Origin of the sequence: Microbacterium sp. Cr-K20, from assembly GCF_000708325.1 — a bacterium.
In the GTDB taxonomy this organism is placed as follows: domain Bacteria; phylum Actinomycetota; class Actinomycetes; order Actinomycetales; family Microbacteriaceae; genus Microbacterium.
Window position 1 is genome coordinate 1 of record NZ_JARE01000065.1, and the last position, 42011, is coordinate 42011.

Genomic DNA, 42011 nt, shown 5'->3' on the forward strand with positions numbered 1-42011 from the left:
GCCTTCAACCCGGGCGCCGGGCTCGTGCTGGCGGTCGACCTCGGCGCCACGCACGCGACGGTCGCGGTCGCCGACCTGGCCGCCGTCATCCTCGATGCCCGCACGCGCACGATCGACATCGGCGACGGACCGGAGAGCCTGCTCGACACGATCCTCGCCGACGCCGCCGACCTGCTCGACTCGACCGCCGGCGGCCTCCCGCTCGTCGGCGTCGGCATCGGCGTCCCCGGCCCCGTGGAGCACTCCACCGGCCGACCCACCAATCCGCCGATCATGCCCGGCTGGGACCGGTTCGACGTTCCGGCGTATGTGCAGAAGACCTTCGACGTACCCGTGCTCGTCGACAACGACGTCAACATCCTCGCCCTCGGCGAGCAGGCGATGAGCTGGCCGCAGGTCGAAGACCTCGTCTTCGTCAAGGTCTCGACCGGCATCGGCGCCGGCATCATCGCGGGCGGCCAGCTGCAGCGCGGCGCGCAGGGATCCGCGGGAGACATGGGCCACGTGCAGGTGCCCTCGGGCGCGGGGTCGACCCGCGAGCCCGGAGATGAGCGCGACCTCGAGGCCCTCGCCAGCGGCTCCGCACTCGCGATCGCGCTCCGCGAGGAGGGGCTCGACGTGCACGGGCCCTCGGATGTGGTCGATCTGGTCCGCGCCGGGAACGCCGCCGCGATCGAGGCGACTCGCCAAGCGGGGCGTGACGTCGGCGAGGTCCTCGCGACCGTCGTCAACCTCCTGAACCCGTCGATCATCGTGCTGGGCGGCAGCATCGCCCGCGCCGGGGAACACCTGCTCGCGGGCGTGCGCGAGGTCGTCTACCGCCGCTCGATCCCGCTCGCGACGCAGCATCTGGCGATCGTGCAGTCCCAGGCGGGCGACCGCGCGGCCGTGCTGGGGGCCGCGATCATGGTCGCGCGCGAGGTGCTCTCCCCCGCGAGCGTCGACCGCTACGTGGCGGCGAAGGCGCGCTGATCCGCACCCCCGCCACCCCGCGTGGCGACGGTCAGAGTGTGGCTTCGAACGGATCGAAGTCGGCGGCGATCGCGCCCACCTGATCCAGCGTGCTCTCGACCGGGACGAAGCTCCGCGATTCGGCCGCCTCCTCGATCGACAAGAGCGTGTCGAGCACGTGGTAGCCGAACTCCCCCGTGGCGACGTGCGGCCGGCCGGCGGCGATCGAGCGCGCCATGTCGAGCAGCCCGACGCCGCGCCCGGAGAGCACACCCTCCTGCGCGATGTCGACGATCTCCTGCGTCATCGGCTCCGGCGGAACGAACTGACGGGTGAGCGGACGCGTGATGGTGATCGGACCGCCGAAGGTGTTCGGGTCGGGGATCACGATCGTGCCCTCGGTGCCGGTGATCTCGACGATCCCCTGCCGCAGCAAGGGTGAGTCGGTGCTGTACAGGCTCTGCGCCTGACCGCCCTCCTCGAAGTCCATCAGCACGCTGAGCGTGGAGGGGATCTCGACCGGGAACTCCTGGCCCGCCAGCTCGCCGACCTGCACCCGTCGCGTGGGCGCGCCCTGCAGCCCGAGGGCGGCGACGGCGGCGACCGGTCCGAACACGTGCACGAGGGTCGACACGTAGTACGGGCCCATGTCGAGCAGCGGCCCCGCACCCTTGGCGTAGAGGAACGCAGGGTTCGGGTGGAAGATCTCCGGACCCTGCCACTGGAAGGTGGTCTGCCCGAACAGCGGGCGCCCGATGTCGCCGCGCGCGATCGCCCGCTTGGCGGTCTGCACGCCCGGCCCGAGCACGGTGTCCGGGGCCACGCCGACGCGGAGGCCGGCGGCATCCGCCTTCTCCAGCAGCCGGCGCGACTCCTCGCGGCTGACGCCGATCGGCTTCTCGGTCCAGACGTGCTTGCCTGCGGCGATGATCGCCTCGGAGACCTCGACATGCACCGCCGGGATCGTCAGGTTCACGACGATGTCGATCTCGGGATCGTCGAGCACCACATCGACGCCGCCGGCACGCGGGACGCCGTACTTCGCGGCCTGCGCCTTCGCGCGCTCCTCGATGACGTCGGCGACCGCGATCACACGGACGTCCGGGAAGGTGGTGAGGTTCGACAGGTACTGGTCGCTGATGTTCCCGGCACCGATGATGCCGACGCCGACGGGACCCGCCATCAGCCGGCGACCTTCTCGTCGAGGAAGACACGGCTGCGCTCGATCGCGTCGAACAGGTCGCCCTCGTAGTGGTCGAACTCGACGATCGCGAGCTCGAGCGCCGGGGCTGCGGCGATGGCTTCGACCAGCGGAACGGATCCCTCACCCGCGGCCACCTGGTCGGCGGGCGGGTAGGCGCCGGCGAGCGCCGGGTCGAGCGTGCCGTCCTTCGCGTGCACGGCGATCACGCGGTCACCCAGGCGCTGCAGCAGCGCGACGGGGTTGACACCGCCGCGAGCCACCCAATAGAGGTCGACCTCGAGCACGACGCGCTCGTCGAGCAGCCCGGCGAGGACCTCCAACCCGGTCACCCCGTCGAAGACGGCCTCCAGCTCGTGGGCGTGGTTGTGATACCCGACGCGGACACCGACGGTCGCGCCGATCTCGGCGGCCGCGTTCAGCAGGCGGGCCGTCTCCTCGATCTGCGCGACGGACTCCCAGCGCGCGGGCTCGGTGTACGGTTCGATGACCGTGTCCATCCCCAGCACCCGGGCGGCGGCGAAGACGACGTCGGGCGTGGGGACGGGGATGGTCGTGCCGCTGCCGTCGGGGTTCACGAACGACTCCGAAGCGAGGAAGGCGTGCCCGGACGGGGCGGTGAGCCCGGCGGCCGAGAGCGCGGCGGCGAGCGGCTCGGCACGGCGGACGAAGTCGTAGGGCTCGACGGCCGTGAAGCCGCGGGCGGCGACCGCCGTGAGCGTGCCCTCCAGGTCGGCCTCCAGCTCGTCCTTGATCGTGAACAGCTGCAGGGAGGTCTGAATCGTCATCGGTCGTGCTCCTTCGGTCTTCGGTGACATGTGGGGGTCACTACCCCGTGCAGGCACGCTATCACCAAATACCTCCACGTGGAAGTTTTGATTCGCTAGACTCCCCCCATGCCCGCCGACACGCCAGAGCCTGCCGAGCAGCCCCGCCCGCGGGGCACCTACGCCAAGGGGATCGCTCGCCGACAGGAGATCCTCGATCGCGCCATCGAGGTCTTCGCCGAACGCGGTTCCGACCGCACGAGCCTGCGGGCGATCGCGCGCGAAGTGGGCGTCACGCACGCCGCCCTCACCCACTACTTCGGGTCTCTCGAAGAGCTGCTCGTCGCCGTCTACGAGGAGAGCAACGCGCCGGGGCGGCAGCCCGATCCCCCGTCGGCGGATGCGACGCCGGTCGAGATGATGATCGAGTCGGCACGCTTCAACCGCGCGATCCCCGGCCTCGTGCAGCTGTATTCGACCCTTGTCGCGTCGGCACTCGAGGAGGGCCACCCGGCGGCGCGCACGTTCGCCACCGGTCGTTTCACACGTCTGCGCGAACGGCTCGCCGAGACCGTGCGGCGACAGCAGGAAGGCGGGCAGATCCGGAAGGACGTCGACGCGGACGCCGTCGCGGCTCTCGTCGTCGCGGCGTCGGACGGCCTTCAGACGCAGTGGCTGCTCGACGAGACGGCCCCGCAGCACGAGGCGCTCGCGCTGCTCGACCGGCTGCTGCGCCCGCCCGTCTAGGCTCGAAGCGTGACGCCCGTGCCGGACTCCCCCTACGCCCGGGCGCTCGGCGAACGCATCGACGAGCTGCACCCTCGCCTGCGCGCCTACTTCTCGGCGGTCCCCGACGGCGCCGTCGGCATCGGCGAGGGCGTGTTCCACGTCGTCGGCACGCCGCGGCGGTGGCTGTGGCCCGTGCTCCGCGTCCTCGAACGTCGCGGGGTCGTCGCCGCCGTCTGGGAGCGCGACGTGCCCTTCCGCGTCGAGAACCGCACGATCGCATCGAGGGCCATCGGCGAGCGCACGTTCCGCTTCACCCGCGGCCCGTGGGTCATGCGCGATGCGGTCGCGCTCACCCGGCACGGTCGCGTGCTCGACGAACTCGGCGAACCCGGACTCATCGCGGCCTGCTTCGACGTCGACGTGCGCGACGGCGGACTGCACCTCAAGAGTCGGGCTGTCGGGGTGCGACTCGGACGGCTCCGAATCCGCGTCCCCCGCCTGATCGCACCGGTCGTCCGCCTCACGGAGCGCTTCGACGACGCCATCGACCGGCAGCAGGTGGCACTCACGATCGACGCGCCTCTCCTCGGCCGCGTGTACGAATACCGGGGCGACTTCGAGTACCGCGTCCCGCACATCGCCGAGGTCCCCCGCACCGCAGAGAAGGAGCAGTCCGCATGAGCACAGGCCGGGTCGTCATCGGCGGGTCCACGGGCTTCATGGGGAGCCACCTCGTCTCCCGACTCCGCGCCGAGGGCCGCGAGGTCGTCACGATCTCGCGCTCCGGCGCCGACATCCGCTGGGGCGATCAGGTCGAGATCGACCGCGCGGTCGACGGCGCCTCCCTGGTCATCGGCCTCGCGGGCAAGAGCGTCAACTGCCGGTACACGCCGGAGAACCGCGCCGAGATCTTCCGGTCCCGGCTCGACACCACCACCTCGCTGAGCACGGCGATCGCCCGCGCGTCTGCGCCTCCCGCCCTGTGGGTGAACTCCTCGACGGCCACGATCTACCGGCACGCCGAAGACCGTCCGATGACCGAATCCACGGGCGAGCTCGGCACCGGCTTCTCGGTCGAGGTCGCGAAGGCCTGGGAGAAGGCGTTGTTCGCCGAAGAGCTGCCCGCCACTCGCCGCGTCGCCCTCCGCAGCGCCATCGTGCTCGGCCACGGCGGCGTGCTCGGGCCCCTGAAGAACCTCGTCCGGCTCGGGCTCGGCGGTCCGCAGTACGACGGCCGGTGGCCCGCGACCGCCGCGCGACGCCGGGCCGGGACCGTTCACCACTTCCGCGCGCGCCGCGGGAGTCAGCGGTTCAGCTGGGTGCACATCGACGACGTCGCGCGCATCATCGACTTCATCGAGCAGACGCCGTCACTCGAGGGTCCCGTCAACGTCGCATCCCCGAATCCGGTCGACAACGTCGAGTTCATGGCGACGATCAGGCGGGTGCTGGGTGCTCGCATCGGCCCGCCGCTGCCCCGCTGGATACTCGAGCTCGGCGCCATCGGCATCCGCACCGAGACCGAACTCGTCCTGAAGAGCCGGTGGGTGCTGCCGGAGAAGCTCACCGCCGCGGGCTTCGAGTTCCGCCACCCGCAGTTGGAAGAGGCGATCCGCGAGTCCTTCGACCGCGGAGGGGTCTCGGCCTAGGAGGCGGCGCCGGCGGATCCGGAGGCTGCGTCCCCGTCGCGGCGGCGCTTCTCGAGCTCCTCGCGGAGCCGCCATTCCTCGATCTCGCGGTCGAGGTCGGCGATCTGCTGCTCGGTCGTGCGCGTGTCCGCCGGCGGCGAGGGGCGCACGTCGGCGCGGGTGGCGGTCGGCCGCTCGGCTCGACGCACGCGAGGGATGGAGACGCCGGCCTCGCCGTACTCGCGTCCGATGGCGAACCACAGCACGCTGCCGACGAACGGCAACAGGATCACGATGATGATCCACACCATCTTCGGCAAATGCTTCACCAGGGCGTTGTCGCGGGTGATGATGTCGATCAGTGCACCGATCATCAGGGCGATGACGAGGAGCGAGAACAGGAACGGCATGAGTTCAGGGTAGACGACGGCGTGACGGACCGCGCCGACCCGAACCGCTTCTACGGCAGCAGGTGTCCGGCGGCGCGGAACAGCTCGTACCACTCGGGCCGGGTCAGCTCGAGGTCGGCGCCCATCGCGGCCTCGCGCACGCGCTGGGGTGTGGTCGTGCCGAGGACCACCTGCATGCCGGCGGGGTGACGGGTGATCCAGGCGGTCGCGATGGCGAGCGGAGTCACGCCGTACGACGCCGCGAGGCGATCGATCACCGCGTTCAGCTCGGGGTACTCGGGGTTGCCGAGGAACACGCCGTGACCGCGGCCGTCCTGGAACGGCGACCAGGCCTGGATCGTGATGCCGTTGATGCGGCAGTACTCCACGATGCCGCCGCCGTCGCGCACGACGCTCTGCTCGTGGCCGGCGATGTTCGCCGCGACCGGCTGGGCGAGGATCGGCGCATGGGTGATCGACAGCTGCAGCTGATTGGCGACCAGCGGCTGCCGTACGGCCGTGCGGAGAAGGTCGATCTGCCGCGGTGTGTGGTTCGAGACACCGAAGGCCCGGACCTTGCCCGCGGCCTCCAGATCGTCGAACGCACGGGCGACCTCCTCGGGCTCGACGAGCGTGTCGGGGCGGTGGAGCAGCAGCACGTCGAGGCGGTCGGTCTGCAGGGCAGCGAGCGACCCTTCGACCTGGGCCACGATGTGCTCGTACGAGAAGTCGAACGTCCCCTGCGCCGGCACGATCCCGCACTTGGTCTGCAGCACGATCTCGTCGCGCTCGGAGGCGCTGAGCTGCAGGGCACCGGCGAAGCGCGCTTCGCAGTGGTGCATGCTCCCGCCGTAGATGTCGGCGTGGTCAAAGAAGTCGATGCCGGACTCCCGCGCGGTGGCGTAGAGCGCCCGGATGTGCGCCTCGTCTTTGTCGTTGATACGCATCATGCCGGCGATGACGGCGGGGGCGGTGGACGATCCGAACGGCACGGTCTTCATGCGCACCACGCTACTGTGCGCCGCCGACGTCAGCCGTCGTCGGCGGTCGACGCCGGGAGGAGTCTCGTGATCGGGATGTCGAGCGCCGCGGCGATACCGGCGAGGTCGACGACCGTGAAGTCGGTCAGCCCTTCCAGCAGCTCCGAGAGCGCGTCCGGCGTGATGCCCGAGAGCTCGGACAGTCGAGAGAACGACAGCCCGGCGTGCATTCGCGCGCCGTTCACGGTGGATGCCAACATCTGACGCAATTCTGTCCCCATACGCCTACGCTAGTACCCCGCACGGACACGCAGACCTGTCGATTGCACCATAATGGCGGCATTCTGGAGTCGGTGCGCTGCTATCGTGAGCCGGGTGAAGACACCGGCCGAGGAATTCAACAACGCCGTGGGGCGCCAGATCCGCGGCGAGATCGCCGCGTCCAGGAGCAGCATCGCGGCGATGGCGCGCACCATCGGTATCGCGCGCAGCGCCCTCGACAACTACGTCACCGGCAAGCGTGCCATCCCGGTCCCGGTCGTCTACTCGGTCTGCGACGCTCTCGGCCTCGAGCCCCACGTGCTCTTCGCTCGCGCAGAGGAACGCCTCAGAGCAGACGGGGAGACGAGCGCGCGCATCACCCCGATCCGCCCCACCCCCGATGTCGCCGGTCCGCGAGAAGATACCCGCGAGGTCGCCTTCGAATCCCGCACGTCGCACGACTCGGATACGGACGACCTCTACGACTAGCGGCGCACACACTGCCGCCCCGGCACGGCGAGGAGGAGAGCGATGGACGACCTTCTGCACCTCGCCGAGGAACAGCGACTGCGCATCGTCGAGGGTCCCGGCCGCACGCGCGGCGGCTTCGATCCCCTGACCCGCACGATCCGACTCAATCCCGGTATGAGCGCGCGCACCACACGCAGTGTGCTCGCCCACGAGCTCGGGCATGCGCAGTTCGGGCACACTCCGGCGCGCGTGCCCGTGATCCGTGCGCAGCAGGAGCGCCAGGCCGACGAGTGGGCGGCCTGTCGGCTGATCACCCCGCGCGCCTATGCCGAGGCAGAACAGCTCCGCGGGCCGCACCTGGCCAGTCTGGCCTTCGAGCTCGGGGTCACCATCGAGCTGGTCACCGCCTACCAGCAGCTCCTGCGTCAGGGTGCCGTCCCGGTCGCTGGTTGAATACCGTCATGGCCTTCCTCGTCGCTCCCGCCCCCGTCACCCTCACCGGCGAACTCGTCGAACTCCGTCCGCTCGAGCGCTCGCACGTCGACGGTCTCATCGACGCCGTGCAGGAGGGCGACCTGTGGAAGACGGCCTGGTACACCTCGGTTCCGGCCCCCGACGGCGTGGGCGCAGAAGTCGACCGACGCCTCTCGCTCATCGAGAAGGGCGAGATGGTGCCGTTCACCGCTTTCGGCGCCGACGGACGCATCCTCGGACTCACCTCGTACTACGACATCGTCGCCGACGTCCCGCGTCTGCACATCGGCTACACCTGGAACCGTCCGTCCGCCCACGGCACGGGTACGAACGCCGAGTCCAAGCTCCTCCTGCTCCGGCACGCCTTCGAGACGCTCGGGGTGTTCCGCGTCGGCCTGACCACGCAGTGGGTCAACTTCCAGTCCCGCACAGCTATCGAGCGGCTCGGAGCCAAGCAGGACGGCGTGATGCGGGCCATGAGCCGCTACCGCAACGGCGCGCTGCGCGACAGCGTGGAGTTCTCGATCATCGAGCCGGAGTGGCCCGCGGTGCAGGCCAACCTCGAGGCGAGGCTCGCCAAACGACGTTGAGCGGACCGCGTTGAGCGGACGGCATTGCCGTCCGCGATGCGTCACTCGGTGGCGTTGCCCGACCAGTTGTTCGACCGGCGGGTGGCCGACCCTCCCTGGCGGAGCATGAACGCCATCGCCAGCGTGACGAGGAGGAGGCCGCCGCAGAACGCGAGCGCCTGGAAGTCGGGCAGCCCGAACGAGATGCCCATCGTCCAGATGCCTCCGATGAAGAGGATCATGAAGAAGAGGAAGCTGAGGATCACGGGATCTCCTGTCGTCGGTGCCATCTACCAGGATAGCCCCGGCGCGGAAACCCCCTGTGCACGCACTTGGTCGCCTGCTCTGCTGGGAGCATGAAGACACCATTGACCGCGGTCGCCGTCTCCTGCACGCTGAAGCCGTCGCCCGCCTCCTCCAGTTCCGATCTCCTCGCGACGCAGCTGCTCGACGCTCTCGCCGGCCACGGCGTCACGGGAAGTCTCGTCCGCGCTGTCGACCTGTCCATCAGTCCCGGAGTGCAGAAGGACATGGGCGACGGCGACGAGTGGCCAAGCGTGCGACGACGCATCCTCGACGCCGACATCCTCGTGTTCGTGACGCCGACGTGGCTCGGTCAGCACTCGAGCGTCGCCCAGCGCGTGCTCGAACGCCTCGACGCGGAGCTCAGCGAGACCGACGCGAGAGGACGGCCCACCCTCTTCGACAAGGTCGCGCTCGCGGGCATCGTCGGCAACGAGGACGGAGCCCACCACATCGCGGCGATCGTCTTCCAGGCTCTCGGAGACGTCGGCTTCACGATCCCCGCTCAGGCCTCGGTCTATTGGAACGGTGAGGCGATGCACACCACCGACTATCAGGACCTCGACGAGACGCCGGAGAAGGTCGCCTCGGCGATCGGGACGGCCGCGCGGAACGCCGCGCACCTGGCCCGGCTGCTCAAGGCGCAGGAGTACCCGGCGAGCTGACATCGGGCTGCGTCGTGAGGAAAGTGATGACCTCGTCCCGGCGCGACTTCTCGAGCGTCATACCGGCGAGCTCGAGGCGTCGGTACACCCGCTTCGGCAGCGGCGGCAGCTCGGCGGAGAACCCTCGCGGCGGCTTCGCGATCCCGGTGACCACCGAGAGGTCGACACCGGACCCGCCGCGCACTTCGAAGCGTGCGTAGTCGCTGCGGGTCCGCCAACGGAGGAGCTCGAGGTCCCGGAACGGGATCGAGTAACGGGCCTCCCCCACGCGGATCCGGAGTTCGTCGTTGCCGAAGGCGACCGCGCACTGCTGCGTGCGGCGACGCAGGATCGCGGTGAAGGCCAGGTATACGGGGAGTCCGACCACGATCCCGAGGAGGAGGATGGCGAGGCGCGGGCCCATCCGCATCGCGATGTCGTCGAGCGCGATCAGCGCGACGACACCGAGGAGCCCGAAGACCACGACGATCGCCACGATCGCCTGCGTGAGGCTGCGCATCCGGAGCTCGATGCCGGGGAACCGCACGACCGAACCGTCGCCGCTCTCCTCGCGTTCCCACTCCGGGGCCACGGGCAGCGGGCGCTTCTTCGCATCCCGGCGCCCGAGCAGATCGGTGACGCGGCTGAGCAGCCCGAGCCAGATCCATCCGACCGCGGGGATCGCCGCCATCTGCATCACCACGGCGACACCGCGAACGGCAGCGGGGAACGGGTCGAGTAGGTCTCCCCCGAGCTCGATCACCGAGGCGACGATCACGCCCAGGAGCACGGCCACGATCACGTGGAGGATCGCGCCGTTGCGCGCGGGCACCATGTCGAACGTCGCATTCACGAACGCGAAGCCGAAGCACCAGCCGCCGACCAGCATGAGCAGGAAGGGGAAGAAGCTCAGATCGTCGCCGGCGAGCGTGAAGCCGATGGCGGCGAACAGCAGCACCGCGCCCCAGAGGAGCGGGTTGCGCACCAGCTTCCGGGTCACGGTCGTACGCACGCGCGGGTCGTCGGCGGTCGTGTTCTCCGTCATCGGGATCCGCCCGTCTGCCCGCGTGCCGCGCGGACGATCTCCTCGAGCCGGCGGAGATAGGCGTCGAAGGACTCCCGCCCCGCCTCGGTCAGGGCGATGCGACGCGCGCGCTGATCGGTGGGGCTGTTCGTCACGACGACGACTCCCGCATCCGTCAGAGCGGACACGTGCTTCGACAGTGCCGACTTGCTCACCCCGACCAGGCGGAGCAGCGTCGAGAACTCGATGTAGTCCGCGGGAGCCAGGGCGGAGAGCACACTCAAACGCACCGGCTCATGCAGCAGCGGATCGAGGCGCGGTGTCACCGCATCCCCTCCCTGCGCGTCACTCATCTCGCTTCCCGGATGCCGCCGCGGCCGGAACGCTCGCGAGGCGCTGCAGACCCGGTCGGCAGACGAGGAGGATCACGACGACGGCGGCGAGCGCTCCGATCGTGTTGGGGAGGATCCATCCCGCCGCGCGCACGGGGAACTGCACGGCGGCGAATGCGGCGAGCGCCAGCAGGGCACCGCCCCATACCAGCCAGGTGCCGGCACGGTCGGACCAGGTCAGCCGCAGCCGGATCGACAGCATCGAGAAGAGCCCGACGATCCCCAGCACGACGAGTGCCGAGAGGTAGATCATGTCCATGTCGATCATCAACCCGATCGCCAGCGCTCCCGCCGACGCCACGAGGGAGGCGACCCACGCCCCGTTCCGCACCGACACGCTCTTCGTCTGCTTCACGGCCGCGAGGCGGGCCGCTGCTTCGTCGCTGTCCATGTTTCCCCCTCGAATTTCGTTTCCTGAGAAGAAACTAACACGTAGTTTCCTCACGGGCAACCACTGCGGAGCGATTCGGTACGAAGCGGGTTGGGAGCGGGTGAAGGTGCGGGTGGCACCCGGGTGAGCGTTGCGGGTGATTTCGCGTCGTCGCCACGTCCGCACGGGCGAGCGCGACCAATAATCACCTGAGAGCCCGTGACTCCTCCGGCCGCGGGCGAATCATCGACGAGAGGACGTGCGGCGCTCATGTGCACACGAGTTGTCTGGCCCGATGCCAATGGTGCAGTCATCGTTGGCCGAAACATGGACTTCCATATGGACCTGCTCTCCAACCTCTGGAAGCTCCCCCGCGGCATCGAGCGCTCCGACGGTGTCCATGGCACGCTTACCTGGAAGGCCAAGTACGGAAGCATCATCGCGACGGCGTTCGACCTCATCGCGTGCGACGGCATGAACGAGAAGGGCTTCGCGGGTCACATCCTGTGGCTTGCCGAATCCGACTATGGCAGACCCGCAGCGGATGCGACTCAGCTGAGCCAGGCGGTGTGGCTGCAGTACTATCTCGACAACTTTGCCACGGTCGCCGAGGCCGTCGCGTGGACGAACGAGTCGCAGGTGCAGATCGCTCAGCTCTTCGACCCGACGGGGCACCTCGTTCCCACGCTGCACCTGGCGATCAACGACGCGACCGGCGACTCGGCGATCATCGAGTACACCGACGGTAAGCCGAAGGTCTACCACAGCCGCGAGCACCAGGTGATGACCAACTCCCCGACGTTCGACAAGCAGCTCGACCTCGTGAAGGAGGTCGAAGGCCTCGGCGGTGACAAGCCGCTTCCCGGGTCGACCTTGGCCAGTGATCGCTTCGCGCGCGCCTCCTTCTACGTGGCGCACCAGAAACAGCCGAAGACTCAGATCGAGGCGATCTCGGCGATGTTCAGCATCATCCGCAACGCTGCACAGCCGTTCCGAACGCCGGAGGAGGGCAAACCCGACGCGTCGCAGACCATCTGGCAGGTGGTGCTCGACCTCACCAACATGCGCTACGCCTTCGAATCGACGACCCGACCGAACATCGTCTGGGTCGATTTCGCCGACATGAGCTTCAACGAGGGCACCAAAATCCTCAAGCTCGACCTGGTGGGGCGACTGGCTTTGGAGGGCGGCCTGGTCGGCAACGCCAGCCACCATTTCGCGGATGTCGGAGAGCTCGGCCAGCAGGTGCTGGCCACCGGGACCGAAGCACTCGAGTTCGTGGCGCGCAAGCAGGACGAGTTCGCCGCGATCACGAAGGCCGTTCAGAGCCTGGTCGGCGAGAAGAAGCCCCACGCCGCATAACGCCCGGCACCGCCCGATCGACTTTCGAGGAAACGCCTATGCACGCTGCACCCACGTCCACGAAGACCGCCTTCGACGGCATCCGCATCGCCATCGGCGTGGGGGGATCGCTCGCCCTCGTCGTCGGGGTGGTGATCCTCGTCTGGCCGGGCAAGACCGCGATGGCCGTCACCGCTCTCGTCGCCGCCTACGCGATCGTCGCCGGTGTCATCTACGCGGCCATCGGCGGGCTGAGCAGGACGAAGGGCGGATGGGCGCGCGTCGGCCACGTGCTGCTCGGCCTGATCTTCATCGTCGCCGGGGTGATCGCGTTCACGAGCCTCGGTCAGACCGCGGTCTGGCTGGGAGCCTTCCTCGGCGTGCTCGTCGGCATCCTGTGGATCGTCGAGGGCATCGTCGCTCTGAGCACCCTCTCCGGAACCGGCTCCAGGGTCTGGTCGATCGTCTTCGCGATCTTCTCGATCGTGGCTGGAGCGGTGCTGCTGTTCGCACCACTGTGGGGCGCCATGGTGCTGTGGATGCTGATGGGTATCTCGCTCATCGTCCTCGGCGTGGTGAACATCGTGCGAGCGATCACGTTCGGTCGCATGCAGCGTTGATCACGGACGGTCGCGCCGGCTGCCCGAACGTGGCCAGCGCGACCGTCCGTGGTCGATGCGGCGAAGGCGATCAGTCGCTCATGGAGGCAGCGAGCAGACGCATGCGCGTCGCGATGCGAATCGCCTCTTCTCGAGTCGAGCACCCCAGCTTGCGGTAGATCGAGCGCAGCTGCGACTTCACGGTGTTCGGCGACACGTGGAAGCTCGATGCCATGTTCGCCGTCGACCGCTGTGCCGGCAGCGCGTTGAGGATACGGAGTTCGCCCGAGGTGAGCGACGGTCGCGCTTGGAGATCCCGGAACACGATGCCCTCCGTCACCACGACCCACTCCTCGGCGGCTTCCGCATCCAGCACTTCCTTGATGCGATCCACGAGCTGTCGCGGCATCACTTCCAGCAGGCGTCGGCGGTCGGCGCGCTGGGAGATCCTCGAGATCTGGCGTGCGGTCTCCGCATCGATCTCGCCCGTTCGCGCGAGCTCGAGCCACCCGGAGAGCAGCACGGCTTCGGCGCGCTGCGCAGGTCCGAGCGTCTGGTCCGATGCCAGCGCGCGAAGCTCGTGTGCCGCCGTGTCCAGCCGCCCGTCGTGGAGCGCGAGATGGGCGGTCGCCAGCAGGGTGAGCACGCCGACCTTGGGGTTTTCCTTGACGACCGTCCAGGCATACGCGGAGTCACCCGTGGCGATGAGCGCCTCGATGGTCGAGGAGGCGACGACGTCGGCGGCCAACGAGCCCCGCTGAGTCGGATGCCCGTCCGAAGCCAGTCGGATCGCCTCGAGCGCATCCTCCGGCCGATGCCGCGAGAGATAGGCGCGGCAACGGGCCAGCAGAGCGAACGGCCAGTTGAGTTCGATGCTGTCGACCGGGCACGCTCCCGACAGCAACTCGTCGACGTCACCCGACCGGCGGTCCACAGCAATGAGCGCCCTGGCGATGAGCTCGGACGACATCGTCGCGCTCGCATGGAGGGCGGTCACCTCCGGCATCTCCTCCGCCTCGGCGAGCGCGCGTTCCGCCTCGCTCAGAGTGCCGCGGATCGCGTGTGCGAGTGCGGTTCGGGCGAGAGCCATACGTTCGGCGTACTCCTGCCCGGAGAACTTGCCCAGCTGACGAGCCGTCGCGAACTCCAACAGCGCCCGCCCCGAGTCGCCGGCGGCGAGCATCGTGGTCCCGATCTGATGATGGAGGAACCACAGGGGCCCGTCGATGCGTTCCCGACCCTCGGCTGCCGTCTCGAGAAGGCGATCCTCGAGCCGCCGCGCGTAGACCATGGCGGCCGTGACGTCGCCGTTGACGCGGAACGAGAGCATTTGGGCAAGAGTGAGGAAGTCGAGCTCATCGGCGCTCATCAGGCGCGCATCCTGGGCGTGCGGGACCGGCTGATAGGCCCGAGCCCTGCGGGCGAGCACGGCCGTCATCGGATGGATCACTCGAAGAATGGGATGCCGGTCGAGCAGACTGCTCGGCAGCTCGACGACCGCTGCCGTCAACGCGTCGGGATGCGTCGTGTAGAGCGGCCATACGTTGGAGACGACGGTGCGGGCGATGGTTTCTGGATGTCCGGCACGCACTGCCTTCGCGAGCTCATCGCGGGCGCGGTCCGTGTCGGTGAGGTTCATGCGGGCCCCACCCAGGCTCTTTCCGGAGCGGTTCGAGGTGTTCGCACCACGACGGGACGGAGGAGTTCCCGACGAAGGACAGTCGTGCACTTGTCGTTAAAAGCGGTCGCTCGAAGCATCGTTACCCCCTGCTCTGCCGACGCTCTGGGGAAGCGCCGGTCCTGTAAGACGAGAAACCAACCCCCTCGGTTCCTCGCTGACTCCTTCCTAATATATTGGCGGGCTCGGGGCGCAGATCACCGTCGGACATCACCCGGGTGTTCACCCCGGTGACACCCGGGCGACCACCCGGGCTGTCCGGCATCCGGGCCGCTGAGGACCCGACCCGCACCACTCATTCCGTGCGAGCCTCCGCCCGTGACAGGGCGAACACCCCGCTCATCGCGACCGCTCCCGCCGCCGCCAACGCGAGGTACGCCCACATCGGCGCGCCGCTCGCCTCGCCCAGGATCGCGATGCCCAGCACGACGGCGACCGCGGGATCCACGACGGTGAGCCCCGCGACGACGACCTCCGGGCGGTTGAAAGCGTGGGCCTTCTGCACGAAGTAGATCGAGAGTCCCCCGGCGACTCCGATGCCCAGAATGCAGGCGATGGTCAGAAGGTTGGCGACATCCCACTTCAGACCGCCCGACTGAACGGCAGACTGCACGCGGAGGATGACGGTCTTGCCGAGGGTCGCCACGAAGGCCGAGTAGATGCCGCCGAGAAGCACCCAGACGACCGGAGGCGTGCGCCGGCGCCGCCCCACGATCCCGACCACCGCCGTGGTGACCAGCAGCACGGTCAGCACGACCAGCACCGCGATGAGCTGCACATCGGTGATCGCGTGCTGCGTGCTCACCATCGCCGCGACGGTCACGAACCCGGCCACCCCGAGCACGCAGATGGCGATGGCTCGCACCACCTGACGGGAGGGCGCTCTCTTGGCGAACACTGCCGTCAACAGGGCGGTGAACACCAGTGCGACGACGCCCACCGGTTGCACGACCATCAAGGGCGCGAATGTGAGACTGCCCATCTGCAGGAGCACGGTGACTCCGAGGAGGAGAGTGCCGAGCAGCCAGAAGTGGTTGCGAAGGAGGTTCATGGCCTTCGAACCGTCGACTCCGCGCTCCGCTGCGGCCTCCATGGCACGCACGCCTCGCGCCTGCAGCAGATTGCCGACCGCGAGCGCAGCGGCAGATCCGACCGCCAGAGCGATGCCGATCAGAGGTGCCGAGTCGAGTTCCATGGTCATCTCTCGCTTTCGAGGTGGAGCTTCACACTGATCTCGAAGGCATCGAGCTCATCGAGGACATATCGGAGGGCGGTCGTGCTGTGATGTCCGGACCGGCCGAGTTCATGCAGGCGCTCCCGCATGACGGCGATCAGGGCGAGTTGGAACTCGAGCGCCTCCGGGGCATCCGCACCGCCACGGGGATCGAGTGGCGCGACGAATCCCGCCCTCGGGAGCGAAGAGAGCGCGTCGGAGAACGGCGTGCGCCCACGACGCTGCAGCGTGTCACCGTCGATCGCCGCTTGGGCGGCGTCACGCAGCTGCTCGTCGATGCTGCGGATCTCGTCGCGCGGCGGGCCGCTCGCCCCAGCCGCCCGGAGTCCGAGGAGACGCGCCAAGACAGGAAGGGTCATCCCCTGCAGCAGCAGACTGCCCGCGGCGACGAGGAACGCGATGAAGACCAGCAGGTCGCGCGACGGTACTTCTGCGGGCAGCGTCTGCGCCGCCGCGAGCGTGACCGCACCACGCATGCCGGCCCACACGATCATCGCATTGTGCTTCCAGGTCAGCGGCGACGCGTCGAAGTACTCGATGTCGGCGCGCATCCGTCCCGCAGTGCGCCTTCCGGACCCGGCTCCATCCACGGAGAGGCGGTGGCGCACCGATCTCGCCACCCTGGCGGTGTGCACCTGCATCATGGGGAAGACGTAGGCGGCACGGACGGCGATCAGGATCACGAGTGCCACCGCGGCGATGGCGATGCCTGCGAGCAGCCCTTCTTCTGCCTCAAGATTGCTCTCCACGATCCCCCACAACTCGAGCCCCATGAGGAGGAAGACGGCACCCTCGAGGAGGAACGCGATCGTGCGCCAGGTGAGCTTGTCGGAGATGCGCTGTTCGGGTGTGAGCCATCGCACGGCCCCTTGCCCGCAGACCACGCCCGCCACGACCGCCGCGACGAGGCCGGAACCTCCGAGTGCTTCCGTCGGCAGATAGGCGATGTACGGGATCGTCAAGCCGAGGGCGGTGTTCGCCGTCGCGCTCGTGGTCCATGCCCGCAGGCGCAGCGCCAGCCACCCGGCGCCCGCACCGACGGCGACAGCGGAGAGCACCGCCCAGGCGAACGATCCGAGAGTCGTGAGGAAGGAGAATCCGGACGCCGCCGCGACGATCGCCGTGCGCAGCAGCACCAGTGCGGTCGCGTCGTTGAGCAGGGACTCCCCCTCGAGCACGGTCACCACGCGTCGCGGCACTCCGAGTCGGCGCACGATGGACGTCGCGACGGCATCCGTCGGGCTCAGGATCGCACCGAGCGCCACCGCCAGCGGGAAGCCGAGACCGGGTATGGCCCAGAAGAAGAACAGCCCGAGCACCACGGCGCTCACGATCACGAGGAGCACCGATAGGCCGCCGATCGCGGCGAGATCACGCCGGAATTCGATCGCCGGGGCGGAGACGGCCGCCGAGAACAGCAGTGGAGGCAACACGCCGACCAGGATTAACTCCGGGGGCACGGACACGGCGGCCACCCCGGGGATCAGGCTGACCCCCACGCCGACGGCGACGAGGATCAGCGGCCCCGCGATGCCCGTCCGCTGCGACAGCGAGCTCGCGAACACGATCACGAACACGGCGACGATGACGAAGACGAGGACCTCTACCGGCATCCGGACTCCTCACGATCGGAACCCACGACTCACCCCGCCAGGTCGGCGACGCCGGCGCCGATGAGCTTGAAACCGAGGATGACGAACAGCACCGCCATGATGACGGCGTGATTGGTGACGAGCCAGTTGCGCATGCCGGAGAGGCGCACCTCGACCTTGCTCGGCGAGACGACGCTGATGATCCACGGAATCGCCACCGCCGAGATGCCGAAGATGCCGAAGATCAGCACGACGGCCACCACCTGTTCGACCGGCAGGACGGCCTGCGAAATGCGGCCCCCCGCGGCGGCGAGCAGCGGCAGATCCTTGGGCGACAGCGGTCCCGATATCAGGACGCCGACGAAGAACGCCTTCCACGCGGTCAGCCCGTCGAGACTGGCCATCCATTTGGGAGTCTCGTGCGAAGAACGGCCGCGCCACTGCAGCAGCGCGAGCACGAGCAGACCCGCACCGAGGACGATCTCGATGATGTCGATCGTGATGTGTGGCCCGGAGTCCGGGTCCTCCGCCCCCGCCGCTCGCCCGATCAGCACGAGGACGCCGACGAAGAGGATGCCCCATGCATAACACCCCAGGATGAACGCCGTGCCGTTCGTGCGCCCCTTGCCCGACGTCGCCATCAGGATGACGGCGACGATGGACAACGGGCTGATCGCGACGGCGACGCCGAGTGTCAGCAGATCTGCGAGGACGGCGATCATGCGCGCACCACCGGGTGCGCATTACGCAGGAACAGGATGATCCAGCTGAAGATGAGCAGAGCCGAGACGAGCTCGACGGCCGTCAGATTGTAGATGCCGGCCGAGAAGAGCAGCGCGAGGATCACGATCACCCCCACGTAGACGAAGCCCAGCGCGACGAAGACTCTCGGCATGGTCGGGATGAGCCAGGGGAGCCCGACCACGAGCACCGCGAACGCGACGCACATGCCGGTGGCGACTGTGTTGTGCAGGAGGAAGAACCGGTCGACGGGAAAGAGCCCGACACAGGCGAGCAGCGCACCGAGCAGAACGAAGAGCCCCCGAACGGTGCCTCGCCGCCGTCGATCCGCGTCCATCTCCGAAGGCAGAGACGCGGTCCCGAACCGCGCGATCGTCGTGACGATGACGCCCGACACGATCAGTGTGACGTTGAACGTCAGCGCCGAGATGTCGTGGGTGATGCCGAGCGCCGACAGGTTCATCTGCCACCACTGCGGGTCCGTCGCACTCAACATCGCCGTCACCATGCCGACCACGAGGAACACCGCGAGGACGAGGGACAGATGGCGGGGCGTGAGATTCGCCCCGCTCACGAAGGCGAGATATGCGCTGAGCGCCGCAGATGCCGCCGCGAGGACGACCGCGGGCGACGCGAACACCGTCGCCCCGACGAAGCTGTGATCGAGGATGGTCGCCACGCCGATCCACCCGAGAAGAGCGATGGCAGCGTAGGCGGCCGACAATGCGACGAGGTCGAACCACCAGTACCGGGTGCCGTCGGCGGCGCGCATGTCGGTCGGCCTGTCGCGATGCGGACGCAGACGGGATGTCGCGAATCCGGCAGCGGCGGCCACGGCGCCGGCGATCGCCGCGAACTCGCCGAGAGAGTGTCGGCCATCGATCGGGAGCTCGCGGCCCCAGAACACGAAGATCGCGACGATGGCGCTTCCCGCGAAGGCGAACGCGCCGAAAGTGAGGGCGAACGACTCGTCGTCGAGCGCACGCCGGCCCCGGCTGCGGGTGCCGACCGCCCCCGCACTCGCTCTCGTGTCGATCGATGTCGTCCTGTCCATCGCCGTCTCCCGTTCCCTCGCCACCGGCGTCCGCGTGCGCGTCATCGGAGAACGGGCTCGTCGTCGGGGCCGGAGCCCGCCCTGCCCCGGTGATGGCGTCCCCGATCCCAGAACGGAAGAACGATGAGAGAGGCCAGCAGGAAGCAGAGCGCCCCGACGAAGGTGCCGTAGTTCGCGAGACCGTTGTTGAACGCATCTCCGCTGGGCAGGATGAACGCGCCTACGGCCGAGGCACCGAACGCGATGCATCCGACCATGTTGATGAAGACCGACCACCAGGCACGGCGCCCCAGGTCCCAGAGTCTTCGGGCATGGGCGTAGGCCACGAATGCGAGGATGCCGCTGAGGAGGAAGGCGACGGACCCTCCGGCGTCGGGATTCCAGACGAGCTTCTCCTGTGCAGCGATGCTCCGCGCGTGCAGTGCACCGGTCGTGCTCACGTTGAACAGGATCGTCCCGAACGACTGCGTGGCAGCGGCGAGCCACTCCGCCCGCACCATCCGTCCCGGCGCGTAGGCCACCCTCACTGCCACGGCACCACTGAGGAACAGTTGGATCAGTCCGGCGCCGGTGAAGAACCAGGCGCCGATGAAGAAGAGCAGGTTGGACCCGCTCGAGCCCAATGCCTCGCTCAGGCCGGGCGCGGAGCCGACGGCGAAGAACGCGGAGCCGATCATGAACCCCCAGCACTGCTTCGTGACGTTGGGCACGAAGAGCCTGCGGGGTGGATCGATGCTGGTCGCTGCAACGGTCATCGTCGCACTCCTCTCTGTGTGACTCGAAGGCGCGATCGGGGAGGGCGCACGACGGCGCCCTCCCCGATCGGACGGATCAGTGGTGGAAGTGTGATCCGCTGCTCGCGGTATCGGGAAGCGGGGTGGTCAGCGCCTCGAGGAACGCCACCTCGCCCCGGATGTCGGCGAGCAGAGCCGATGCGAGGTCACGGCTGAGCCCGACCTTCACGACGATGCGCTGCAGGACGACATCCGACATGTCATCAGCCATCGGGTAGGCGGGGACGAGCCACCCCTTCATCCGCAGACGATCGGCGAGGTCGTACAGAGTCCACTTGTCGGTGTGCCCGTCCTTCAGCACCCACGCGAACACGGGGATCGTGTCTCCCTTGCTGATCAGATCGAATGGGCCGATCTTCGCGATCTCACTCGAGAGGTAGGTGGCGACGTCGATCGAGTTCTGCTGCACCTCGCGGTAGCCCTCGAATCCGAGACGGAGGAACTGGTAGTACTGCAGCAGCACCTGCGCGCCGGGGCGAGAGAAGTTCAGCGCGAGCGTGGGCATGTCCCCGCCGAGGTAGCTCACGTGGAAGATCATGCTCTCGGGCAGCACGGCGGTGTTGCGCCAGACCACCCACCCGACACCGGGGTAGACGAGGCCGTACTTGTGGCCCGAGGTGGAGATGGAGTTCACCCGGTCCAGCTGGAAGTCCCACACCAGGTCCGGCTGACAGAACGGTGCGACCATCGCGCCGGATGCCCCGTCGACGTGGATCTTCACGTCGAGGCCGGTCTTCGCCTGGATCTCATCGAGCTTCTTCGAGATCGCGATGGTGTCGTCGTACAGTCCGGTGAACGTCTGTCCGAGGATCGACACCACGCCGATCGTGTTCTCGTCGACGTAGTCCTCGAGGTTGTAGCCGTCGAGGATGATGTGATCCGGGCTCACCGGCACGTAACGCGGCTCGACGTCCCAGTAGTTGCAGAACTTCTCCCACACGACCTGGACAGCCGCCGACATGATCAGGTTCGGCTTGTCCGTCGACTTGCCCTCAGCGGTGCGCTTCTCCTGCCACAGGCGTTTGAGAGCGAGCCCGCCGAGCATGCACGCCTCCGACGAGCCGATCGTCGAGGTGCCGATCGTGTCGCTCTTGTCCGGGACGTTCCACAGGTCGGCGAGGATCCGCCAGCAGCGATCCTCGATCGCCGCGGTCGCCGGGTACTCGTCCTTGTCGATCATGTTCTTGTCGGCCGCTTCGAGGTACAGCTTCTTGGCCTCGTCATCCATCCAGGTGCCGACGAACGTCGCGAGATTGAGTCGCGAGTTGCCGTCGAGGATCGACTCGTCGTGCACGATCTGGTACGCCGTCTCCGGCAGGCTCGGGCCGGTCGGCAATGTGAACTTGTCGAACTCGGTGGCCTCGCCCGGTCGGACGAAGACGGGATTGATGCTGATGGTCGAGTCGATGTTCGTCGACTGCCGGGCCTTGTGCGTGTTGGTGGTCACTTTTCGCTCCTACGAAGAGATCGGACGGGTGAAGTGGGATGAGGTGCCAGGACGTGTGGTGAGGGTGACTCTCCTCCTATACCTCGACCGGTGGGTAGAGGCGGTCCATGTTGTACTGCCTGTTGCGCCGGGCGGCCAACGTCGAGATCGCGAGGAACACCACTGTGAGCAGGGCGATCGTGCCGATCGCAACCCACAGCCGGTAGTCCGCGCCTCCCAGGATCATGAACCTCAGCCCGGTGACGGTGGCCGTCATCGGATCGATCCAATGGATGTACTGGAACGGCAGCGTCGTCACCGCGACCGGGTACACGCCTCCGGCGGAAGTGAGTTGCACCATGAGGAAGGCGAGCGTGAGCACTCGGCCCACGGCCGGCCCGAGGACGGCATTGAACATCTGGATCATGGCCATGAACATCGCGACCATGAGCAGCATGAACCCGAACGTGCCCCAGGGGTTGGCGTACTCCATTCCCAGTCCGAACCGCACGACCAGGTAGAGGATCGCCGCCTGCAGGAAGCCGACCGCCAGCGTGGGCGCATAGGAGGCGAGCACGGTTCGGAAGGACCCGAGCCCTTGCGCCAGCGGACGCGCCTGCAGCGGAGTGAAGAGCATCCACGCGATGATGCCGCCGACGAACAGCGCAAGCCCGAAGAAGAACGGTGCGAATCCGTAGGCGAAGGTCTTCGCCTCGTTGTTCGTGACCTGCTTCATCACGACGGGATCGGCCAGCGTCTTGATGAAGCTCGACTGCTGATCACTGTTCCAGTGGGGGATCAGTTTCATCCCCGATTCGACGCCGCTGGCAAGTTCCGCGGTGCCGGCCACGAGCGCAGGCATGTTCGCGGAGATCTCGTTCGCACCGTCGCTGAGCTGGACCAGGCCGCTCGCGAGCTGGTCCGCGCCCGATCGCAGTTCGTCGGCCTTCCCCGTGACCTGGTTCAGGGTGTTGTTGATGCCGCCGGACTCGACAGCCCGCAGCATCACGTTCACGCGACTGCTCGGGTTGTCGAACTCGCCGGCGAGGGTGTCGACGTCGTTGCGGAGACGGTCGAAGGCGATCGACACCTCCTGCCCGACACCACTCTGCTCGATCGATCGCTGCACATTCTCCAGCCGCTCGGCCAGCTCGTCGTCGCCGGAGGCGCGCACGTCGTCGATCACCGCCTGCAGATCTGCCCGCGCCCGCGTGTTCGCTTCCGCGATACCTGCCAGTGCGCCGTCGAGGCTGTCGGTGCTGGTGCGGATGGACGAGGCGAACTGCTGCAGTTCGCCGGTCGTGAGACCGTTGGCGTTGACGGCTCGCTCGACCTGCCCGACGGCACCGTCCACGTTGGCCACGAGTTCATCGAGGGCGGCGGAAAGCGTCCCCGCGCCCGACTTGGCCGTCACCAGACCCGTGGCGAGTTGATCGGCTCCCGCGCTGAGTTCGTCGACCCCGGAGTTGAGCGTCTCGATACCGGCCGCGGCCTGGCGGATCGTGGGTAGCTCCCCCTTGATCCCGGTCGCGACGGCGAGGAAGACCTGCTCCCCCACCTGCGCCGTGACGTCGTTGATGACCTCAGCGGCAGCATCCTGACCGATCACGGTCGACAGGTAGTTGTTCGCGTCGTTGTAGGTGAAGATCAGGTCGGCCTGGCGGGGGTCCCCCGTCGCCGCCGATGCGATCGCCTCGCTGAAGTCCGCAGGGATCGTGATCGTGAACGCATATCGTCCGTGTTCGAGGCCTGCGGTGCCTTCGGCCTCATCCACGACGTGGGTCTCGAGCTGCCCGGAATCGACGATCCCCTTCACGACCTGGGTACCCGCATCGAGCGGCTCGCCCATCGCGTCGGCCCCCTCGTCGAGGTTGACGATGGCGACGGGCAGATGGTTCACGTTGCCGAACGGGTTCCAGAACGCCCAGAGGTACAGGGCGCCGTACAGGAGTGGCATCAGGATGATGACGGCGACGGCGAGACGCGGCATGCGCCCGCGGTAGTAGCGCTTGAAATCGCTACCGGGTGAGAATGCGGCGATCATCGGCCGGTGACCTCTCGTTCCAGGACCGCGAATTCGTGGTCGGTGAGGTTGTGGACCTCGATCACATCGGTGATGCCGTCCTGCTTGTCGACGCCGTTGACGTCGGCCATGATGACGGTCTGCTCGGCACCGAGAGCGATGAGGCGCTCACGGAGACGCCGGGAGCCCTCGACGCTGGCGAGGGTGTCGACGCCACCGACGACCAGCAGCGGGGGCTTTCGGATGTTGGCCACGGCGATGCGGAAGAGGGCTGCCGTGAACTCCGGCAGCTCCTCGACCATCGCGTCCATCGTCGGCAGCGAATAGTCACCGAATACCGGGCGGCAGATGCGTTCGAGATCCTCGTCGGTCGACTGCGGCACCCACTGGTACCACTTGGCGGCCCACCGCACCTGTTCGGTCACGATGTCGTGCACGCGGATCGTCTGCGGGATGCCGTCGACCTCGTCGACGTTGGCGATCGCCGCCTGACCGAAGAGATGATGCGGCTTGTCGATGCGTCCGAAGGCTTCGAGTCGTCCGGTGGTCGGCTTCATCCGCCCGCTCAACGTCAGCAGGAGCGCCTGGCGGCCGCGGCCTCCTGCGCCGACGAGCACCGTGACGCCGCCGGCTCGGACCGTGAGATCGACCGGTCCGTAGATGTGCCCCCAAGAGGCGTCGACACCGATGCCGGTCGCGGTGATCAGCACCTCGCCGAACGTCTCGCTGTGGCCACTGCGTGTGCCGAGACCCTCATCGGTCTCACCCTGATCCGTCGGAGCTGCCATCGCTCTTCCCCTTCGATTCGCCCTGAGATTGCCGATAGGAGCCGACATGGCTTCAGGCCTCGTTCTTGATGACCTGGCCGCCCTTGACGATGAGCGCGAAGTTCGCGTCAGGGTCGGCGATGAGCGAGAGGTCTTCGATCGGATCTCCGTTGACGAGGATCAGGTCCGCCCAGGATCCTTCCGCGATGACGCCGAGCTTCGCGCCTCGGTAACTGTTGCGCTCCCCCGCGAGCTCGAACAGCGACGCGTTGCCGGAGGTGAGCATCGTGAGGGCGTCCACATTGCTGTAGAAGTCACCGAGGCGCGCAGCCATGACACTCTGGCGGGCCGCGGACTGCGGCTCGAGCAGCAGATCGGTCCCCCATGCGGTCTTCACTCCATACTGCTTCGCCCAGCCGTACACCTCATCGGTGCCATGGCAGATCTCGGTGTTCTTCGCGGCACGCACCGGGTCGGGATAGTGGTGGTCGTCCTCGGCGAAAGGCTGCATCGAGAGCCAGGCACCCTTCTCGGCGATCAGCGCGATCGTCGCCTCGTCGGCGAGGTGTCCGTGTTCGATCGATGTGACGCCGGCCTCCAGAGCACGCGCGATTCCGGCGGGCGTGTAGACGTGGGTGGCCACGTAGGTGCCGTAGTCGGTCGCCGCCTGCACTGCGGCTCGGATCTCATCCGGTGTGTACTGCAGAGTGTTCAGCGGGTCGTACATCGACGCAGCCCCACCGCCGAGGGTGAGCTTGATCTGACTCGCCCCCATCTTGAGCTGCTCCCGGACAGCCGCCAACACGCGCGGCACTCCGTCGGCGACGCGGGTGAAGTGGATGTCCTCGGTCCGGCTCGGTGCACCGCCGAACTCCTCCGGAACGTCGTAGACGAACGAGAAGTCAGCGTGTCCCGATGTCTGCGAGATCATCGCTTGGCTGGGGAAGATGCGCGGCCCCTCGAATACACCGCGATCGATGAGCGACTTCACCGGAGCGGTGTCACCACCCATATCCCGCACCGTCGTGAACCCGCGCAGCAGCATCCGCTTCGCCTCGGCGATCGTGTTCCCGTACAGCGCGCCGGTCGGACCCTGCAGGAACTCCATCATGCTGTTGGCGTTGCCCATGAGGTGCACGTGGGCATCGCTCAGGCCCGGCATCAGGAAGCGCCCTTTCGCGTCGATCTCGATCACGCCGTCGGAGGCGTCGCCGGCGACGGGAGCCGAGGATACGGCCACGACGAAGGGACCTTCGATCAGGACATCGACGTTGTCCTGTGTCTTCGCATTCACGCCGTCGAAGACGCGAGCGTCGCGAATGATCATTCTCTGAGGTGCATGCGTCCCTGGGGCCATGGCCGCGAGACTATGCCGCGGGCTGCGCGGTGGATGCGTCCCGGCGAGAGATTTCCCCCGACCCGTCATTCGGGTGATGACCCTGTCCGCCCTCTGCCCTTCACCCGGCTCTCATCCTCTCGTGGAGCGGCACGAAAGGTGAGTAGTCTCCTCCCTGGAGCGGCCCGCGAGCGCGCGGGAGCAGGAGGAGGAGACGTATGCCCGAGAAGGAAAGCACGACAGGCAGCGGTACGGAACAGAAGGCGAAGGCGAACGGAGCGAAGGCGATCATCGCCATCATCATCGCCATCGCCGCGCTCTCCTTCGTGTTCTCGAATGTGGCTCCCGCGACGCTGAGATTCCTGTTCCTGGAGTTCACGATGCCCGCCTGGGGCTGGTTTCTCGCGGTTCTGGCTGCCGGCGTGGTCATCGGTTCCCTGTTCCCCTGGTTCCGACCGCGGAAGCGTGGATGACCTTCATTCCTGCTCCGGCATAGAAGCGCAATCTTGCCGATCCCCGACGAACCCGAGAGAGAGACACCGACATGTGCACAAGAGTGGTCTGGCCCGACGCCGACGGAGCGGTGATCGTCGGACGGAACATGGACTACCACCGCGATCTGGGCACCAATCTGTGGAAGCTGCCGAGAGGGTCGCGCCGCGACGACGGAGTCGACGGCGCTCTGACCTGGCAGTCCCGGTACGGCAGCATCGTCGCCACGGCCTTCGACATGATCACGGTCGACGGGGTGAACGAGGCGGGGCTCGCCGGGCACGTTCTCTGGCTCGCCGAATCCTCATACGGAGAGCTCGATCCGTCACGACCAGCGCTGAGTCAGGCCGTCTGGTTGCAGTATTTCCTCGACAATTTCGCCACGGTGGCGGAAGCCGTGGGGTGGATCACCTCGAACCGCGTGCAGGTGGTCCAGCTCACGGACCCCGTCACGGGTGAGGTCCCCACGATTCATCTGGCCCTGGACGACGCATCCGGCGATTCCGCGATCATCGAGTACATCGACGGCGACGTCGAGGTCCACCACGGGGCGGAGTTTCGGGTGATGACGAACTCGCCGAAGTATGACGAGCAGCTCGCGCTGCTTTCACAGATCGACGGGTTCGGGGGCGAGAACCCCCTGCCTGGGACGACGCTCGCCCCCGACCGTTTCGCCCGTGCCGCCCACTACGTCCGTCGTCTGCCGCAGCCGAAGACCCAGCTCGAGGCCATCGCGTCGATGTTCAGCGTGATCCGCAACGCCGCCCAGCCCTTCCGCTTGCCGGACGAAGGCAGACCGGATGCATCGCAGACCATCTGGCAGGTCGTCGCGGATCTCACCCGCCTCCGCTATGTGTTCGAATCGACGACGCGCCCGAACATCGTGTGGGTCGACCTCGCTGATGTCGACTTCGCCGAGGGCAGCCCCCCGCTGGTCCTCGATCTGGGCAGCGGTCTCGCGATCGAAGGAGGCCTGGCGGGCAACGTCTCGACGAAGTTCGAGGAGCGCGGTGAACTGCATTTCCTGTCCCTCACCGATCTCCGTCGTCTCGCCGCCGGACACGGTGCGGTGGCTTCGTCTCGTCCGAGCTGAGTCTCCGATGCCACAGAACGCGCGCAGCGCCTCGGCGCGCGCTGAGACGATGAACCTGACGGACAGCACGCGGGCGATCGAGGCGCTGCGGAGCGCCGTGCTCTCGAAGAGCAGCGAAGCGGTGGCTCACGCGGCCATGATGAACATCTGGCCGTTGTACAGCGTGCACGCCGATGAGCTCGTGTCCGCCGTCGAGTCACTTCCGACGCCTCTCCTGGAGCGGTACCCGGTGCTGCGCATCGTGCACCGCATGACGCCCGTGCTGGCGCGGACGAACCGCCCGTTCAAACCCCTCATCTATCCCGACGACGCGCGGAACATGAGCGCGGACGAACTCGACATCTTCACGCTCGTGCAGATGGTGGCCTTCCGGTTGAGCGGAGACGTGGCGGCCGCGATGATCTACGCTCGTCGCCTGCAAGACCGCATCCTGCAAGTCCGCGTCGAATCCCGCGAGCGCCCGGACGGACCGCTCTGGTTCTATCACCAGCAGATCGGATCGACCCTGCTCGCGGCCGGAGAATCCGCGGCCGCGCTGCTGGAATTCGCCACCGCCCGGGACCTCGGGAGATTGTCGCAGCAGACCGATGCGGAACGGATGGCGCTCGGGCGCTCGGCACTCACCCACGCCGTTCGCGGCTCGATCGACGATGCCGAGAGCTCGCTGAGAGAGCTCGCCACGTTGCCTGAACCCACACGCGCCCATCTGACGGCGACGGCTATGACGGAACGATGCGCACGCGCTCTGCTCGCCGTCGACAGCATGGACCCGGACACCGACGAACTCCTCAGCCAGCTCGAAACCTATGACAGCATCGAGCTGACCTGGCCGTTCGCGCTGCTCGCGCGGTCACGGCGACTGCTCGTGTTGCAGCATCCCGACGATGCGATCGAGGCCGTTGCTCTCGCACGCGACGCGCATCCGGATCAGCACGGCTCGTTCGCGACCGACGTCATCAACTCCGTGTCGATCGACGCACTCTGGTCTACCGGAGACACGACCGCCGCCAGACGGATCGCCGAGGAGACCGCTCGATCGGGACCGCTCACGCGCATGGCGATCATCCGCCACGCACTTCTCGAGTCACGCCTGGATGTCGCCGCTTCGGGACTGCGTCAGATGTCCACCGCCCGATCGTTGGGGCCGGGTGCACGCGCGGAGTCGATCCTCCTGTCTGCGTGGTTGGAGTGCGCACTCACCGATGCGGTCGCCTCGGAGACGGCTGCGCAGGTCGCGCGAATCGCTTCGAGGCCGGGGCGGCGGCGACTCGTCTCGCAGATTCCCCTCCAGCTGATAACCCGGGTGCAGGAACGCCTCTCCCCGGAGGAAGCAACCTCCTTCGCGGCCGCGACCGGGGGGCTGGCCGCCGCCGACCGCCCACGTCCGCCCACCCTCACCGCGAGTGAACTCCGCGTTCTCCAAGCTCTTCCGCTGCATGCCACGACCGCCGCTCTCGCCGCGTCGTTGCTCGTCTCACCGAACACGATCAAGTCGCAGCTGAGATCGCTTTACCGCAAGCTCGGGTGTTCGACGCGCGACGACGCCGTCAGCATCGCATCCCGACTGCATCTGCTCGCCTCCGAAGTCTCGCCCCGATCATGACACCGCTCGACCGCGAGACGAATCAGAGTCCAGGGATCATCGGGCGGGCACGGGGCGCTCTCCAGGCCCTGCGCCCGCGTGCTGTGATCGGGAATGATGCCGAGCCCGGTGCCGACGTGATCGCGATGCTCGGTATGCTCGGCGCCTCGCTACTGGCTTCGTCGCAGGCGACGAATGATGTGGAGGAGACACTCAACCGTCTTGCGCAGCAATACGACCGCGCAGATCTCCGCGTGTTCGTCCTCCCGACGATCGTGATGGTCGAGGATCCGCGCAACTCGTCATCCGCCACTTCCCTCTTCGCCGTGGGTAGTGTTCCGCTGCGCCTCGACCAGGTCGACGCCGTCGAGCGACTCGTGCGTGAGGCCTCGAGGAGTACGACGCCACCGCAAGACGTCGTCGCTCGACTCGGCGAGATCCGATCGGAATCCGCACGGTTCGGACCGGTGCTCACCGTCTTCGGGTACACCCTGCTCACGGTCGGGTTCGGCCTGGTGCTCAATCCCACCGTGACCGCTCTTCCGGTCTATGTGCTGCTCGGCGTGGTCGTGGGGTCGATCGTTCTGATCGGCAATCGCGTCGCCACGCTGTCCCTCATCCTGCCGGTGCTCACCGCCTTCTCCGTGACACTCCTCATATCGCTGCTCGTTCGCCCCTTCGTGCACGACGATGTGCTCCGGCTCGTGGCGCCGTCGCTGGTCTCTTTCCTCCCCGGGCTCACGCTCACGATCGCCGCCGTCGAGCTCACCTCCGGGCAGATGATGGCGGGGGCGAGCCGCTTGGTCTCCGGCATCGCACGGCTCGGCCTTCTCACCTTCGGCGTGTACGCGGGCATCTCCATCGCCGGGGAGCCTCCGGCTCCTACCACCGCACCGATGCAGCTCGGCGCATGGGCGCCCTGGGCGGGGATCGTCCTGGTCGCACTCGGCTACTACCTGTACTCCGCAGCGCCGCGACGATCACTCGTGTGGATCCTCTATGCGCTCGTCGTCGCCTATTCGGGACAGCTGCTGGGCGACATGCTGGTCGGAGCCGAATTGTCGGGGCTCATCGGCGCTCTGATCGTCATCCCCGCCGTCATGCTCGCCGGCCGCCTCTCCGCATCCCCCTCGACCGCGGTCATGCTCACCTGTGCGTACTGGCTCCTGGTACCCGGCGCGATGGGGTTCATCGGTCTCAGCGAGGCGGCATCGGGCGCCTCCGGCGCCACCGACACCATCATGCGGACCTTCGGCTCCCTCACTGCCATCGCGATCGGGATGCTGCTGGGAGCAGGGCTGAGCCGTGACGTCGCGGCGATGTCTCGAGGGTGGAGGCAAGCGCGCGGACGGGGTGGCGCAAACGGACCGACGAAGCCGAGCGACGGAGAGCGAATGCACCATGACTGACCATCCTGCCGTCGACGAGAATCCGCGCCGGCTTCGCGAGACCCTGACATCGCTCAATCGTCCCTTCTCGTCGGGGTACATCTTGACGTTGGGCGGACTTCTCGCTTTCGGCACGGGTGTGGCGTTCACGCACCTCTCCACGGTGCTGATCTATGTGTCATTCGCCCTTTTCGCCGCCCTCGGACTCGACCCCGTGGTGCGCAAGCTCGAGACCCGCGGGGTACGGCGCGCGTGGGGAATCGTGATCGTGTACGCGACTTTCGCTGCGGCGGTGGTGGGCGCTCTGATCTTGATCGTTCCGACCGCGGTGCGCCAAGTCGCTCAGGTGATCGCCGACGGACCGAAGCTGATCAAGAGTTTCGAAGCATCAAGCTTCTACGGCTGGCTCCACGATGCGTTGGGGAGCGAAGCGACCACCCTCGTGCACGACGTCACGGCTTTTCTCACGCAGCCCTCCCACATCGCGGCGATAGGCCAGGGGGTGCTGCAGGTCGGAGTGTCGATCGTCTCGACGGCCTCCGGCGTGGTCATCGTGCTCGTGCTGAGCTTGTATTTTCTGGCCTCCCTGCCGGCGATCAAGGCGGGATTCAACCGTCTCTTCCCCGCGTACAACCGGTCCGGCGTCGACTCGATGACAAGTCAGATCACGGATTCCGTGGGCAGCTACCTCATGGGAATGGTCGTGTTGGCGTTCTTCAACAGTGTTGTCGCGCTCGTCCTGCACCTCGTCCTGAACCTTCCCTTCGCGCTGCTGATGGCGGTCGTCGCATTCGTCATAACCCTCATCCCGCTGGTGGGATCCGTGCTCTACTGGGCTGTCGCGACCGCGCTCGCACTCTTCTCCGGATGGCTTCCGGCGCTGATCTTCGCCGTGGCGTACCTCATCTACATGCAGCTCGAGGCCTACGTCCTGACGCCGAAGGTGATGAATCGGGCGATCGCCGTGCCCGGGGCACTCGTGGTCATCGGGGCGCTCGTGGGCGGCACCCTGCTCGGGCTCCTGGGCGCTCTGATCGCGATTCCGGTGACCGCCTCGATCCTCCTCATCGTGAAGCAGGTCCTCATACCGAGACAGGATTCGAGGACAGTATTCCCGTAGCCACGCCCATGATGAACGGCGCAGCTGGCGACCTCGAACGAGAAAGCCCCCGCACGGTGGTCGATAGGACCGCCGGGCGGGGGCTTCGTGGGCGTCAGCGAATCCTACGCTGACCAGCGTTTCTCAGAAGTCCCAGTCGTCGTCTTCCGTGGCCTCGGCCTTGCCGATGACGTACGACGAGCCCGACCCCGAGAAGAAGTCGTGGTTCTCGTCGGCGTTCGGCGAGAGCGCCGACAGGATCGCCGGGTTCACGTTCGTGACGCTGGAGGGGAACATCGCCTCGTAGCCCAGGTTCATGAGGGCCTTGTTGGCGTTGTAGTGCAGGAACTTCTTGACGTCTTCGGTCAGACCGACGCCGTCGTAGAGGTCCTGCGTGTACTGCACCTCGTTGTCGTAGAGCTCGTACATGAGCGAGAACGTGTAGTCCTTGAGCTCATCGCGACGCTCCTGGGTCTCGTTCTCGAGCCCCTTCTGGAACTTGTATCCGATGTAGTACCCGTGCACGGCCTCGTCACGGATGATGAGGCGGATGAGGTCGGCCGTGTTCGTCAGCTTCGCCTTCGACGACCAGTAGATCGGCAGGTAGAACCCCGAGTAGAAGAGGAACGACTCCAGCAGGGTGGAGGCCACCTTGCGCTTGAGCGGGTCGTCTCCCTGGTAGTAGTCCATGATGATCTGAGCCTTCTTCTGAAGGTTCGGATTCTCGGTGGACCAGCGGAACGCCTCGTCGATCTCCTTCGTCGACGCGAGCGTCGAGAAGATCGAGGAGTAGCTCTTCGCGTGCACCGACTCCATGAACGCGATGTTCGTGTACACGGCCTCTTCGTGAGGCGTGATCGCGTCGGGGATCAGCGACACCGCACCCACGGTGCCCTGGATCGTGTCGAGCAGGGTGAGACCGGTGAACACCCGCATGGTGAGCAGCTGCTCGTCGGGGGTGAGCGTGTTCCACGACTGCACGTCGTTCGACAGCGGCACCTTCTCCGGCAGCCAGAAGTTGTTCACCAGACGGTTCCAGACCTCGAGGTCCTTGTCGTCCTGGATGCGGTTCCAGTTGATCGCCTGCACGCTGGAGACCAGCTTGAGTCTTTCAGGAGTCATTTTCTTCGTCGTTTCTCGGGTTCAGCTGTCAGCAGCGGGTCAACGGGTCAGAGCATGCACGAGACGCACTCGGCCATGTCGGTGCCCTCGAGCGCGAGCTGACGCAGGCGGATGTAGTAGATCGTCTTGATGCCCTTGCGCCATGCGTAGATCTGCGCCTTGTTGATGTCACGCGTGGTGGCGGTGTCCTTGAAGAACAGCGTCAGCGACAGGCCCTGGTCGACGTGCTGCGTGGCAGCGGCGTACGTGTCGATGACCTTCTCGTAGCCGATCTCGTATGCGTCCTGGTAGTACTCCAGGTTGTCGTTCGTCATGAACGCCGCCGGGTAGTAGACGCGACCGAGCTTGCCTTCCTTGCGGATCTCGATCTTCGACGCGATCGGGTGGATCGACGACGTGGAGTTGTTGATGTACGAGATCGAGCCGGTCGGCGGGACGGCCTGCAGGTTCTGGTTGTAGATGCCGTGCTTCTGGATCGATGCCTTCAGCTCGGCCCAATCGTCCTGCGTCGGGATGTGCTTGCCGGCGAAGAGCTCCTTGACCTTCTCGGTCGCGGGGACCCACGCCTGGTCGATGTACTTGTCGAAGAATGCACCCGACGCGTAGGTCGAGTCCTCGAACCCGTCGAACGTCGTGCCGCGCTCGATGGCGAGGTTGTTCGACGCACGCAGCGCGTGGAACAGCACCGTGTAGAAGTAGATGTTCGTGAAGTCGATGCCCTCTTCGGAGCCGTAGTACACGTGCTCGCGGGCGAGGTATCCGTGCAGGTTCATCTGGCCGAGGCCGATCGCGTGAGAGCGGTCGTTGCCGTCCTCGATCGAGCGCACCGAGCCGATGTGGCTCTGGTCGCTGACCGCGGTGAGGGCGCGGATGGCGGTCTCGACCGTCTGACCGAGGTCATCGGCATCCATCGACAGCGCGATGTTCATCGAGCCGAGGTTGCAGGAGATGTCCTTGCCGATGTTGTCGTACGACAGGTCGTCGTTGTACGTGGTCGGCGTGTTCACCTGCAGGATCTCGCTGCAGAGGTTGGACATGTTGATCCGACCCTTGATCGGGTTGGCCTTGTTCACCGTGTCTTCGAACATGACGTACGGGTAGCCGGACTCGAACTGGATCTCGGCGACGGTCTGGAAGAACTCGCGCGCGTTGATCTTGGTCTTCTTGATGCGCGGGTCGTCGACCATCTCGCGGTACTTCTCGGTGACCGAGATGTCGCCGAACGGCACGCCGTAGACCTTCTCGACGTCGTACGGCGAGAACAAGTACATGTCCTCGTCGTTCTTGGCGAGCTCGAACGTGATGTCGGGAACCACGACACCCAGCGAGAGAGTCTTGATGCGGATCTTCTCGTCGGCGTTCTCACGCTTGGTGTCGAGGAAGCGCATGATGTCGGGGTGGTGCGCGTTGAGGTACACCGCACCCGCACCCTGACGGGCACCGAGCTGGTTGGCGTAGCTGAAGCTGTCTTCGAGGAGCTTCATCACGGGGATGATGCCCGAGGACTGGTTCTCGATCTGCTTGATCGGCGCACCCGACTCGCGGATGTTCGAGAGCAGGAGCGCCACGCCGCCGCCGCGCTTGGAGAGCTGCAGCGCGGAGTTGATGCCGCGGGCGATCGACTCCATGTTGTCTTCGATGCGCAGCAGGAAGCAGCTGACGAGCTCGCCGCGCTGTGCCTTGCCGGCATTGAGGAAGGTCGGGGTGGCGGGCTGGAAGCGACCGGAGATGATCTCCTCGACGAGGGCGACCGCGAGCTTCTCGTCACCGTCGGCGAGGCCGAGCGCGGTCATGACGACACGGTCCTCGAAGCGCTCGAGGTAGCGCTTGCCGTCGAAGGTCTTGAGCGTGTAGCTCGTGTAGTACTTGAACGCGCCGAGGAACGTCTCGAAGCGGAACTTCTTGCCGTAGGCGAGATCGTTGAGCTTCTGGATGAACTCCATCGAGTACTTCTCGATGACGGCGCCCTCGTAGTACTCCTTCTCCACGAGGTAGTCCAGACGCTCCTTGAGCGAGTGGAAGAACACCGTGTTCTGGTTCACGTGCTGCAGGAAGTACTCCCGCGCCGCGCGCTTGTCGGCGTCGAACTGGATCTTCCCGTCCGCGTCGTACAGGTTGAGCATCGCGTTGAGGGCGTGATAGTCGAGACCCTCGTATGCAGGGTTCGCCTTGAATGCCACTGTCTCGGTCACTGAAGCTGCCACCGTCGTTCCAATCCGTCGCTCACGCGATCCACATCGTCTTGTGTGCCGAAGATCTCGAGCCGATACAAGTGCGGCACGTGGCACTTGCGGCTGATGATGTCACCGGCGAGGCAGAATGCATCGCCGAAGTTGGTGTTGCCCGCGGAGATCACTCCGCGGATGTGGCGCCGGTTGCGCTCGTCGTTGAGAAACCGGATCACCTGTTTGGGGACGGCGCCCTTCTCGACGCCGCGCCCCGCGCCCCCGCCATAGGTGGGGGTGACCAGCACGAATGGCTCGTCGATGACGAGATCTTCTTCGTGCCGGTGGAGGGGGATGCGTCGGGACGGGAGTCCGAGTTTCTCGATGAAGCGCGCAGTGTTACCCGACACGCTCGAGAAGTAGATCAGGAGCGGCGCTGCGGTCGCGACGGCGCTCATGGGGCGTCACGCCAGACGGGAGGCGAGCTCGTCGATCTTGTCGGGACGGAAGCCCGACCAGTGACCCTCGTCGGTGACGACGACGGGTGCCTGCAGGTAGCCGAGCGCCTTGACCTGCTCGAGCGCCGTCGGGTCCTCGGAAAGGTCGAGGATCTCGTACTCGATGCCCTTGGCATCGAGGGCGCGGTAGGTGGCGTTGCACTGAACGCAGGAAGGCTTTGTGTAGACCGTGATCGACATCTTTTCGTAACCCCTCAAATCTCTGGCCTGCTTCTCATCAGGCTGTTTCCCGGTAGACCCCCTGCCGGGACTTCAATACTACATATGGGGACCGACATTGGGGGCGACCACAAGGGGTAGTAGTTACATCCGTGTAGTTATCCACCGTTCTCTACAGATACAACACAGGTTCTCCACCGTTTCTTCCACAGGCTGAGGCCCCTTCGCGAGGCTCCCGAACCGCGAGAAATCGCGGCTGGGAAGCCCCTGTGAACGATCCATCCACAGGGGGCACGCTACGCCGCCCCTCAGACATTTCGTTTCCTGTGGAATCGGACTTTCGGCGTGTCGCGGGCGTGTCGCCGCACGGCCTCTTCCACGACCACACTCGAGGCCCGGTACCGTTGTCTGGTGGCGGGATATCGGGACCTTCTTCGCACGCCCGGAGTGGCGCGCATGATCGCGGCTCAGCTGACCGCGCGCTTCCCCAACGGCATGATGTCCCTCGCGATCCTGCTGCACGTCGAGCAGCAGACCGGGTCGTACGGCTCCGCCGGCCTCGTCCTCGCCGCGACCAGCGTCGGGCAGGCCGTCGCCGGCCCGATCACGAGTCGATGGATGGGCGTCTGGGGCATGCGACGGGTGATCACCCTCACCCTCTCGGTCTGCGTCGTCACCGTGCTCGGACTCGCCCTGCTGCCGCTCGACGTGCCGGGCTACATGCTGCTCGGGATGGTCGCGGGGCTCTCCACCCCGCCCGTGCAGGCCGCCGTGCGCACGATCTACCCGAAGCTCGTGAACTCCTCGAACCTCACGCCGCTGTTCTCCCTCGACGCCTCGCTGCAGGAGATCATCTGGGTGCTGGCGCCGGTCGTCATCACCCTGGTCTCCACCCAGATCGGGACGGCGGAGGGCCTGCTGCTGGTGGCGATCATCCTCGTCGGCGGCGGCGCCTGGTTCATCCTCTCCCCCGAGGTCGGTCGGGTGCGCATCCCGCGCAGCCGCAATGCGCTGGGCAAGGTCGTCCTCAAACCTCCCGTGCTGCTGGCGACCGTCATCGGCTTCCTGCTGATCGGCGCCTGCTCCGCGGTCGAGGTGGGCGTCGTCGCGACCTTCGAGCACGGCAGTCTCGCGGCCGGACTCGTGCTCGCCGTGTTCTCGGCGGGGAGCCTGGCGGGCGGCCTGGCGTTCGGCCACATCCCGATCGGGCCGTGGGCCATGGCGCGCCGCCTGCTGATCGTCACGATCGGCCTGGGCCTCACGATGGTCATGCTCAACGTGTTCTGGCTGGGCGGCACCCTGATCCTCGCCGGCATCGGCATCGCTCCCGCCCTCGCCGTGCTCTTCGCCATCACCTCGGCCAGCGTGAAGTTCAGCGAGACCGCTGAAGCCTTCGGATGGGCGGGCACCGGGCAGCTGATCGGCGCGGCAGCCGGATCCGCCGTCGCCGGGTTCCTCGTCGATGCGAGCGACTGGCGCGGCGCCTACCTGGCCGCCACGATCTTCGCCGCGGTCGGCCTGCTCGTCTCCATCGTCTTCGTCCGTTCCTTCCCCGACCTGCGTCATCGCGACGCGAGCCCGTATCCCGACACCGAACCCCTGGCGGTCACCCCCTCATGAGCTCCACCTCCTCCCCCGTCTCCGCACCCGAGATCGTCTGCGTCGGCGAGACCATGGCGCTGATCACACCGACCGATGCCGCACTCGCGACAGCCGGTCACGCGACGATCGGCATCGCCGGGGCGGAGTCGAACGTGTCGGCCGGGGTCGCCGCGACCGGGCACCGCGTGGCCTGGGCATCCCGCCTCGGCGCCGATCCGCTCGGCGACCGCATCGCGTCGGAGCTCGAGCGTCGCGGCGTGGAGCTGTGGGTCGAGCGCGACGGCACCACCCCGACCGGCGTGATGTTCAAGGATCCGGGCGTCGAGTCCTCCTCCGTCTACTACTACCGCCGAGGCTCCGCGGCCTCTCGCATGCAGGCGGGGTTCCTCACGCCGGAGCGGCTCGACGGCGTGCGCATCGTGCACACCACCGGGATCACGCCCGCGCTCTCCGCATCCTGCCGCGAGATGGTGGACCGGCTCTTCGCCGATGCGCGCACAGCCGGTGCGCTAGTGTCCTTCGACGTGAACGACCGCCGCCCCCTGTGGAGTCGAGAGGACGCGGCGGAGACCCTCGCCCGCCTGGCCGACGCCGCCGACATCACCTTCGTCGGACGCGACGAGGCCGAACGCATCTGGGGAACCGCGACGGCGGCGGAGATCAGGGCCTTCCTGCCGAACTGCGCACTGCTCGTCGTCAAGGACGGCGACATCGGCGCGACCGCATACGACGGCGATGCCGAGCCGGTGTTCGTCCCCGCTCCGGTGGTCGACGTGGTCGAGCCGGTCGGCGCGGGCGATGCTTTCGCCTCCGGCTTCCTGGCGGCGACCCTCGACGGCGCCGACCTCGCCGCACGCCTCTCCGCGGGCCACGCCGCCGCCGAGAGAGTGCTGCTGATCGCGGCGGACCTGCCGGCATTGCCGCCGCTCGACTGACACTCGGGATCGCTTCCGGGGAAGACTCTCCCCTTTCACTGAACGCCCGTTCAGAGATCGCCGAGCGGCGTCAAGCGACTGCTCGGTGAACGCTCGTCGCCTTTCGATGAACGACGGATGACGGGTGGCAGGAACCGCCGCTTCGCTGCGCCTCGCGCTAGTAGCTTCGCGAATGGCGCCTCCTCCACCCTGTTGCAGCGCGCCATCACCCCTCTCGAATCCCGACGAAAGGTGCTGCCTGCGATGGCGCGCTTGCCACGATCCCTGACCCTGCGGCGCAGTGCCGCGTTCACCGCGGGCGGCCTCGCCGCCGCTGTCGGCCTCACGTTCCTCGGAGGCGGCGTCGCCGTCGCCGCGGGAGGCCTCAACCCGCCTGCCGTCGCCCCCGCGACGGTGTTCGTCCCGTCGGCCGTGCCGGATCGCGTGATCCTCACACCGACCGCGACTCCCGAGACGAGCCAGAGTGTCAGCTGGCGCACGTCCTCGGACGTCACGTCGCCGCAGATGCAGCTCGCCCCTCTCACCGCGACGCCCGTCGACGTGGCCGCCGCGCGCACGATCACCGCCACCACCACCGGATTCGAATCGAACTTCGGGTACGAGATCGTCCACCACTCGGCCACCGTCGACCAGCTGAAGGCCGCGACGACGTACCTCTACCGCGTCGGCGACGGCACGACCTGGAGCGAGTGGCTCGAGTTCACCACGGCGGATGACAAGCCAGGCAACTTCAGCTTCCTCGTGCAGGGAGACGCGCAGAACGACAACAAGGCGTTCACCTCGCGCGCCCTCCGCGCCGCGTTCGAGGCCCGCCCGTACGCGCGCACGGTCGTGCATGCCGGCGACCTGATCGACACCGAGACCTCGGATGCCGAGTGGGGAGAGTGGCACGAGGCCGCCGCCTTCTCGAACCAGTACCTCAACGTGATCGCCGCCACTGGCAACCACGAGTACTACCCGGGACCGGAGCTCTCGAAGCACTGGGACGCGCAGTTCGAGTACCCGGCCAACGGCCCGGAGGGCGCCGATCTCGGCGAGACCGTGTACTCGGTCGACTACCAGGGCGTGCGCTTCATCACCCTCAACAGCACCCAGGCGTTCGACCCCGCGAGCCTGTCGGCGCAGACCGAATGGCTCGAGGCTCAGCTCGCCGAGAACCCGAACACCTGGACCGTCGTGGCCTTCCACCACCCGGTCTTCTCGGTGACGTCAGGACGCGACAACGCGGTGCTGCGCGAGGCGTGGATGCCGCTGTTCGAGCAGTACGGCGTCGACCTCGTCGTCCAGGGCCACGACCACGCCTACGGTCGCGGCAACCTGATCGCCAACGAGAAGAACCTGCCCGCGGGAGCCGACCCGAAGAAGAGCCACACCGGACCCGTGTACCTCGTCTCCGTCGCGGGACCGAAGATGTACATCCCGGACCCGGAGGACGCCAACAACTGGACCGCCAACGACGCGAACCTCCGCGTCGTCGGACGCGACGTGCAGCTGTTCCAGACGGTCGACGTCACCGACGACGAGTTCCACGTCGAGGCACGCACCGTCGACGGCGCCCTGTTCGACTCCTTCACGATCGAGATGGCGAAGGACGGCAGCAAGCTCGTGAGCGACGACACGGCGTGGGCGGCCGGCCCCGGCTCGACGCGTGACGGCCTGCCGGGCGCCATCGACCCGGTCGACCCCGTCGACCCGGTCGATCCCGTCGACCCCGTCGACCCCGTTGATCCCGTCGACCCCGTGGATCCGGATGGCGTCTCGATCACCCTCTCCACTGCGCAGGTGGCTCCCGGCGACGAGATCCAGCTGCAGGCGAAGGGCCTCGAGCCCGGCGAACGCGCCTCGATCGAGCTGCACTCGACACCCGTGCAGCTGTCCGTCGCCTCGAGCGACGCGAACGGCGCACTGGCGGCGACCGTCCGCATCCCCGCCGACACCGCCCCCGGCGAGCACGAGATCGTCGTGACCGGCCTCGGCTCCGACGCCACCGGACGCATCGCGATCATCGTCACTCAGCCCACGGATGGCGGCGGCTCCCTCGCCGCGACCGGGTGGGCGGGCGGCGGCCTCGCCCTGTTCGGCATCCTCATCACCGCGGCCGGTGCCGTCGTGATCCTCCGCGCCCGTTCCCGCTCCGCCGCGTGACCGGCCCCTTCCTCTCTTCTTCCCGAAAGGCATTGATCTCGATGACCACCCCCTTCACGCGGCGCCGCACTCCGTGGCGGTTCGTCGCCTGCGCCCTCGCAGGAGCCGTGCTCCTGTCGGGCGGCGTCCTCGCCGCTCCTGCGCCCCGCGCGCAGGCCGCCGAGGACGCCCCGTCCCGCTGGGAGCCGTCTGCGATTCCCGACCGGATCGTCCTCACCCCCGCCGCAGATACGACCACGCAGCAGAGCGTGACCTGGCGCACCTCGGCGACCACCGATCGCGGACTGGTGCAGTACCGCACCATGACGCCCGCCCCCTATCCGGGCGGCGTTCTCGAGGCGGAAGCCGCGCACACCGAGGTCACCACCGACCTCGGCTACGCCCAGAACATGCACACCGCCACCATCACGGGCCTGCAACCCGGTGCCGAGTACATGTACCGCGTCGGCGACGGGACGAACTTCTCCGAATGGCAGGACTTCGCCACCGCCAGCGCCACCGACAAGACGACCTCGTTCATCTTCCTCGGCGACATCCAGAACGGCATCCTCAGCGACGGTTCGCGCGTCCTGCGCAACGCCTTCCGCGACCGACCGAACGCGGATGCGGTGGTGCAGATCGGCGACCTCGTCAACGACGCGAACTCGGACGAGCAGTGGGGTGAACTGTTCGACGCCTTCTCGTACTCGCTGGGAACCCAGAACCTCATCACGACGCCCGGCAACCACGAGTATGACGGGGGCCTGTCCCGCACCTGGCGCGCACAGCTGCCGTTCCCGGAGAACGGTCCGAGCGGCGAAGGCGACATCTACGACGAGCTCGCCGGCACGGTGTACTACACCGACCGCGAGGGGGTGCGCTTCATCTCGCTCAACAGCAACATCTCGTCCGAGGAGGGCCTGCGGGTCCAGGGCGAATGGCTCGAAGGCGTTCTCGCCGAGAACCCGAACGAGTGGACCGTGGTGCTGTTCCACCACCCCGTGTACTCGCTCGACGAGGGCCGCAACAACCTGGGCATCCGCACGGTCTGGGGCGCGCTGCTGGAGAAGTACAACGTCGACCTGGTGCTCCAGGGCCACGACCACGCCTACGGACGCGGCAACACCCTCGCCGCGGAGCAGAACCTTCCGGCGGGCGCCGACCCGAAGAAGAGCTCGACCGGACCGGTGTACGTCGGCTCGAGTGCGAGCGTGAAGCTGTACGAGTACGGCCCTCGCCTGTGGAAGGAAAACGGCGCCCACCTGCGTCGACTCGACGGCGGCAAGCAGTTCTACCAGCTCGTCGACGTCACCGAGGGCAAGCTGCGCTATGAGTCGCGCACGGCCGACGGCGAGTTCTTCGACGGTGTGACCATCACGAAGGACGAGAAGGGCAAGCTCGTCACCGACGGCGTGGACCCGCAGGAGATCCCGACCGGACCCGTGCAGCCGTGCCTCGGCTGCGGCGGCAACCCGGACCCCGGTGAGGTCACGCCCGACGTGCCGACCGGCGAAGTCGACTACGAGGTCACGGGCAACCTGGCGTCAGTGGATCGTTCGAAGGCGAGCCTGCCCGCGGGTATGGCCTACTCCGAGTCGCGCGACGTGCTGTACCTGGGCGACCAGAACAGCCGGAAGATCTTCGAGATCGACCCCGACACCGACAAGGTCCTCGGCGAGATGACACTGCCGGAGAACATCCGCGACATCGGCATCGACGACGAGAAGAACCTCCTCTACGTCGGACAGCAGAACCGCAACTGGCTCGTCGTATCCATCGCCCCCGACACCTTCGGACAAGTCGTCCGAGGACCCTTCCCCACCATCGAGTCCAACCGCTCGATCGACGTCGACCCGAAACTCGGACACGTCTACGTCGCCGTCCCCTCCCGCGGCATCGAAGTCCTCGACGCCGACACCGGAGCCTCCCTCGGAGTCATCAACGGCACCGCAGACGCCTACTACGTCGCCGCCGACCCCACCACCGGCACCGTC

At 67.2% G+C, this 42011-nt stretch carries 42 protein-coding genes; 19 read left to right on the forward strand and 23 right to left on the reverse strand.

Annotated elements, in window-relative coordinates; genetic code table 11:
• On the forward strand, positions 1-972 hold a 972-nt coding region (locus GZ67_RS0115770), incomplete at its 5' end, for an ROK family protein (protein WP_036330432.1).
• A gap of 31 nt (positions 973-1003) precedes the next feature.
• Here the strand turns inward: GZ67_RS0115770 and GZ67_RS0115775 are convergent.
• Positions 1004-2134 (reverse strand): Gfo/Idh/MocA family protein, encoded by a 1131-nt coding sequence (locus GZ67_RS0115775; protein ID WP_029262669.1) that lies wholly within the window; start codon positions 2132-2134, stop codon positions 1004-1006.
• A complete protein-coding gene (locus GZ67_RS0115780; RefSeq protein WP_029262670.1) occupies positions 2134-2940 on the reverse strand; it encodes a sugar phosphate isomerase/epimerase family protein in 807 nt (268 codons plus the stop codon). The genes GZ67_RS0115775 and GZ67_RS0115780 overlap by 1 nt, the downstream gene beginning before the upstream one ends.
• 108 nt (positions 2941-3048) lie before the next feature.
• Here GZ67_RS0115780 and GZ67_RS0115785 point away from each other — a divergent pair, with 108 nt between their 5' ends.
• Genes GZ67_RS0115785 through GZ67_RS0115795 form a run of 3 tightly spaced genes read left to right on the forward strand, consistent with a single transcriptional unit; the run spans position 3049 to position 5297 of the window.
• Positions 3049-3666: a TetR/AcrR family transcriptional regulator gene (locus tag GZ67_RS0115785; RefSeq protein WP_029262671.1), complete on the forward strand. Its 618-nt coding sequence runs from the start codon at positions 3049-3051 to the stop codon at positions 3664-3666.
• Between the two features lie 9 nt (positions 3667-3675).
• The gene (locus tag GZ67_RS0115790) at positions 3676-4329 is read left to right on the forward strand and encodes a DUF4166 domain-containing protein (RefSeq protein ID WP_029262672.1); all 654 of its coding nucleotides are present in this window, start codon (positions 3676-3678) and stop codon (positions 4327-4329) included.
• Positions 4326-5297 carry an epimerase gene (locus tag GZ67_RS0115795; RefSeq protein WP_029262673.1) on the forward strand — a complete coding sequence of 324 codons (972 nt, stop codon included), beginning with the start codon at positions 4326-4328 and terminating at the stop codon, positions 5295-5297. Before GZ67_RS0115790 ends, GZ67_RS0115795 begins: the two co-directional genes overlap by 4 nt.
• Here GZ67_RS0115795 and GZ67_RS0115800 read toward each other — a convergent pair.
• From GZ67_RS0115800 to GZ67_RS0115810, 3 genes are read right to left on the reverse strand one after another with little or no spacing between them, the layout of a single operon-like run.
• Positions 5294-5686, reverse strand: coding sequence for a PLD nuclease N-terminal domain-containing protein (locus tag GZ67_RS0115800; RefSeq protein ID WP_029262674.1), 393 nt, complete (start codon positions 5684-5686; stop codon positions 5294-5296). The two genes, GZ67_RS0115795 and GZ67_RS0115800, sit on opposite strands and share 4 nt — an antisense overlap.
• 50 nt (positions 5687-5736) lie before the next feature.
• On the reverse strand, positions 5737-6666 hold the full coding sequence (locus GZ67_RS0115805; protein WP_029262675.1) for an aldo/keto reductase: 930 nt from the start codon (positions 6664-6666) through the stop codon (positions 5737-5739).
• Positions 6667-6695: 29 nt separating this feature from the next.
• Positions 6696-6926 (reverse strand): helix-turn-helix domain-containing protein, encoded by a 231-nt coding sequence (locus GZ67_RS0115810; protein ID WP_231481829.1) that lies wholly within the window; start codon positions 6924-6926, stop codon positions 6696-6698.
• 94 nt (positions 6927-7020) lie between these two features.
• Here GZ67_RS0115810 and GZ67_RS0115815 point away from each other — a divergent pair, with 94 nt between their 5' ends.
• Genes GZ67_RS0115815 through GZ67_RS0115825 form a run of 3 tightly spaced genes read left to right on the forward strand, consistent with a single transcriptional unit; the run spans position 7021 to position 8441 of the window.
• Complete coding sequence (locus GZ67_RS0115815; protein ID WP_231481830.1) at positions 7021-7395, forward strand: helix-turn-helix domain-containing protein; 375 nt, start codon at positions 7021-7023, stop codon at positions 7393-7395.
• Positions 7396-7437: 42 nt separating this feature from the next.
• A complete protein-coding gene (locus GZ67_RS0115820) occupies positions 7438-7830 on the forward strand; it encodes an ImmA/IrrE family metallo-endopeptidase (RefSeq protein ID WP_029262678.1) in 393 nt (130 codons plus the stop codon).
• A gap of 8 nt (positions 7831-7838) precedes the next feature.
• Positions 7839-8441 (forward strand): GNAT family N-acetyltransferase, encoded by a 603-nt coding sequence (locus GZ67_RS0115825; protein WP_029262679.1) that lies wholly within the window; start codon positions 7839-7841, stop codon positions 8439-8441.
• Positions 8442-8482: 41 nt separating this feature from the next.
• Here GZ67_RS0115825 and GZ67_RS0115830 read toward each other — a convergent pair whose 3' ends face one another.
• A complete protein-coding gene (locus tag GZ67_RS0115830; protein ID WP_231481831.1) occupies positions 8483-8710 on the reverse strand; it encodes a hypothetical protein in 228 nt (75 codons plus the stop codon).
• 66 nt (positions 8711-8776) lie between these two features.
• Here GZ67_RS0115830 and GZ67_RS0115835 point away from each other — a divergent pair, with 66 nt between their 5' ends.
• Positions 8777-9388 carry a flavodoxin family protein gene (locus GZ67_RS0115835; protein WP_029262681.1) on the forward strand — a complete coding sequence of 204 codons (612 nt, stop codon included), beginning with the start codon at positions 8777-8779 and terminating at the stop codon, positions 9386-9388.
• Here GZ67_RS0115835 and GZ67_RS0115840 read toward each other — a convergent pair.
• Genes GZ67_RS0115840 through GZ67_RS0115850 form a run of 3 tightly spaced genes read right to left on the reverse strand, consistent with a single transcriptional unit; the run spans position 9360 to position 11174 of the window.
• A complete protein-coding gene (locus tag GZ67_RS0115840) occupies positions 9360-10412 on the reverse strand; it encodes a hypothetical protein (protein ID WP_029262682.1) in 1053 nt (350 codons plus the stop codon). The two genes, GZ67_RS0115835 and GZ67_RS0115840, sit on opposite strands and share 29 nt — an antisense overlap.
• Positions 10409-10744, reverse strand: coding sequence for a transcriptional regulator (locus GZ67_RS0115845; RefSeq protein WP_136025726.1), 336 nt, complete (start codon positions 10742-10744; stop codon positions 10409-10411). The genes GZ67_RS0115840 and GZ67_RS0115845 overlap by 4 nt, the downstream gene beginning before the upstream one ends.
• A complete protein-coding gene (locus GZ67_RS0115850; RefSeq protein ID WP_029262684.1) occupies positions 10737-11174 on the reverse strand; it encodes a hypothetical protein in 438 nt (145 codons plus the stop codon). The genes GZ67_RS0115845 and GZ67_RS0115850 overlap by 8 nt, the downstream gene beginning before the upstream one ends.
• Before the next feature lie 249 nt (positions 11175-11423).
• On the opposite strand from GZ67_RS0115850, the gene GZ67_RS0115855 reads away from it, so the two are divergent.
• Both GZ67_RS0115855 and GZ67_RS0115860 read left to right on the forward strand, forming a co-directional pair.
• Positions 11424-12515 (forward strand): linear amide C-N hydrolase, encoded by a 1092-nt coding sequence (locus tag GZ67_RS0115855; RefSeq protein ID WP_081860026.1) that lies wholly within the window; start codon positions 11424-11426, stop codon positions 12513-12515.
• Between the two features lie 38 nt (positions 12516-12553).
• Positions 12554-13114, forward strand: coding sequence for an HdeD family acid-resistance protein (locus GZ67_RS0115860; RefSeq protein WP_029262686.1), 561 nt, complete (start codon positions 12554-12556; stop codon positions 13112-13114).
• 70 nt (positions 13115-13184) lie between these two features.
• Here GZ67_RS0115860 and GZ67_RS0115865 read toward each other — a convergent pair whose 3' ends face one another.
• From GZ67_RS0115865 to GZ67_RS0115910, 10 genes are all read right to left on the reverse strand, one after another.
• Positions 13185-14732: a helix-turn-helix transcriptional regulator gene (locus GZ67_RS0115865; protein WP_029262687.1), complete on the reverse strand. Its 1548-nt coding sequence runs from the start codon at positions 14730-14732 to the stop codon at positions 13185-13187.
• 334 nt (positions 14733-15066) lie between these two features.
• On the reverse strand, positions 15067-15972 hold the full coding sequence (locus GZ67_RS0115870) for a hypothetical protein (RefSeq protein WP_029262688.1): 906 nt from the start codon (positions 15970-15972) through the stop codon (positions 15067-15069).
• On the reverse strand, positions 15969-17618 hold the full coding sequence (locus GZ67_RS0115875; RefSeq protein WP_029262689.1) for a cation:proton antiporter: 1650 nt from the start codon (positions 17616-17618) through the stop codon (positions 15969-15971). The genes GZ67_RS0115870 and GZ67_RS0115875 overlap by 4 nt, the downstream gene beginning before the upstream one ends.
• Positions 17619-17647: 29 nt before the next feature.
• Positions 17648-18319, reverse strand: a complete 672-nt coding sequence (locus GZ67_RS0115880) for a GAP family protein (RefSeq protein ID WP_029262690.1) — start codon at positions 18317-18319, stop codon at positions 17648-17650.
• Positions 18316-19392, reverse strand: a complete 1077-nt coding sequence (locus tag GZ67_RS0115885; protein WP_081860027.1) for a hypothetical protein — start codon at positions 19390-19392, stop codon at positions 18316-18318. Before GZ67_RS0115885 ends, GZ67_RS0115880 begins: the two co-directional genes overlap by 4 nt.
• Before the next feature lie 41 nt (positions 19393-19433).
• The gene (locus tag GZ67_RS0115890; protein ID WP_051662581.1) at positions 19434-20147 is read right to left on the reverse strand and encodes a hypothetical protein; all 714 of its coding nucleotides are present in this window, start codon (positions 20145-20147) and stop codon (positions 19434-19436) included.
• A gap of 76 nt (positions 20148-20223) precedes the next feature.
• Positions 20224-21633 carry a glutamate decarboxylase gene (locus GZ67_RS0115895; protein ID WP_029262693.1) on the reverse strand — a complete coding sequence of 470 codons (1410 nt, stop codon included), beginning with the start codon at positions 21631-21633 and terminating at the stop codon, positions 20224-20226.
• Positions 21634-21709: 76 nt separating this feature from the next.
• The gene (locus tag GZ67_RS0115900) at positions 21710-23656 is read right to left on the reverse strand and encodes a YhgE/Pip domain-containing protein (protein WP_029262694.1); all 1947 of its coding nucleotides are present in this window, start codon (positions 23654-23656) and stop codon (positions 21710-21712) included.
• Positions 23653-24423: a hypothetical protein gene (locus tag GZ67_RS0115905; RefSeq protein ID WP_036303649.1), complete on the reverse strand. Its 771-nt coding sequence runs from the start codon at positions 24421-24423 to the stop codon at positions 23653-23655. Before GZ67_RS0115905 ends, GZ67_RS0115900 begins: the two co-directional genes overlap by 4 nt.
• A 52-nt stretch (positions 24424-24475) precedes the next feature.
• Positions 24476-25729: a metal-dependent hydrolase family protein gene (locus GZ67_RS0115910; RefSeq protein WP_136025724.1), complete on the reverse strand. Its 1254-nt coding sequence runs from the start codon at positions 25727-25729 to the stop codon at positions 24476-24478.
• A 227-nt stretch (positions 25730-25956) separates the two neighbouring features.
• Between GZ67_RS0115910 and GZ67_RS0115915 the strand changes: the two genes are divergently transcribed.
• From GZ67_RS0115915 to GZ67_RS0115935, 5 genes are all read left to right on the forward strand, one after another.
• Positions 25957-26211, forward strand: a complete 255-nt coding sequence (locus GZ67_RS0115915; RefSeq protein WP_029262697.1) for a LapA family protein — start codon at positions 25957-25959, stop codon at positions 26209-26211.
• A gap of 71 nt (positions 26212-26282) precedes the next feature.
• On the forward strand, positions 26283-27323 hold the full coding sequence (locus GZ67_RS0115920) for a linear amide C-N hydrolase (protein WP_051662582.1): 1041 nt from the start codon (positions 26283-26285) through the stop codon (positions 27321-27323).
• A gap of 7 nt (positions 27324-27330) precedes the next feature.
• Complete coding sequence (locus GZ67_RS0115925) at positions 27331-28926, forward strand: helix-turn-helix transcriptional regulator (RefSeq protein ID WP_029262699.1); 1596 nt, start codon at positions 27331-27333, stop codon at positions 28924-28926.
• Complete coding sequence (locus tag GZ67_RS0115930) at positions 28923-30314, forward strand: threonine/serine ThrE exporter family protein (RefSeq protein ID WP_029262700.1); 1392 nt, start codon at positions 28923-28925, stop codon at positions 30312-30314. The genes GZ67_RS0115925 and GZ67_RS0115930 overlap by 4 nt, the downstream gene beginning before the upstream one ends.
• Complete coding sequence (locus GZ67_RS0115935; protein WP_051662583.1) at positions 30307-31413, forward strand: AI-2E family transporter; 1107 nt, start codon at positions 30307-30309, stop codon at positions 31411-31413. Before GZ67_RS0115930 ends, GZ67_RS0115935 begins: the two co-directional genes overlap by 8 nt.
• 123 nt (positions 31414-31536) lie before the next feature.
• On the opposite strand, the gene nrdF is transcribed toward GZ67_RS0115935, so the two are convergent.
• From nrdF to nrdH, 4 genes are read right to left on the reverse strand one after another with little or no spacing between them, the layout of a single operon-like run.
• Entirely contained in the window at positions 31537-32514 is a 978-nt protein-coding gene (gene nrdF, locus GZ67_RS0115940; protein ID WP_017828866.1) for a class 1b ribonucleoside-diphosphate reductase subunit beta, read from the reverse strand.
• Positions 32515-32561: 47 nt separating this feature from the next.
• Entirely contained in the window at positions 32562-34706 is a 2145-nt protein-coding gene (gene nrdE / locus GZ67_RS0115945; RefSeq protein WP_036303651.1) for a class 1b ribonucleoside-diphosphate reductase subunit alpha, read from the reverse strand.
• A complete protein-coding gene (gene nrdI, locus GZ67_RS0115950) occupies positions 34703-35137 on the reverse strand; it encodes a class Ib ribonucleoside-diphosphate reductase assembly flavoprotein NrdI (RefSeq protein WP_029262703.1) in 435 nt (144 codons plus the stop codon). Before nrdI ends, nrdE begins: the two co-directional genes overlap by 4 nt.
• 6 nt (positions 35138-35143) lie before the next feature.
• The gene (gene nrdH / locus GZ67_RS0115955) at positions 35144-35377 is read right to left on the reverse strand and encodes a glutaredoxin-like protein NrdH (RefSeq protein ID WP_028503264.1); all 234 of its coding nucleotides are present in this window, start codon (positions 35375-35377) and stop codon (positions 35144-35146) included.
• Positions 35378-35767: 390 nt separating this feature from the next.
• Between nrdH and GZ67_RS0115960 the strand changes: the two genes are divergently transcribed.
• The 4 genes from GZ67_RS0115960 to GZ67_RS0115975 form a co-directional block, all read left to right on the forward strand.
• Positions 35768-36976, forward strand: coding sequence for an MFS transporter (locus GZ67_RS0115960; RefSeq protein WP_029262704.1), 1209 nt, complete (start codon positions 35768-35770; stop codon positions 36974-36976).
• Complete coding sequence (locus GZ67_RS0115965) at positions 36973-37893, forward strand: sugar kinase (RefSeq protein ID WP_036303652.1); 921 nt, start codon at positions 36973-36975, stop codon at positions 37891-37893. Before GZ67_RS0115960 ends, GZ67_RS0115965 begins: the two co-directional genes overlap by 4 nt.
• Positions 37894-38145: 252 nt before the next feature.
• Positions 38146-40038, forward strand: a complete 1893-nt coding sequence (locus GZ67_RS0115970) for a purple acid phosphatase family protein (protein ID WP_136025722.1) — start codon at positions 38146-38148, stop codon at positions 40036-40038.
• A 41-nt stretch (positions 40039-40079) separates the two neighbouring features.
• Positions 40080-42011 (forward strand): metallophosphoesterase (locus GZ67_RS0115975; RefSeq protein ID WP_051662586.1); only part of this gene is annotated, 1932 nt, incomplete at its 3' end.

Coding starts and splice junctions, on each gene's coding strand:
- GZ67_RS0115795 (WP_029262673.1), top strand. CDS start 4,326: ATGAGCACAGGCCGGGTCGTCATCGGCGGGTCCACGGGCTTCATGGGG.
- GZ67_RS0115880 (WP_029262690.1), bottom strand. CDS start 18,319: ATGATCGCCGTCCTCGCAGATCTGCTGACACTCGGCGTCGCCGTCGCG.
- GZ67_RS0115875 (WP_029262689.1), bottom strand. CDS start 17,618: ATGCCGGTAGAGGTCCTCGTCTTCGTCATCGTCGCCGTGTTCGTGATC.
- GZ67_RS0115855 (WP_081860026.1), top strand. CDS start 11,424: ATGTGCACACGAGTTGTCTGGCCCGATGCCAATGGTGCAGTCATCGTT.
- GZ67_RS0115780 (WP_029262670.1), bottom strand. CDS start 2,940: ATGACGATTCAGACCTCCCTGCAGCTGTTCACGATCAAGGACGAGCTG.
- GZ67_RS0115920 (WP_051662582.1), top strand. CDS start 26,283: ATGTGCACAAGAGTGGTCTGGCCCGACGCCGACGGAGCGGTGATCGTC.
- GZ67_RS0115885 (WP_081860027.1), bottom strand. CDS start 19,392: ATGGACAGGACGACATCGATCGACACGAGAGCGAGTGCGGGGGCGGTC.
- GZ67_RS0115800 (WP_029262674.1), bottom strand. CDS start 5,686: ATGCCGTTCCTGTTCTCGCTCCTCGTCATCGCCCTGATGATCGGTGCA.
- GZ67_RS0115910 (WP_136025724.1), bottom strand. CDS start 25,729: ATGATCATTCGCGACGCTCGCGTCTTCGACGGCGTGAATGCGAAGACA.
- GZ67_RS0115935 (WP_051662583.1), top strand. CDS start 30,307: ATGACTGACCATCCTGCCGTCGACGAGAATCCGCGCCGGCTTCGCGAG.
- GZ67_RS0115890 (WP_051662581.1), bottom strand. CDS start 20,147: ATGACCGTTGCAGCGACCAGCATCGATCCACCCCGCAGGCTCTTCGTG.
- GZ67_RS0115775 (WP_029262669.1), bottom strand. CDS start 2,134: ATGGCGGGTCCCGTCGGCGTCGGCATCATCGGTGCCGGGAACATCAGC.
- GZ67_RS0115825 (WP_029262679.1), top strand. CDS start 7,839: ATGGCCTTCCTCGTCGCTCCCGCCCCCGTCACCCTCACCGGCGAACTC.
- GZ67_RS0115870 (WP_029262688.1), bottom strand. CDS start 15,972: ATGACCATGGAACTCGACTCGGCACCTCTGATCGGCATCGCTCTGGCG.
- GZ67_RS0115820 (WP_029262678.1), top strand. CDS start 7,438: ATGGACGACCTTCTGCACCTCGCCGAGGAACAGCGACTGCGCATCGTC.
- nrdH (WP_028503264.1), bottom strand. CDS start 35,377: ATGTCGATCACGGTCTACACAAAGCCTTCCTGCGTTCAGTGCAACGCC.
- GZ67_RS0115915 (WP_029262697.1), top strand. CDS start 25,957: ATGCCCGAGAAGGAAAGCACGACAGGCAGCGGTACGGAACAGAAGGCG.
- GZ67_RS0115810 (WP_231481829.1), bottom strand. CDS start 6,926: ATGGGGACAGAATTGCGTCAGATGTTGGCATCCACCGTGAACGGCGCG.
- GZ67_RS0115925 (WP_029262699.1), top strand. CDS start 27,331: ATGCCACAGAACGCGCGCAGCGCCTCGGCGCGCGCTGAGACGATGAAC.
- GZ67_RS0115965 (WP_036303652.1), top strand. CDS start 36,973: ATGAGCTCCACCTCCTCCCCCGTCTCCGCACCCGAGATCGTCTGCGTC.
- nrdI (WP_029262703.1), bottom strand. CDS start 35,137: ATGAGCGCCGTCGCGACCGCAGCGCCGCTCCTGATCTACTTCTCGAGC.
- GZ67_RS0115860 (WP_029262686.1), top strand. CDS start 12,554: ATGCACGCTGCACCCACGTCCACGAAGACCGCCTTCGACGGCATCCGC.
- GZ67_RS0115905 (WP_036303649.1), bottom strand. CDS start 24,423: ATGGCAGCTCCGACGGATCAGGGTGAGACCGATGAGGGTCTCGGCACA.
- GZ67_RS0115785 (WP_029262671.1), top strand. CDS start 3,049: ATGCCCGCCGACACGCCAGAGCCTGCCGAGCAGCCCCGCCCGCGGGGC.
- GZ67_RS0115930 (WP_029262700.1), top strand. CDS start 28,923: ATGACACCGCTCGACCGCGAGACGAATCAGAGTCCAGGGATCATCGGG.
- GZ67_RS0115845 (WP_136025726.1), bottom strand. CDS start 10,744: ATGAGTGACGCGCAGGGAGGGGATGCGGTGACACCGCGCCTCGATCCG.
- GZ67_RS0115865 (WP_029262687.1), bottom strand. CDS start 14,732: ATGAACCTCACCGACACGGACCGCGCCCGCGATGAGCTCGCGAAGGCA.
- GZ67_RS0115805 (WP_029262675.1), bottom strand. CDS start 6,666: ATGAAGACCGTGCCGTTCGGATCGTCCACCGCCCCCGCCGTCATCGCC.
- nrdF (WP_017828866.1), bottom strand. CDS start 32,514: ATGACTCCTGAAAGACTCAAGCTGGTCTCCAGCGTGCAGGCGATCAAC.
- GZ67_RS0115840 (WP_029262682.1), bottom strand. CDS start 10,412: ATGACGGAGAACACGACCGCCGACGACCCGCGCGTGCGTACGACCGTG.
- GZ67_RS0115850 (WP_029262684.1), bottom strand. CDS start 11,174: ATGGACAGCGACGAAGCAGCGGCCCGCCTCGCGGCCGTGAAGCAGACG.
- GZ67_RS0115830 (WP_231481831.1), bottom strand. CDS start 8,710: ATGGCACCGACGACAGGAGATCCCGTGATCCTCAGCTTCCTCTTCTTC.
- GZ67_RS0115835 (WP_029262681.1), top strand. CDS start 8,777: ATGAAGACACCATTGACCGCGGTCGCCGTCTCCTGCACGCTGAAGCCG.
- GZ67_RS0115900 (WP_029262694.1), bottom strand. CDS start 23,656: ATGATCGCCGCATTCTCACCCGGTAGCGATTTCAAGCGCTACTACCGC.